The organism is Bacteroides sp. Marseille-P3684, from assembly GCF_900291465.1.
Taxonomy (GTDB): domain Bacteria; phylum Bacteroidota; class Bacteroidia; order Bacteroidales; family Bacteroidaceae; genus Phocaeicola_A.
Window position 1 is genome coordinate 2,257,852 of the sequence record NZ_LT985808.1, and the last position, 57,671, is coordinate 2,315,522.

43 protein-coding genes and 2 pseudogenes (2 of these 45 only partly in view) are annotated in these 57,671 nt (G+C 45.1%); 24 read left to right on the forward strand and 21 right to left on the reverse strand.

Translation table 11 applies throughout. The features are described from left to right. The 4 genes from C8275_RS08815 to C8275_RS08830 all read right to left on the reverse strand — a co-directional run. Positions 1-117: the beginning of a hypothetical protein gene (locus C8275_RS08815; RefSeq protein WP_094422160.1), read on the reverse strand. It extends 447 nt beyond the left edge of the window; only the first 117 of its 564 coding nucleotides appear in the window; its start codon is at positions 115-117; the stop codon falls past the left edge of the window. Between the two features lie 45 nt (positions 118-162). After that, positions 163-384 carry a hypothetical protein gene (locus C8275_RS08820; protein WP_022149283.1) on the reverse strand — a complete coding sequence of 74 codons (222 nt, stop codon included), beginning with the start codon at positions 382-384 and terminating at the stop codon, positions 163-165. 194 nt (positions 385-578) lie between these two features. Beyond that, positions 579-1,001: a single-stranded DNA-binding protein gene (locus tag C8275_RS08825; RefSeq protein ID WP_106484858.1), complete on the reverse strand. Its 423-nt coding sequence runs from the start codon at positions 999-1,001 to the stop codon at positions 579-581. A 96-nt stretch (positions 1,002-1,097) separates the two neighbouring features. Next, on the reverse strand, positions 1,098-1,481 hold the full coding sequence (locus C8275_RS08830; protein WP_106484859.1) for a single-stranded DNA-binding protein: 384 nt from the start codon (positions 1,479-1,481) through the stop codon (positions 1,098-1,100). Positions 1,482-2,252: 771 nt separating this feature from the next. Here C8275_RS08830 and C8275_RS08835 point away from each other — a divergent pair. The 11 genes from C8275_RS08835 (at position 2,253) to C8275_RS08885 (ending at position 15,805) form a co-directional block, all read left to right on the forward strand. Beyond that, positions 2,253-2,486, forward strand: a complete 234-nt coding sequence (locus tag C8275_RS08835; protein WP_106484860.1) for a helix-turn-helix transcriptional regulator — start codon at positions 2,253-2,255, stop codon at positions 2,484-2,486. Positions 2,487-2,555: 69 nt separating this feature from the next. Then, entirely contained in the window at positions 2,556-5,264 is a 2,709-nt protein-coding gene (locus C8275_RS08840) for a hypothetical protein (RefSeq protein ID WP_157948225.1), read from the forward strand. Between the two features lie 12 nt (positions 5,265-5,276). Next, a complete protein-coding gene (locus C8275_RS08845) occupies positions 5,277-6,836 on the forward strand; it encodes a hypothetical protein (RefSeq protein ID WP_106484862.1) in 1,560 nt (519 codons plus the stop codon). Positions 6,837-6,852: 16 nt separating this feature from the next. Continuing rightward, positions 6,853-7,791, forward strand: coding sequence for a hypothetical protein (locus C8275_RS08850; RefSeq protein ID WP_234395734.1), 939 nt, complete (start codon positions 6,853-6,855; stop codon positions 7,789-7,791). Between the two features lie 16 nt (positions 7,792-7,807). Further along, positions 7,808-10,300: an Hsp70 family protein gene (locus C8275_RS08855; RefSeq protein ID WP_106484863.1), complete on the forward strand. Its 2,493-nt coding sequence runs from the start codon at positions 7,808-7,810 to the stop codon at positions 10,298-10,300. Positions 10,301-10,375: 75 nt separating this feature from the next. After that, positions 10,376-12,151: an AAA family ATPase gene (locus tag C8275_RS08860; protein ID WP_106484864.1), complete on the forward strand. Its 1,776-nt coding sequence runs from the start codon at positions 10,376-10,378 to the stop codon at positions 12,149-12,151. 19 nt (positions 12,152-12,170) lie between these two features. Continuing rightward, a complete protein-coding gene (locus tag C8275_RS08865) occupies positions 12,171-12,677 on the forward strand; it encodes a TerB family tellurite resistance protein (protein WP_106484865.1) in 507 nt (168 codons plus the stop codon). Positions 12,678-12,738: 61 nt separating this feature from the next. After that, positions 12,739-14,091 (forward strand): thioredoxin family protein, encoded by a 1,353-nt coding sequence (locus C8275_RS08870; protein WP_106484866.1) that lies wholly within the window; start codon positions 12,739-12,741, stop codon positions 14,089-14,091. Between the two features lie 10 nt (positions 14,092-14,101). Then, on the forward strand, positions 14,102-14,449 hold the full coding sequence (locus C8275_RS08875) for a hypothetical protein (protein WP_157948227.1): 348 nt from the start codon (positions 14,102-14,104) through the stop codon (positions 14,447-14,449). Positions 14,450-14,466: 17 nt separating this feature from the next. Next, on the forward strand, positions 14,467-15,468 hold the full coding sequence (locus C8275_RS08880) for a TIR domain-containing protein (protein WP_106484868.1): 1,002 nt from the start codon (positions 14,467-14,469) through the stop codon (positions 15,466-15,468). Between the two features lie 34 nt (positions 15,469-15,502). Next, positions 15,503-15,805, forward strand: a complete 303-nt coding sequence (locus C8275_RS08885; protein WP_106484869.1) for a DUF6804 family protein — start codon at positions 15,503-15,505, stop codon at positions 15,803-15,805. 25 nt (positions 15,806-15,830) lie between these two features. Here C8275_RS08885 and C8275_RS08890 read toward each other — a convergent pair whose 3' ends face one another. Then, the gene (locus C8275_RS08890) at positions 15,831-16,391 is read right to left on the reverse strand and encodes a vancomycin high temperature exclusion protein (RefSeq protein WP_199881910.1); all 561 of its coding nucleotides are present in this window, start codon (positions 16,389-16,391) and stop codon (positions 15,831-15,833) included. A gap of 126 nt (positions 16,392-16,517) precedes the next feature. Between C8275_RS08890 and C8275_RS08895 the strand changes: the two genes are divergently transcribed. The 3 genes and pseudogenes from C8275_RS08895 (at position 16,518) to C8275_RS08905 (ending at position 18,891) form a co-directional block, all read left to right on the forward strand. Then, positions 16,518-16,895 carry a hypothetical protein gene (locus C8275_RS08895; protein ID WP_234395676.1) on the forward strand — a complete coding sequence of 126 codons (378 nt, stop codon included), beginning with the start codon at positions 16,518-16,520 and terminating at the stop codon, positions 16,893-16,895. A gap of 40 nt (positions 16,896-16,935) precedes the next feature. Continuing rightward, positions 16,936-17,248: pseudogene (gene tnpB, locus C8275_RS08900) on the forward strand (IS66 family insertion sequence element accessory protein TnpB). A 77-nt stretch (positions 17,249-17,325) separates the two neighbouring features. Then, positions 17,326-18,891, forward strand: a complete 1,566-nt coding sequence (locus C8275_RS08905; RefSeq protein ID WP_106484871.1) for an IS66 family transposase — start codon at positions 17,326-17,328, stop codon at positions 18,889-18,891. A 393-nt stretch (positions 18,892-19,284) separates the two neighbouring features. Here the strand turns inward: C8275_RS08905 and C8275_RS08910 are convergent, their stop codons facing one another. From C8275_RS08910 to C8275_RS08965, 10 genes and pseudogenes are all read right to left on the reverse strand, one after another. After that, a complete protein-coding gene (locus C8275_RS08910; protein WP_106484872.1) occupies positions 19,285-20,313 on the reverse strand; it encodes a YafY family protein in 1,029 nt (342 codons plus the stop codon). 2 nt (positions 20,314-20,315) lie between these two features. Beyond that, complete coding sequence (locus C8275_RS08915) at positions 20,316-26,459, reverse strand: DEAD/DEAH box helicase (protein WP_106484873.1); 6,144 nt, start codon at positions 26,457-26,459, stop codon at positions 20,316-20,318. Next, positions 26,456-29,653, reverse strand: coding sequence for a hypothetical protein (locus C8275_RS08920; protein WP_106484874.1), 3,198 nt, complete (start codon positions 29,651-29,653; stop codon positions 26,456-26,458). The genes C8275_RS08915 and C8275_RS08920 overlap by 4 nt, the downstream gene beginning before the upstream one ends. 546 nt (positions 29,654-30,199) lie before the next feature. Further along, positions 30,200-31,153, reverse strand: a pseudogene (locus C8275_RS08930) (phage integrase SAM-like domain-containing protein); the annotation flags it as partial. A gap of 119 nt (positions 31,154-31,272) precedes the next feature. After that, positions 31,273-32,148, reverse strand: a complete 876-nt coding sequence (locus C8275_RS08935) for a helix-turn-helix domain-containing protein (RefSeq protein ID WP_106625780.1) — start codon at positions 32,146-32,148, stop codon at positions 31,273-31,275. A 371-nt stretch (positions 32,149-32,519) separates the two neighbouring features. After that, positions 32,520-33,905 carry a tRNA uridine-5-carboxymethylaminomethyl(34) synthesis GTPase MnmE gene (gene mnmE / locus C8275_RS08940; RefSeq protein ID WP_106625781.1) on the reverse strand — a complete coding sequence of 462 codons (1,386 nt, stop codon included), beginning with the start codon at positions 33,903-33,905 and terminating at the stop codon, positions 32,520-32,522. A 26-nt stretch (positions 33,906-33,931) separates the two neighbouring features. Continuing rightward, positions 33,932-35,245 (reverse strand): UDP-glucose/GDP-mannose dehydrogenase family protein, encoded by a 1,314-nt coding sequence (locus C8275_RS08945; protein ID WP_106484876.1) that lies wholly within the window; start codon positions 35,243-35,245, stop codon positions 33,932-33,934. Positions 35,246-35,352: 107 nt separating this feature from the next. Continuing rightward, positions 35,353-35,745 (reverse strand): hypothetical protein, encoded by a 393-nt coding sequence (locus C8275_RS08950; RefSeq protein WP_106484877.1) that lies wholly within the window; start codon positions 35,743-35,745, stop codon positions 35,353-35,355. Between the two features lie 948 nt (positions 35,746-36,693). Further along, positions 36,694-38,118 (reverse strand): ATP-binding protein, encoded by a 1,425-nt coding sequence (locus C8275_RS08960; protein WP_234395735.1) that lies wholly within the window; start codon positions 38,116-38,118, stop codon positions 36,694-36,696. A gap of 24 nt (positions 38,119-38,142) precedes the next feature. Next, the gene (locus C8275_RS08965; protein WP_106484879.1) at positions 38,143-38,829 is read right to left on the reverse strand and encodes a response regulator transcription factor; all 687 of its coding nucleotides are present in this window, start codon (positions 38,827-38,829) and stop codon (positions 38,143-38,145) included. A gap of 360 nt (positions 38,830-39,189) precedes the next feature. Here C8275_RS08965 and C8275_RS08970 point away from each other — a divergent pair, with 360 nt between their 5' ends. From C8275_RS08970 to recA, 3 genes are all read left to right on the forward strand, one after another. Next, the gene (locus C8275_RS08970; RefSeq protein WP_106484880.1) at positions 39,190-40,383 is read left to right on the forward strand and encodes a saccharopine dehydrogenase family protein; all 1,194 of its coding nucleotides are present in this window, start codon (positions 39,190-39,192) and stop codon (positions 40,381-40,383) included. 65 nt (positions 40,384-40,448) lie between these two features. After that, positions 40,449-40,901, forward strand: a complete 453-nt coding sequence (bcp, locus tag C8275_RS08975) for a thioredoxin-dependent thiol peroxidase (protein ID WP_106484881.1) — start codon at positions 40,449-40,451, stop codon at positions 40,899-40,901. Positions 40,902-40,912: 11 nt separating this feature from the next. After that, complete coding sequence (recA, locus tag C8275_RS08980) at positions 40,913-41,941, forward strand: recombinase RecA (RefSeq protein ID WP_106484882.1); 1,029 nt, start codon at positions 40,913-40,915, stop codon at positions 41,939-41,941. 118 nt (positions 41,942-42,059) lie between these two features. On the opposite strand, the gene C8275_RS08985 is transcribed toward recA, so the two are convergent. After that, positions 42,060-42,536, reverse strand: coding sequence for a hypothetical protein (locus tag C8275_RS08985; protein WP_157948229.1), 477 nt, complete (start codon positions 42,534-42,536; stop codon positions 42,060-42,062). Positions 42,537-42,652: 116 nt separating this feature from the next. Beyond that, positions 42,653-44,236, reverse strand: a complete 1,584-nt coding sequence (locus C8275_RS08990; protein ID WP_106484884.1) for a glycoside hydrolase family 28 protein — start codon at positions 44,234-44,236, stop codon at positions 42,653-42,655. 131 nt (positions 44,237-44,367) lie between these two features. On the opposite strand from C8275_RS08990, the gene C8275_RS08995 reads away from it, so the two are divergent. Together C8275_RS08995 and C8275_RS09000 are read left to right on the forward strand one after the other, a co-directional pair. Next, positions 44,368-45,282, forward strand: coding sequence for a dihydrodipicolinate synthase family protein (locus tag C8275_RS08995; RefSeq protein WP_022384607.1), 915 nt, complete (start codon positions 44,368-44,370; stop codon positions 45,280-45,282). A gap of 21 nt (positions 45,283-45,303) precedes the next feature. Next, entirely contained in the window at positions 45,304-46,749 is a 1,446-nt protein-coding gene (locus C8275_RS09000) for a sodium:solute symporter (RefSeq protein ID WP_022384606.1), read from the forward strand. Between the two features lie 114 nt (positions 46,750-46,863). On the opposite strand, the gene nudC is transcribed toward C8275_RS09000, so the two are convergent. Then, the gene (gene nudC, locus C8275_RS09005) at positions 46,864-47,637 is read right to left on the reverse strand and encodes an NAD(+) diphosphatase (RefSeq protein WP_106484885.1); all 774 of its coding nucleotides are present in this window, start codon (positions 47,635-47,637) and stop codon (positions 46,864-46,866) included. Positions 47,638-47,852: 215 nt separating this feature from the next. On the opposite strand from nudC, the gene C8275_RS09010 reads away from it, so the two are divergent. Genes C8275_RS09010 through C8275_RS09030 form a run of 5 tightly spaced genes read left to right on the forward strand, consistent with a single transcriptional unit; the run spans position 47,853 to position 55,184 of the window. Beyond that, positions 47,853-49,049 (forward strand): clostripain-related cysteine peptidase, encoded by a 1,197-nt coding sequence (locus C8275_RS09010; RefSeq protein WP_022384604.1) that lies wholly within the window; start codon positions 47,853-47,855, stop codon positions 49,047-49,049. Positions 49,050-49,069: 20 nt separating this feature from the next. Further along, positions 49,070-50,743 (forward strand): bifunctional UDP-sugar hydrolase/5'-nucleotidase, encoded by a 1,674-nt coding sequence (locus C8275_RS09015; protein ID WP_234395736.1) that lies wholly within the window; start codon positions 49,070-49,072, stop codon positions 50,741-50,743. A gap of 38 nt (positions 50,744-50,781) precedes the next feature. Further along, complete coding sequence (locus C8275_RS09020; RefSeq protein WP_157948231.1) at positions 50,782-52,596, forward strand: WG repeat-containing protein; 1,815 nt, start codon at positions 50,782-50,784, stop codon at positions 52,594-52,596. Continuing rightward, on the forward strand, positions 52,593-53,552 hold the full coding sequence (locus C8275_RS09025) for a hypothetical protein (RefSeq protein WP_157948233.1): 960 nt from the start codon (positions 52,593-52,595) through the stop codon (positions 53,550-53,552). Before C8275_RS09020 ends, C8275_RS09025 begins: the two co-directional genes overlap by 4 nt. Positions 53,553-53,555: 3 nt before the next feature. Then, positions 53,556-55,184, forward strand: a complete 1,629-nt coding sequence (locus C8275_RS09030) for a leucine-rich repeat protein (protein WP_106484889.1) — start codon at positions 53,556-53,558, stop codon at positions 55,182-55,184. On the opposite strand, the gene C8275_RS09035 is transcribed toward C8275_RS09030, so the two are convergent. The 3 genes from C8275_RS09035 to lysA all read right to left on the reverse strand — a co-directional run. Then, on the reverse strand, positions 55,181-56,299 hold the full coding sequence (locus tag C8275_RS09035) for a serine/threonine-protein kinase (protein WP_106484890.1): 1,119 nt from the start codon (positions 56,297-56,299) through the stop codon (positions 55,181-55,183). The two genes, C8275_RS09030 and C8275_RS09035, sit on opposite strands and share 4 nt — an antisense overlap. Further along, on the reverse strand, positions 56,286-56,870 hold the full coding sequence (locus tag C8275_RS09040; RefSeq protein WP_106484891.1) for a hypothetical protein: 585 nt from the start codon (positions 56,868-56,870) through the stop codon (positions 56,286-56,288). Before C8275_RS09040 ends, C8275_RS09035 begins: the two co-directional genes overlap by 14 nt. Positions 56,871-57,083: 213 nt before the next feature. Beyond that, positions 57,084-57,671: the 3' portion of a diaminopimelate decarboxylase gene (gene lysA / locus C8275_RS09045; RefSeq protein WP_106484892.1), read on the reverse strand. The gene runs 576 nt beyond the window's last position; the window shows 588 of its 1,164 coding nt (coding positions 577-1,164); its start codon lies beyond the right edge, outside the window; its stop codon occupies positions 57,084-57,086.

Below are 57,671 nucleotides of genomic sequence, written 5' to 3' on the forward strand. Positions count from 1 at the left end.
CTCTTGAATGAACCGCTCCCTGCGGGTGTCAAGAACTTCATCCGTGAGGTTGTTAAGAGCCTCGTGTTTTTCCAAGAGTCTTTTATACTCTTTGTTTTCAGTCTTTTGCTTTGCCATAATGATTAGAATTTATGGGCAGATGGTTAGTCTGCCCGTTACCTTTTACTTTGTCTGGAAGCACACTCTGCCTTTCCTGCGAAGTTGCAGCACAAGGTGATACTCCTTGTTCAAGTCTGCCAGCTTCTGTAGTTTCTGCCGGGTGTCCTCCGTGTTCTCCATCAGAGAAGCGTAAATCAGATTTCCGACTTGTCTTCCCTCGTTAACGTCAAAAGCCTTGAAGCCTTTGCATCCGTCAAACTTTGCATATACGATGTGCCAATCCATATTCACCTTTATTAGTCTACAAATTCAAATTCATCCCTATAGCAGGTTATTTCTGCTCCACTGCCTAATACGATGCAGATGTACTGATAGCCATGATAGTCACCGTCTATGCTATCCAAATCCACGCTGATGTCCCAATATCCACGATAGGGAACAAATAGCCTTGCGTATCTCATTGCATCCTCCTTTCTTCGTTAGAATGGCATGTCCTTCTCGTCAGGTGCTGGAGCGTCCAGCGGTGGCTGGGGTGTGTTCTTCGCCTTAGCTCCTTTCTTGGCAGCCTTCTTCGGGTTGTCGTTCTGCTCCTCTTTCTTCCCTGCATTGACGAAAGCGATGCTGTCCGCATTGATGGAGATTTGTGTGTGGCTCTCGCCTTGGCGGTCTTTCCACTGGGATGTGGAGATAGTTCCCTCCACGAGAATGAGCCTTCCCTTGGTGAGATATTCAGCCAGACGGACATGGTTCTCCCTGCTGCTGCGTACCCTTACCCATGTAGTGATGTTCTGACCTTTGGAGTAATCATCAACGGCTATGTCAACCGCCAAGAACGTTCCGTGCGTTCCTGTGATGACTTGGCAATCCTTGCCGATGCGTCCGATAGTGTGTGTGTAAAGCATAATCTAAAATGTTTGATGGTGAATAATCGAATGAAATCTAACTCTTTTCTTTTCCCTTTATTCAGGAAATCTGCTTTGCAGAGGGAAGAAGAAGACTCACTTGGCCTTCTTCTTTGAAGTTTTCTTCTCCTCCGTAGGAGCTTCTTCCTCCTTGTCGGGAGTCTCATAGAACTTGGTGGCTACCAGCAGCACTCGCTGATGCTTGACACCTTCCTGATCGCTCCATTCCTCTGGCTTGAAGTAACCTTCCACGGTGAGCATTGCACCCTTGGTGAGCTTGTCGAATGATTCGGCGTTCTCGTTCTTACGCCATGCTTCCACGTTGATGAAAGCCGATACGCGGTTGTTTTCCTCGCCGTTCTTCTCGTTACGGCCGATAGCCAGTGAGAAACGTGCTACTGAAGCGGTTGTGAACTGACGGATTTCTGCATCCTTACCTACGAAACCTGTTACTGCGAAATTGTTCTCGATCTTTTTCATTGTTTTGAATTTTTAGAAGTGAAACATTTATTTTTTACGTTGCTATCAGAGTTGGCAAGGGAAGTATGGGAATGCAAGGAATTACCGAATTATTTCACCCTTGGGCCAGAAAAGTTTTTATTGGCTGGGACAGACAGCAAAAAGTTTTTGAAAAAATTCAGGGAATAAGGCACCTGGTACTTGCAGAATACGGCTTGCACTAACTTTGCGACGGAAAAAGTAAGTGTGACTCGCTTCGCCCGGAAAAGTCATCGATGAGGAAGTCGGAATAAGAACAATTCAGTGACAGATACGAAAAGGAGGATGCCCGGCTGTCCAACGCTCAGACAGGGCACGTTATGGCCATCGGACGGAGAAGGACACGGAATGGGCTGCGTATCATTCCGCTATAAGCAGGGAGCATATAGAACGATGAATGTCCATTGGCAGGTAAAGGGGCTGTGACGTGGAATGAAATAAATGAAGGAATGGGAAAGAGATTGAGAATGTAGTAAAAGCAGTCTGTAAGGTATCAGGATGTGGACTACTACAGGGATGGAAAGGAGATTTTTCGAAAAGCAGAAGAAGGTCAAGTGAGCCATCATTCAAGAATGATTAGAAAAAGGGGATAACAGTGAGATACAATTCTTGTCTTTTGTGAAAAGGTGTAATAACTGGTAGTATTTGAAGAAATGAGACTTTTTTTGTTAATCTGATGAAGATTTTTCTGGACATTGATGGTTGTTACGAGATAATTTATTAAATTTGCATCAAAATTTAATTTTATTGTCCATGGAGAATTTAAATAGACTTAAAGCGGTACTCGCAGACGCTGGTCAAACCAACAAGTGGTTAGCAGAGCAGCTGGGCAAAGATCCAGTGACCATTTCCAAGTGGTGTACGAATACTACTCAGCCTGACTTGCAGACTTTATCAAAGATATCTGATTTATTGAATATCGATATTCGAGAACTTTTAGTTAGCAGGAATCAGCCAGTTCAACCTCTAACGAAAGAAATTAAATAGTTTAATAGCATATTTGTTGTTTAATCAATTGTTTCACTCCGTAATAACAGTATATTGTCTTTATATATTATGCTTGATATAATTCAACATAATCCATTCCGACTAATAGGAGTTTTTTCGACCGCTACAAGGAAAGAGATCGTGGCCAACTTGGCGCGTATTAAAGCAAACATACGTGTTGATCGTCAGATTTCTTTCCAAGCAGATTTAGATGGCATATTGCCATCTCCTAAGAGGACTGCTGAAACTATTGCGGAAGCAGAATCAAAATTAGCCCTTCCCAAAGATCTTATACATTACGCACAATTTTGGTTTATTGAAAATACGGAGTTAGATAAAATAGCTATAAACAACCTTTCCGCTGGTTCATATGATAAGGCGATTTCAATATGGGAAAAGAAAGAAAACCTATCTTCTGTTCATAACCGGATTATAACATTCCTCATAAGAGGGAATTATGCTAAGGCATTTGAATTGGCTTTCTTGTTCTATGGCAAATATTCGTTTGAATTTGCCCAACTGATATTAGGAAAAGAAAGTAATATTGTTACGTCAGAAAGCCTTGAACATGGATTCCTTGACGTATTATGCGATGAAATTGGTGCATCAGAAGTTTCTCTTTATATAATCAATAAGGATTGGGGAGAGTATGTCGGAAGTAAAATAGTTAAGCCGTTAATAGATGATATTGATCGCAGTATAACGGTCGCTAAAGAAACGAAGGGGAAAGGAGCGAATATTCGTTTATCCGCCGGTACAAAATTAATGTCTGATACGCTCACTCCACTACGTTCTTTAAAGAGTGAACTGTCTATATCTGATCCGAGGTACCAGATAATCGCAGACAAGCTGGGTTTGGCTATTCTTCAGTGTGGAATCGATTATTATAATGATTCTAATGATGACGACGCTGCATTCAAAGCAATGAAACTTCAGAAATATGCACAGTCAATTGTCGTTGGAAAGATGGCTAAGGATAGGTGTGATGAAAATGTTCGGATTCTTGAAGATATAATTAGCAAATTGCCTCCATTGGAGGTGATGGCTAACCATAGGGCTATTCAATCATCTTTAGCTACTTTTGCAATACAGCCAGATTTGATTAGATGTTCTATTCAGTTGATAAAGAATTGTGTTCCACATCTTGTTCAAATAAAGGAAAAATTAGGTAAAACTCACCAGTATTATATTAAGATATCAACATCCATAGTTAACAATGCTCTTGGCAATGTCATAGCAGAGGTTAATGAAGCTCAAAATGTTGATTTTAACACTTTGAAAAATACGCTTATTTCTGCTTGGCGTGCCCAGTTGTATATGGATAAGTTTGACTTGGATCCAGAATACAAAGAAGGACGTTATAAAGAATGCAGAGAAGCACTTCACGGAATCATTAGCAATTGTAAAGGCTTTGATGATTCTGGGTTGTCTTTTATGTATCAATATGGCTGTGGATGGTGTAATGACTTAGATACTTCTGATGTGGATTTGCGTACAGATGAAGAATATTATCAAACATGTAGCAATCTAACCTCTTATAGATCTTATCTTCAGAGATTCCCTTCAGGGAAATATGTTACACAAGCAAAATCTCGGATTGAGGAATTGCGTTTTAAGCAATGTAAGACTGTAGCAGATTATCAAAAGTTTATTAGCGATTATCCAAACAGTAAATTTATTGCCAAAGCGAAAGAAGAATTAAATAGATTCAAGAAAGAAGAAGAAGAACGAAGAGCAAGAATCGAAAGACAGGAAAGGGCCATAAGTTCTTGTAGTACAACTGATGAGATTGTTTCTCTATATGCTAGGGAGAAAAGTAATAGTATTAATATAGATAAATGTTCATTAAGAGCTTTTGAACTTGCCAAATGCGAAGAAGACTATCGTAAGGTTTTGTCAATCTTTGGCGTTAGAACCTCTGGAGGGAAAAAAGCCAAAACAAGTTTAGATGACATTGAAAAGAAGCGAAAAGAGGCTGCAGAAAGAAGAAGCAAAACTATAAAATGGTCTCTTATAATAGTTATTCCTTTATTAGTACTTCTTGGCGTGTATCTAATTTGGGGATTAAGCGGTTTAAGTTCTACTTGTTATGTCTTTACTTTCATTTTTGGACTTATCGCTTTTGGAGGGATTGGTTCTAAAGAAGGTGAAGGATGTGTAATTGGAATCATTTCCGGGTTAATTGCCCTTGGACTTGGTAGTTTAGGTGGTTATTTAGAAGATCTTTCCAAGGAAGATAAACAACAAAAGACAGAATACGTTTCTTCCTATACAAATGGAAGTACGAATAATTCCTCAGGAAGAGACTATCTTTCTAGTTCAACGACAGACGATACAAATGACGAGTCTTATACAGTTGATAACGATTACGAAACGTACATCAACAACCAATTAAAAACAGGTTCAAAACCTTATAAGGAATATTATCGTTCACGTACAGGTGACAATTATCTGGATTTCAAGACATCTGGAAATGACTATGTTATTATAGTTAAAGATTACGGTTCCTCTGACGTCGTCAACCATATTTATGTAAGGGCAGGAGATACGGGGCGTTTATATCTTCCAAATGGAACGTACAATATTTACTTCTATGGAGGTAAGGGATGGAATCCAGATATGGAAAATGGTAATGTCAAAGGAGGTTTCGTTTCTGGTGGAAACATTCAGAAAGATGGTCCTGTAGAATTATACAATCAATATGGAGAATATACTTTATATCCTGTACAAAATGGCAATCTGCAACTGCAAGGAGCATCAAAAGGTGAAGCATTTTAAAAAATATATATAATGAAGATTATAAATAACAACCCATATCGCCTACTTGGCGTTTATTCAACATCTCCTCAAAAAGAAGTTGTTGCAAATCAAGGTAAGATGAAGGCTTTCTTGAAAGTCGGCCGTCCAGTGACGTTTCCGCTTGATTTGAATGGCCTTTTACCTGATGTTTTGCGAACAGAACAAAGTGTTGCGGACGCTATTTCAAAATTGACGCTTCCTACGGAGCAATTACGATATGCTCAGTTCTGGTTTTCCAAGTGCAATCAGTTGGATGAAATCGCATGTGGAAAATTAACGAATGGTGACATAGACGGAGCTGTTGAAATATGGAAAAAGAAAGCAACTGCCTCTTCACTGCAAAACCTTCTTGTTTGTGCTCTCATCAGGAATCAGTTGGGAAATGCGATTAGTTATGCCCAAACTTTATATTCATCTTACAGTAATGAATTTGTCAAGATGGTATTAGGAGAGAATGCTTTGGCCACTTCAGATAATCTTGCACATGATTTTTTGAATGTCATATGTGAAGAGTTTAATCCTAATCAATTCCTTGGTTATATCACCAATTCCGAATGGAAGGAATATGTGGGTAGCAAAAGTACAAAGCCTATCATAGACAAGCTTTCATCTGCAATAGATGCTTGTAAATCATCGAGAGGAAAAGGTCCAACTGCTCGTTTGAATGCTGGAACAAAATTGATGAATAGTACTAAAGCAGACCTGGCTCAATTAAAGCAGTTCGTTCCTACTGGTGATTTGCAATATCAAATGATTGCGGATAAACTCGGTTTGGAAGTACTGCAATGCGGTATAGATTACTATAATGATTCAGATGCTGCTGACGCTGCTCGCAAAGCAATGGTTTTGCAGAAATATGCGCAATCTGTTGTTGTTGGAAAAATGGCAAAAGATCGTTGTAAAGAGAATGTAGATATTCTTAATCGAATCATTGCAGAACTCCCTCCGTCGGAAGTATTTGCTGAAGATAGAGCAATTAAGGAAGAACTGCGGAAATTTACCCGCCTTCCAGACAGAATAAGCTATTCAATGGACTTACTCAATAACACAAAGCCACACTTGCAGGGTATAAAGTCTAAATTAGGTTCATCGAATGGATATTACCTGAAGATTTCCACCCAGGTTGTTGGTAATGCCCTTCATAATGTCATAGAAGAAGTTAACGCACTTCAGAATGATCCCACCTTCCAGATGAACATGATATTGGATAAAGCCGCTGCTCTGTCTTCGCTACGTTCTGTTTTACGTTCTGCATGGCAAGCAACTAAGCTGATGGATACTTTCGATATGGAAAGCGACTTTAAGAATCATCGTTACAATGAGAATAGACGAACTCTTTCTAGCATGTGTAGTCAAGTTGGAGTTTCTACTTACACGTCATCATATTCTTCATCTTCTTCATCTTCTTCATATTCGTCTCGTCCATCATCACGTCCTGCCGCCGCATACAGTTCAACATCCTCATCAAATTCTTCGGATGATACAAACTGGGGATGTATTATTGCTATTATTATAGCCATTATAATATTCTGCATGGCACAATGTAACTAAATTAAATTCTATCAATGTGAGAAAAATTACAATTGGCATTTTGTGCTTGTTTTTGGTAAACAGTACATTTGCTCAGAGTGAGTCGAAAGAGCTATCCTCTTTAAAGAAGGAAGTAAGCGGACTGCAAACTTCTCAAAATCGTATTAAAAACGATGTTATTGTTCTTACGAACAAGAATCGGAAAGCAGAGTCTCGAATAAGTACATTGGAGGCCGCAAACAATGAATTAAAATCCAAGTTAGATAGTCTCCAAGTTGCTTATGATGACCTTGCGTCTAATCAAAAAGCAGACAAGACAGAACTTTCTGAAAGTATTAACCAAACAAATGACAAGGTTCAAGCTACCGAAGAAATATTGTCTTCTCGAACGATATGGGGCATGGGCGGTATATTTCTTTTGCTTCTAGCACTTGCTGCAACTGTTTGGGCTTTCATGAAGAAGTTCAAGTCTGGTTCTACATCAATTGATGACGTACGTAAAGCACAGTCTTCTTTGGAACAAGCCCAAGAGAATATTCGCAAAGCTCAGGAAAAAATGCAAGAAGAAACTATTCAACTTGACAATAAGTTAATAGAAGTGTTGAGTAATCAACCAGTACCAACTCCAACCACTATAGATGACGGAGAGATTGATCATTCACTTACTCTTAAAGTTGCAGACGAGATAGTAAAGATTGAAATGAATCTTTCTCGAATGGACGAGAGTATAAAAGGATACAAGCAACTTTCAAGAGGTGTTCAACGAATAAAGGATAATTTCAAGGCTAATGATTATGAAATCGTTGATATGCTAGGAAAACCTTATCAAGCAGGAATGAAGGCAGCTGTAACTTTTGTTACGGATGATACTTTAGAGCCTGGACAGCAAATCATCTCTCGAATTATTAAGCCACAAGTTAATTATAAACAAGTAATGATCCAGGCTGCTCAGATAGAAGTTAGCCAAGCAGAATAAAATTATTTCAATAATTATGGCAAGATTAAAAATTGATTACGGTATCGACCTGGGTACTACAAACTCTGCTATTTGCAGAATGGAAAAAGGTGAACCTGTCGTTATTAAGACAGACGTTCTTAAGGACACAATGCCTTCTTGTGTGTCATTTACCAAGCGCCAGAGCGTTAAAGCCGGTGACTCCGCCTTTAACGATTTGAAAAGTGATAAACGACGTGCGTCTAAGGCTGGTAAAAAAGAGGCCTCAAATGCCTATGTTGAGTTCAAGCGTACCATGGGTACTGATACAAAGTATACCAGTACATATATGGGTCGTGACTATTCTTCAGAAGAACTGTCTGCAGAGGTCCTGAAAACACTGAAGTCTTTTGTTACAGATGAAAATATCTCATCTGTGGTAATTACTGTACCTGCTAAGTTTACGGTAGGACAAAAAACTGCCACATTGGAGGCGGCTAAGATGGCTGGTTTTACGAAATGTGAACTCCTTCAGGAACCAATTGCAGCAGCTATGGCATATGGCTTAACTACTGATTCAAAAGATGGTATCTGGATGGTGTTCGACTTTGGCGGTGGAACTTTTGACGCTGCTTTGTTGAAAGTAGAAGACGGTATCATGCAGGTGTTTGATACTGAAGGTGACAACTATCTTGGTGGAAAGAATCTTGACTATGCAATTGTTGATAATATAATCATCCCTTATTTGCAGAAGAACTTTGTTATTGATGAAACTCTTAATAACGAAGAAAAGAAGGAAGTTCTACGTGATGCAATGAAGACATTTGCAGAAGAAACAAAGAATCAGCTTTCGTTCAAGGATAAGTATGATATTCTTTCAAACCTAGGTGATCTGGGAGAGGATGAAGATGGTGAAGAAATGGAGCTTGATTTAACTGTTTCGCAAAGTGAAGTGTTTGATGTTATGCGTCCTTATTTCCAAAAAGCAGTTGATATATGTAAGGAATTGGTAAATCGCAACCATCTATCTTCTTCACAAATCAATAAGCTGATTCTTGTAGGAGGTCCTACTCATTCACCCTTGATTCGACAGATGCTGAAGGATCAAATTACCCCCAATGTTGACACCTCTATTGACCCGATGACTGCTGTGGCTACAGGTGCCGCACTATATGCTTCTACTATGGATGCCGTGGTTGACCAGAAGGACATTAAAGTAGGAACAGTCAAATTAGAAATTGGTTACGAATCAACATCAGTAGAGCAGACAGAATGGGTTAGTGCAAGGTTAGAACCAGGTAGCTCATATTCAAAAGTTTTCGTTGAATTAGAAAGAAGCGATAAAGCATGGTCAAGCGGCAAGGTGGAAATTGACGCTACTGGTAATGTAATAGAAGCCAATCTTCTTGAATCAAAGCCAAATTCATTTGCAATTGTTGCCTACGATGAGAAGGGTAATAAAGTACCTTGTTTCCCCAATGAGATAACGATTATCCAGGGCTCTAAAGTTGGAGCAGCACCACTTCCATATAATATCGGTATCGCTACATGGAGTGAAGTGAAAAAGCGTCCAGTCTTTAGAATGGCTAAGGGCTTGGAAAAGAACAAACCTGTACCAGCAGTAGGAGTTATTAATGACCTAAAAACTACAAGTAAGTTGCGTCCAGGTGTAGAAAGTGATGTCTTGAAGATACCTGTTTATCAGGTTGATGATTTCAAGGGTGCTGAAGGCAGGAGCGCTTCATTGTATGAATATGTTGCAGATATCGTTATTACAGGTGAAGATGTTGAATCATTAATCACAGAAGATTCCTCGGTAGACGTAACGTTAAAGGTTGATACTTCTGAACAAATGACTCTTGAAGTTCATTTCCTCGCAACAGATACTACTGTAGAAAAACAGCTTGATACAAGTAAGAAACAATCGATAGAAGATGCAACAAAGGTTATTGACAAAGATTTAGCTGAAGCTCAGCGTAGTATCAGCCGACTTAGCGGCACTGGAGTGAATATAGATGACTTGCAGAATAAGCTTGATGCAGTAAAGAATGAAGCTGCTAATAGTTCTGAGAAAAAAGCTGTCCTGCAACATCTTAAGGAAGTTCTTCGTGAAATTGAGGATCAAGATGATGCAACCGAATGGGATCGAGTCGAGAAGGAACTACGTGAAGAATTTGACCGACTTGAAAAGGCTCAGAATGACCTTGGTAACGATAAGACCTTACAGATTGTTAACCAATTGAGACATCAAACAGATCAGGTCATCCACAGTAAGGATGTCAAGATGGGGCGTGAGGTTCTTGAACAAATAAATGCCCTCTTTGTACATTTGACTCTGCTATATCAGTGTATGGGCTTTATCGAGCATTACAATGGTCGTTTCGGTTCTGTAAGATGGACGGATTCTAGCCGAGCACGTCAGTTGATTAATAGAGGTTTGGCTGCTATCAATAACAATCCTACGGTGGATGTTCTGCATCCAATAGTTTGTGGATTGATTGATTTGATGCCAGATGATGAAAAAGAAGGTGCGGGCGGTATGCTCAGATAGTTTTATTCGCCTTCTGTGTTTAGCCACAGAAGGCGAATCATAGATATTACTGCAAATTAAAATTTTAAGCCATATATGCTTTACAAAAAGAAGGATAATATTGGGCCCTACACGGTTACATTTCAGCATAAAGAAGGTTCTTATGCTGAAACGTATCGTGTTAAGGATTCTCAAGGCAAAACACGTTTCTTGAAACTGATTGATTATTCTAAACTTAATAGACATCAAATAGACGATAATGGACGTGTTGTGGAGGTTGAAATCTCAAAATGTCTCAACCACCATAATTTGTGTAGTTATATTGACTCCGGAAGCATATTGGCTAATGGAGGGCAACGAACATATATTGTGACAGAGTTCGTTAGTGGTGAAACACTTGCTCAGAGAATCATTCGAGATGATGATATCAGTGTTTATGATATTAAAAAGGTTGCTAAAGCTGTGCTGTCGGCACTCGATTCAATTCACAACCAAGACGAGCCTATTGTGCATGGAGAGGTAACGATTCAAAATGTAATGCTCAATTTAGTAGGAGGTTTGGAGGATTTGAAGTTGATTGATTTTGGACATGCTCGGTTTTTGAATCAACCACCTGCAAAGCCTAATTTAAATGAATTGAATCCTTTTTATTTGGCACCTGAGAGATTTTCTGGTGTTTGTCAGATACAATCAGATATCTATTCTGTCGGTGTAATGATGTATCACCTGCTATATGGAGAGTTGCCTTGGTTTCTTGACATTTCAAGAATCAAAGGTGATAAAGTGGAACGCATTTTAACGGAAAGGGAAAAACCTCTTAAAATTCCAACAACTGATATTTTTGAGTTGGATGAACAGTTATTAAACTGTATAGTAAAGGCGTTAAGTTATGATGTGGAAAACCGTTTCCAAACAGCGCAGGAGTTCATAAAAGCAATTGATGGTGAGATAAAAGTAGAACGCCAGCCAACGTATAGAAAAGTTAAATCAGACGAATCAAAAAAGGAAGATAATGATGCTAAGCGGTCTCTTTCAAGAAAGGTGGAGGGACCTGGATTCGCAGCTATTGCTGGCATGGATGACCTAAAACGCCAAATGAGGGAAGAGGTTATAGACCCACTTCATAATCCAGAGGAATATCATAGATATGGAGTGACAATTCCAAATGGAATGTTACTATATGGACCTCCAGGGTGCGGTAAAACTTTTTTTGCAAAACATTTTGCTGAAGAAGTCGGATTTAATTTCATGCAAGTAACTCCAGCTACCTTAAAGAGCAAATGGATAAATGCGACTCAGGAAAATATTGCAGCAATGTTTCATGAGGCTGAAGCAAATGCTCCGACCATCATATTTATAGATGAATTGGATGATTTATTAAAGGATCGGTCATTAGCTGATGATAAAGGTATGTCTGGCATTAACGAGTTCCTGGCACAGATGGACAGAACTGGTGAGAAGGGTATCTTTATCATTGGTGCCACGAATAAGTCTGATGTTCTTGATTCTGCTGTATTGCGTGCTGGCAGACTTGAAAAAAAATATTATATTGGAGTTCCCGATAAAGCAGCAAGAGAAGCGCTTTTCAAGTTATATTTAGAAAAACGCCCATATGATTTTGGTATAGACTATGGATTGCTTGCAGATTTGACACACAATTATGTTTCTGCTGACATACAGTTGATTGTAAATGATGCGTCAAGAGCTGCTTTAAAGGCGCATAGTAAGATTACTATGGAGTTGCTTCAGAATGCAATTTCAAAAGTAAAGCAATCTATATCTGATAACGAATTAAAAAAATATGAACGTATCAGAGCTATTATGAATGGTGAAAAGATTACGTCCGATAGACCAAGAATAGGATTTAAGTAACTTTTTAAATATTTAAATTATGAATAATCAAGATTTACTTTTGAAAACCATTTTCGCATGTATGGCATGTGATGGTGACATTGCACCCGAAGAAATCCAGGTGCTACGAGAGCTAATTACAAACACTGATTTGTTCAATGAATTAGATGTTGAAGTTATATTAAAGAAATATGTAGATTCTATCAACCAAGATGGAGTGTCATTTTTGAACAAATATCTGAGTGACGTTGCTGAGGATGCATTATCGAAGGAAGAACAAATGTGTTTGGTGGATTTAGCTTTTAAGACAATCGAAGCAGATAAACGAATTGAATACTCAGAAGTGAAATTCTTCAAGAAAATTCGAGTTAGGCTTTCACTCACAGATGAAGAAATCCTCGCCAAATATCCAGATAAAGAGGACTTTTTGCTTCCAGATATCAATGTTGCGGACGATCCAGAATGGAATAATGTGACTTTTGCAGAAATCACTTTAAGTCTGGATAAGGACCCCCAAAGTGCTGATAAGGAACAAGAAGCTGAGTAGTTTTGTCATTATATCTGTCAAATGATGTATTAGTGTTCAATTTTAAAAGTGTTTTGATATTATGGGTTTTTTCGATATTTTTAGACGAAAGAAAGAGCCAGAGATGCCTGAGGCACTAGCAAAGGTTTATAAGTTGTTTTTCCCAGAAGGAAGAGAGCAACAAGTGTATCTGACTAGCCAATTAAGTCAAAAATTAGGCAATCGTTATAACGAAGATGTAGTTGCAAATAACTATATTTTTGTTTTGACATGTCTTTTTATGGATGAAGATAAAACCCTGAGCACAATTACGGGGAAGGTAAAACGTCGTATAAATAACCAGCTGACAGATTCTGACATTCGAATTATCTACAACCATGCTGTAGATAATAACAAGCAGTTGTCACAGACCATTGGCTTATTAAATGCAATGGAAATGATGTGCAACACAGGAACTGCTGAAGATGTTATGCCGGAAGGCTATGGTGAATTCGGATTAGATATAACGAATCCAGTTCCTATTCATGGCGTACCTCAAAATGAAGTGTATCTAAGAAAATTGCGCCTTTCTGACGGTTCAAAAATATCATGGAAAAGGATTGGGTCTTGTAATGCTCCAAACATTGAACACATAATCGACAGATATGAAATATGTGATCAATTTGGTAACAAGGTGTGCAATTTGTACTTATGTCCTTACAATAGAAAGACAAGTAATAAAGTACCAAAAGGATTTATTTTTGAAGGGCAGAAACCATCCGTGGCTGCTCCTTTGAATAAAAGTTTACAAGGTAAAATATTACCGTCCAAAGGTGTTTCCTATGCAACAGACGATAATGGCGAGCCACTACTGGTTTTCTATCGTTCATCGTCAAAAGTATTTGTGAATAAAAGAACGAGTAACGATTCCGTAGGATATTTTCTGAATATAAGACGACCTTTACTCCTGGATGTCACTGGCATGGACAAAATAGAAATACCTCCCATGCCTTCAGAATGTGATGGAATCATCCTAAAAGGTTATGGAATAAATAATTCTACAGGATTCATTGTTAGAGATTTCCAGTCACAAACGATGGAAATTCCTTTGGGAGATTCAAATTTGTCAAAATCTCCAGCTACATCTTCCAATGAGGCATACCTGTTGTTATTTAGCGCATCATGGTGTGGTCCTTCTAAGCGATTCGTGAAAGAGATTAATGAAGCCGGAATTAACTCTTACACATATATTGATGTTGAACAAGAGGGTACTGAAGATCTGCAAGAGAAGTATAATGTAAGGAGTATTCCTATGACTTTCCTGGTCAAGACAAATGGAGATATTATCAACAAATGGGTTGGGTATGATGACGAAGATCCAGGACAGACCCAATTCGTGAATTATATACGAACTTGTGGGTACAATATTATTCCCTATAATGGTGAGAAGTTATAATATATATGAAATGTTAGATACACTAAGTATAAAACAGAAAAAAGCTTTGGCTCTTGTCGGTCTGAGTATATTGGGCATTTCATACGGTGGAAGGATTAGAACAAATGAACCTGATATATATGCTTTGTTCGTGGATTTCTTCTTTGTTGATTCACAAGAAGAAATTTTTCCAATCCTTCAAGACATAGTCAGTATGAATCAGGACGAGGCTATAGAGATAGCCAAACAGCTAAGCAATCGCGAAAAAGATGAATTCCGTACGTATATGGTTGATGTTGCAGGTGGAGATAGTAGAAGGTTACTTGCGCTTGCTTCTTTCATGCAAAACATTGGATTCAATTCTAGTTACTTTGAATAAAACGCCCTCTAGATATAATGACTGAGACATACGATATATTCATAAGCTATTCCAACAAAGACCGTCAATTAGTCCACGAGTATGCAAAGTTCTTGGAGGATTATGGATATAAAGTTTGGTATGATGTCAAAGGTCTCTATGGCGGTGCTAAATTTGCAGGTGAAATTGCAGATGCCATTGAGGCTTCAAAACTTTTTGTATTCTTCTCTTCCGAAAATTCAAATAAATCAGAGTGGACAAAAGGAGAGATTTTTCTGGCTCAAAAATATAACAAGCAAATACTTCCTGTACGAATTGATGATTCTGAATATGAGAAGTCTGTAATGATTGTTTTATTGCCTTTACAATATATTGTTTGTAAGAATGGTGTATATGACGAGTCATTGGCGGAATTACAGAGTGCAATCAGTAGATTCATAGGAGAGCCAGATAAGAAGAATTTGTCAAGTAAGAATAACGAGAAGCCCAAACGCCGTTGGGTTAAACAAAGTCTATGGTTCTCTGGCTTTCTATCCTTGTTTTTTGCATTTTTCATGATGGTTGTTAGTGGTGAGTACATGATAAATGTTTCTCTGTCACTATTCTCAATGACGATTACTGCTTTTCTCTGTTTTCTGGCTTGTTTGTATATAGTTCGACTTGACAAATATTGGGATGAACGATCTATGACCATAAATATAATATATTTATTGGGGATGACGTTCTTCTTGTCCTATTCGATTATGGCATTTGGCTTGTGTTATATTAGTTATGAAATTTTCTCATTGAACTATCCAAGTATCATTTGTGCTGCAATTTCAATTTATGCATTGATAAGGTTGATGAATTATAAGAAAGTGGGATATATCCTTCTATGGATTTGCGTATTTCTGTTCTCTGTCGGTAGCTATTGGTGGCTTATGCATTCTATAATTGCTCCCATTGTTATTGCAGTTGTCGGTGCCATTTGTATGCTTTTACTCACAACTATATTAAAGCAAAAACACAATGGTACTTCAATGTGGAGCAAGTTGTCTTAGCTCCATTACAAAATGAATATTACTTGATTTGATTATGATTGTTAAGTTTTCATATCTAATATTATCGGCATTATTGTTGCTATGTCTTGCTCCGATGCCTTATGGGTATTATCAATTAGTGAGGTTTGTCGCAATGGTATTATTTGCAATCTATGCATATAACTATTGGATTAAGGAGATTAAACCATTGGCGATAACCTTTGGTGCATTGGCGCTGTTGTTTCAGCCTTTTATTAAGGTCGCTCTTGGCAGAGCGATGTGGAATGTCACAGATGTCGTTGTTGCACTTGGACTGATAGGGTTATACCTATATGAAAATAATAAGGTTAGCAACTGAGGTAGGTTAAAGATAGCCCTGGTATCTATTCCCCTTTTTCATAAGTTGCGGGTTCTTTGCCAGTGAGTATGTCGACAAAAACCTTAACCCTTGCAAAATATTCGCGAACATATGTCATAAGTGCCATTTTTGATGTGGGATCAGCAGCATTGTAGCCCTTAATGTCATGTACTTCAAGTCCAAGATATTCTGTAAGATAAATAGCTCTTTCGTTATGGAATCTTTGTGATATAACTACAAAGCTGTGAATATTAAATACCTTTACAGCTCTGACCACTGCATCAAGTGTTCTAAACCCTTTTCCATCCAAGATGATGTCATTGGTATCAACTCCATGAGCAATGAGAGAATCTTTCATACATTCAACCTCATTTACTCCGTCAAGGCTGTTTTCATCGCCGCTAATGAGAATGTGTTTTATTTTCCTTGCTTTATAAAGATGTTCTGCTGCTTCGATGCGGAACTTGAAAAATTGATTCTGCCTTCTTCCGATTCTTGTCTGAGGTGTTGTCCCCAACAATAAACCATATTCGGTAGTTGTCACTTGTTCAATGTCAGAAAACAGCTTTCCTTTAGCGTTGTTCACTATGATTATATTACATACCAGTATCGAAGTAAGACATACAACACCAATAATAGCGTAAGCATTCGGTAAACCACGTATTTTCGTCTCCAACTTCCATCATTAACTTTACGTCCAAAAAGCCAAGTTATGATGACACGAGAAGAAGTGGTAGAGATAATGAACTACTGCAAAGAGCACAAAATGACTTATAAGTCAAGACTGGAGGAACTCAATATCCCTGTATGGCGGTTTTATGACAGCAAATCCCGTTATGCCGCCGAGCAATCATCTGGTAAAACGGCTCAAGGTGAGTTTATCGAGCTTCCGCACAGCGGATCTTTTGTTCCGGTTCCTTCATTTGCCGGAACGAGCGGACGTAAACAGAAAAGTATACCGGCCACGCCAAGCGGATTGAAAGAGATAGAAATACGTACCCCGGCCGGTAGTGCCATACGTATCTGCGGTGAACTGAACGACAAGGAACTGCATTCAATCATCCAGGCCTGCAGCCATGTTCAGCCTTAATGACAGTATGCGCTATCTGTTGTATAACCGCCCTACTGATATGCGCAAAAGCTTTCATACTCTCAGCGGTATCATCACCGACGCCATGGGTCAGGACCCCTGCAGCGGCAATGTGTATATTCATAAACCGTGCCCGTGACCGCATAAAGCTCCTGCATTGGGAGCCGGGCGGCATGGTGCTGTATTCCAAACTTCTGGAAGCCGGTACCTTAGGCAAGCCTGATTCTGTCAACGACAATGAGGTCTGTGCAAATATAGAATGGCGGGAACTTGTCATGATAGTGGAGGGTATCATGGAAGCCCGCGACTCCCGTCGCACGAGACTTGAAAACCTGCAGAAACTTCGAAAATAGTGTCGTTTTCTTACTCTGTTTGCTTTTGTATGTCATTGGATTTTAGTATATTTACATTGTGAAACAATGAGATACAGATGCTTACGGAAGAACAGGAAAAAGCCTTATTGGAAGAGGTTGATAAGCTCCGCCAGGATAAAGCGGCGCTTATCAGCAGGGTTGCTTCGCTGGAGCAGTCGCTGTACTGGCTCCGGAAAAAAGTCTTCGGACGGATGAGCGAAAAAAATCTTCCGCTTGATCCCAACCAGTTGTTTCTGTTCTCAAAAGAAGAAATGTCCTCCATGGAAATATCCCGGATGGAGGATGAAGTCCGCAAAAGCGATGAAGAAATCACCAGAACCATAAAAGTCAAGGAGAAGCCGTCCCGCAAGCCCTTGGATACATCTTCTCTTCCGGTAGAAGTTGTTGATCTTTACCCCGAAGGAACAACTGACGGGGAAGGCAGGCTTAAGGATGATTTCATTGAAATCGGAAAGGAAGAGAGTTCACGCCTGGAGCGTGTTCCGGCAAAAGTATATATCCTGAAGACCGTCCGTCACAAAGTGATAAGAAAATCCGATATGGAGAAATATCCCGAGGAAAGGCAGATTCTGATTCATCCTCTTCCTCTTATCCCGGTCAGCAAATGTATGGCAGGCGCCTCGGTCCTGACGGACATTATCATCGGCAAGTTCATGTATCATCTCCCGTTCTACCGTCTGATACAGCAGTATCGCGAATCAGGAATCATCATAAGCGAATCTACCATGTGCGGATGGTATGAAATGGCGGTGGAGAAACTCAGGCTTCTGTACAACCTGCTCAAACAGAAGATACTCTCCAGTGAGTATATACAAGTGGACGAGAGTGTCATTCCTGTGCTGGACAATGAGAAACATAAGGCGAAAAAGGGGTATGAGTGGTGCGTACGCGACGGCATCACGGGGGACGTCATGTTCCATTATGACCGTGGCAGCCGTTCGGGCATGGTAGCCCGTGAACTGCTGGGATGCTGCCGTGGCATTGTGCAATGTGACGGCTATGCAGCTTACGAACAGTTTGAGCAGATGAAAGGAATTACTCTGGCCGGCTGCTGGGCACATGTCAGAAGAAAATACGTGGATGCTCTGGAAGAGAACAGGACCCTGGCTACACAGGCGATTCACTACATCGGCAAGTTGTACAAGATAGAGTCTGATGCCAATGATGCAGGGCTCACTACTGAAGAGCGTAAGGAAAAACGTATCCATGAGTCCTATCCGCTGATACTTGAATTTGAAAAGTGGCTGCAGGATGCTTATCTTAGAGTACTTCCTAAAAGCCGTATGGGTAAAGCCATCGAATATACTTACACGCTCCTTCCAAGACTTTCCAGATACGTAAACGACGGAAGAATCGAAATTGATGACAACCGCATAGAAAATGCCATAAGACCTTTGGCTTTGGGAAGAAAGAACTATCTGTTCTGCGGCAACGACGCATCCGCATACAGGGCTGCTATCGTGTACTCACTGATTGCCACCTGCAAATCAGCAGAAGTAGACCCTAGAATCTGGATGGAAGATGTCCTGAGCAAAATTCCATATTATGAGAGGGATGAGAAGAATATGGAAGAACTTCTACCACGTAATTGGGCAAAATCCAATCAAACTTGTTCCGAATAGATACTATTAGTTCCGAATCGACTACGAATAGCACCGATTCGGAACTAATTCACAAAATTTGCAACGTGGTTTACCGAATGCTTACCCTGAAAGATGGGACTTATATTTAAATGAAAAAGCCATAATACTGCCGTAGATAAAGAGTGTATATGTATAATCAATCTTCTATACAAAATTCGTAATCAGATAAAAATATATCAGATTTTATATACTTTCGCTTTTTGAAGAGTAGATTTAAAGGAATTTTAAAAGAGGCGTATCATTACTCAATACAAAGCTTGATACGCCTTTTCTTTTAGAATGTTCAATTTTAATATTTTGCACACTATCACGTTCCATATAATGTTGGTTAATATCTGCTCTGTTATATCTGTTTATTATAAAAGTATAATTTTATATGCAATCGCAATGCACAGAGCGATATTTGTTGAGACATTTCTCAATTTTAGTCTTAATGCTCATTCTGTATTTATCTGGAGCTAGGACTTCAACATCAGGTCCAAAAGCTAGAATTAATTGGTCAAGTTCTCGTGTTGGTATTACTTTGATAGTAACTATACACTTGTATTCATCAATAATTTTCTGTGAGGTATGCAGTGGCTTTGAAACAATATATTTAAATCGTTCTGAACTAAATTGCAAAATAATTGTTTCGGCCTCCTGTACTTCATAAGGCACCGATACCCCTACAATATCATCAAAGTAAGAGTTGAAATCCACAAGGTCATTTTTACAGAATGGTACATCACTTCTACTTATCCGCTCAATTCGGTCAAGGGCTCGGTTGACAATATAATCTTTCCCATCAATACGTCCGAATATGAACCATCTGTTATTATATTGTTTCATATAATATGGATGAAGCACATTCGTTGAACTAATGCCTGCGTGTGTTGTGTAGCTTACTTCGAGAGGCTGGTGATTGATTGTTGCGTCTATGAGAGTTGAAAGGTATTCAAGCCCTTTTAAACATGAGTTACACTGAAATGAAATAAGATTTTCTCTATCCGATTTTACTCCAAAACGAAGTTCTAGATTGGAGATAACATCTTCAAGCCAAGCATTACCAGTAACTCCACGATATTTACTAAGCATTTCAATTATCGAGCGTAAAGAGTTAACCTCGGTAACCGATAGACCATTCTGGTAGATTGAATAGTTTGGCTCAGAATATCTGTAGTAGCATTTCCTTCCTCCAAATGGTTTGGCATCAAGATAGATGTTATCGGGTAGCATCTTTCTTATGGCATTTAGGTCACCTCGTAACTGACGCAACTTGATGGTAGAGTCCGAACCTTCCAATTCATAAAGATGATTGTTGACTATTTCAAGGAGATCTTCGATAGTATATTTCTTATTCCAGTCACTGAAGCATCTGTCCAGCACTTGATAACGATACTGAGCGTTTCTATTTTCTGACATTGTTAGAGTTGCTTATATGAGATGGTGTAAAGTATTCCGTTTCCTATCTGCTGTTTATTGAACAGTTCGAGATCTATATTCCAATCTTCTCTGAAATCGCGGTCGGTGCATTCAGCGTTATCTCTTCCAAATGGTGCCCATCCTTTTGCTATACCTGCATCTGGACGTATACAGACCTCTGCATTATCCGCTTTAACCGTCAGACACCGTTCATGCTCAACATAACCTGTATCTTGAATTTCCGGTTCTATTCCGGTCAGTTCAAATATAGCAGCCTTCAGGAAGTGATTTCTCTTCTTACCGTTGGCAAAATCTTTTATAGCATTTACTGCCACATCTGAGTCATTAATTGAGACGATATTTGTGACGATAACCTTAATTGATACCAAGACTAAGTCTGCTTCATTCTTCAGACTGGAAATCATTTTTGCCAAAAGCATACAGCCTAAGGGCGTTTTTAGGTATCTATCAGAATATTCAATAGAAACAGCCTTGCCTCGTAGGTTAGATATTATTCTATTCCAATTACCAGTTTCCGGAGCTTTCAGAGAATCAAAAAAACGACCCAACGAGCTGTGTTCTCTTATTCTATATTCGAACATAAAGGAAGAATCGTCCGATGAAAAGGCGCTCAACAGTTGCATTCTATTTATGTCGGCATAGGACAATGAATTTGGCTGTGTGGTTATGAATACATCTCCACTTCCCCAATTCTTAGAATAGGATGTATCAATATTTTTCCCAAAGTATGTTTTGACGATTCCGTCATTCATAATCACGACCATCAACGGAAATAATCCTGTCGGCAGTGTGTTTTCAAGACATTTAAAGTTGGTTTTAAATACCTCCGCAATTAAAGTTGCACTGTCAGCTGACGAGAGTGATTTTACATCTGGTACGCTTGGCAGTATAAAGGCAACGTCAACTCCTTCTAGAGATAGTTCTGTGAGAATTTTTTTAAATGGGAATGTTTCCGCATCCCATTGAGAAATGTTGTCGTTGACAAATATTCTGATACCAGAGATGTCCTTGTTCCGTGTGAGCTGATAAAACTCGGTCGTGATGTCTGATGTCACAGCATGAGAATCAGGCATTAAATAAATAATTTCCTTTGGGGCAACACGGGCCTTGACTTCCTGTCTTAACCATTCTAGAGCCTTAGGCCGGTTAAGATAGTTCGTATACCATTGCGATCTGCGATCTATAAGGCACTTCGTGCAAGACCGTTCACAGTCGCATCTTTCAAGAGTTTCCAAAGCCATTTTTAGGACTTCATCTTTATATTCTCGGAAGAGCAATGAATAACCTGCACCACCGAGAGCAGTATCATATATGAAAATAGAATGATTTATGCCATCATAGCCGAACTCAATTTCTCCATCGTTGACACCGAGCAGTTCCGTGAGTTTACGGCTAAGAATCACGCCGAGAGAATAGAGTGTCTCAGTGTCTTCTACCAGATTGTTGTCCTTGTCATAAAACTTGATCTCAACAAAGTCAGTCTGGTATCTTCCGACCAACAACACATGACGTCTTACTGCAGCACCGTCATTTTCGCCACCGGGACAAGAGGTCGAAGCTAGAAGATGTTTATGGTGCGACAGCATCCGCTCTGTGGTGTCTGGTGATTTTTCTGATTTCATTCTACCGCAATAAGGACAGAAAGCATATCCATACCCATTCGTTCCTTTATTATAAAAGAGAATCTCAGACCTTGGCGTTGAACAGCGGATAGACATTTTTGCAGAATTTGTCTTCAGAAGCCAGGCATCCATTTCAAGCAAAATAGGCTGAATGAAATTCATACTGCCGAGAGAGTCCATTTTTCGAGTCGGGGTCGAATCCCATGCTACGGAGAACGCAGCTGGTTCAACGACCTCTGTAAAACGCTGATCTGTCGATAGTGAGATGTCCTTTATGCCATGCATAGTTCCATGCCGACCGCACTTGGGACAATCCGTCTTGGCACTTCCATAGATAATAGTTGTATAACCACAATGAGTGCAATTCTGTATGATATACCTTGAAGTGCTGTCATCGTATTTTGTCTTCAGACGAATACCATTGGTCTCATAGACCCATTCGTTTTTCACTACTGGATTACCGGGAGCATAAGAGGAGATGGCCTGACTTATATGCAATGTCGGTGAGTTACCGTCAACCTTTTCCTTACCGTCTAGCAGACACTCAACTAGTCCTAAGGGTAAACCTGCACTTGGCAGAAAAGAATTTTCAGCAAGATATGACAACATCGAGGTCTTTAAAAAATTTTCCTCTTGTTTCTCTATAGCTTTGATAGCATTGGTCGTTCCTGATTCATTCTTTAGAGATTCAATCGCCTTTGCAAGAGCTCCTTTATGAGCATCAAAGACATTGTAAACAGCAACTATGTCTTTTTTGACTACTTGTGCGACATCCGCCAATGTTATCTGAGCGAGACTTGTTCCCTTAATTAATTTTGAATATGGTTCTTGAAGACGTTCAACCTTTCCGCTGATTACACTATCAATATAATTTAGAAACTTATCAAAGAAAGACATCCCTTCTGCCGTGACAAAAAAATCCCTAAGAGTTGCCGTAACCCTGATTCCCCCTTGATCTGCTACAAAGGATGCGAATACCATCGCATTAACATGACGTTGAATCAACTGACGGCTTTCCAATTTTAACAACGGAGTTTCTGTTACATGTGTAATCGGATAATCTGGATTGTTCCATGTATGAGTTCCAATAGGATTGGGAGCACAAACAGTTAAAGCCAAGGCTTTAGTTTCACTTCTTCGTCCTGCACGTCCCGTACGCTGAAGGTAATTTGACGATTTTGGCGGCACATTATTCATGACGACTTCTGTAATACCACCAATATCGACCCCCATCTCCATTGTTGTTGAGCAAGAAAGAATATTGATTTTCCCCTCATTAAACTCTCTTTCGTATCGGTCAAGATCTTCTGACGATTGCTGAGCTGAATGTTCAGCCGATATAAAAATCGGTTTTGAAGTAAATACTCTGGAGTTCATAACCCCGAACACACCAGCAGCCTTTTGTTCAGAGAAGTTCTTCTCAATCCATTCCATGACATTCTTTTCTGTCTGATCCGCAGACTTGAATGGGAAAAGCGGATTTACAAACTCCGTCTTGATTTTGAATCTATCGAAATTTTCACGACCGATGTAACCGTTCATTCTTGGGCTATAGCCACAGAACGGCGCATCTATAATAACATTGTCAACAGGACAGAGATAACCTTTTTCGATAAGTTGCAGCTTAACTTTATCCCCCATGAGATCAAGCATATATCCTTGATTTTCTACATCTGTTGCTTCAAGAACATTTTGTTTCAGAAAATCCCATGCGGCATCAAGTATTGAGTTGATGTCAGCAATCTTTATTTGATTGATTTGAGAAATATCATCATAATCTAGAACTGCACACAGAAGAAGAACGAGTCTGTTCTGATTCTCATTAATACCTTTTGAACTTACATTGACTTTAAACCATTTCGATACAGGGTTCCCATTCTTCCTCAGTTCTGAATTTGAAGGATATATAGGAGAACAGTACTTATTTTGTGTAAGGTAATCTTTATAAGCTCCAGAAAGCATATAATGACGACCTCCACGAATGACATAATCCATACAGATCTTGAGAAAATTCTGCCAGTCGGTGTCTGTACATCTTTTCTGAAGGAGTGCTGGGCATTTCGCATTTTTAAGTGCTGGATAGACAAGACGTACGAATCCCATCGTTTCCAATGAGTTCGCCCGTTTAGGAATCCATCCGAATTGGTCGACAAGAAGTGCTTTCAGATAGTCCGTTGCATTCTTGAAATTTTTTCTGCCACGTGCTTTATCAACATGTTCATACAACTTCTTGAAATTTGAGTCATTTTCAAGAGACTGGCTTATTTGCCCCCATGACACCTCCTCGGGATTGGGGATTACTGGTGTGCCATTCTTTTTTTCTTCAAGTCGTTTAAATTTTTCAAAAAGTAAGGTCGGAAGATGTTCCCGAATACTCAGATATGCATTGTATTCTGCTTCCTCATCAGGGGTCAGACCACCAGGTTTCACATCATTCAAACGCATGTCGGCAAGTTTATGAAAAATGGAAGCTCGAATCCATGAACGTTCTACATCCTGATTAAGTTCCATCGCAGAACGTGCAGACCCTTGACGGCTATCGGTAAATGTTATATACTTTCGGCCTTCATATACAACGTCTGCGTCATTACTGTCAATGGGTTCAGCATTATCAAGAAGCAATGTTGCTAAAGTACGTCCAATTTGGGTAGCACTTATTCTGAGATAATCAAGGTTTTTAAACTCGCTGAGATTATTGCCACAATGAGGACAAAGAACGTGATTATCTCCTGAGTGTCGAAGAGATTGATATATAACAGGAATACTTTCTTCACTTTTTAAAGAAGTAAAACACTTGTTGCTTCTATTGTCTTCAGGGACAAGTTCTATTTTACCATTCCGATGATTGAAGATGTGATATGTTCTATTCGCATTTTTCCTTAGACATGCTTTCTTCGGAATGGCGAAAAAGAAGCGAGAAAAGCCATCCGCCTCATTTTGCTCAACATCTTCTATATTTCCCATATCTTCCAAATCAATGAGATCTTCCTTTTGCTCATAGAAAAGACTCTTGTCAAGATCAATTACATTGGTGTGCATCCTAAATCCCTTAGTTGTGCTTGTTTCACCCACTATAATGGGAGAGCCGCAAGACGAACATGTAGCAAGTTCCAGCATCTTTGATTTACAAACTGGACAATTCATATTTTGATATGTTGTCAGACTTCCTATCGACAATCTATATCCCTTATGACGCTGACAATCGGGATTGGTGCAAACATACACTCCACTTATCGATCTAACAAATAAATGAGCACGTGTTGGCAATAAAGCTCCAAGGCCGCCTCCTTTGTTTATACCTTTCACTTTTTCCCCGAGAGCATCTATTATTTCCAATGAGGTATCCACATTTTTCCCAATTCCTTTATCAAGCATACGACCGATTTCCTTTGCTTTCAATACCGGCGAAGAGTTAAGCTTTTTTCTCAACTTCTCAATATCAGAATAACTCAATTCGATACTAAACTTTTTGCTTATTTTGGACAATTGATCTTCTGCAATTCCCTTGTTTAGTTCTGGAATAATGCGCTTGCCACTAATTATTTTTATATCTTCAAATGGTTTTCCAGTGAGTTGAGACACAAAAGTTTTTAGCTTTATCGTCGTTTTGGGGTCACTTTCATCCCCGATAGTCGCTGATGTTACAGCAAAATTCACTTGATCAATAGTTACGCCAAAAGCATCTAGTACACGACGGATTTGCAATGATAATTCAGCGGCTGAAGAGCCAGTATAAGTATGTGCTTCATCTAAAAGAATCCATTTGAGCTTCCCTTTGGATTTTTCCAAGATTTCACGGTCTTCTGCTCGTACCAACATATAGTTGAGCATAGTTGGATTAGTAAAGAGAATCTGAGGCGGAGTTTTCCTTATTTGAGGCCTTGTTACGAGCTGTGGATAATGAGATGCAGTATATCTGTCAGACCGATTTCTTTTGTCGGTTTCTCCATTATATATCGCATAGGTAACCTTTTCGGGAAGAGCTTTGCACCAAGCATGAATACGTTTCTGTTGGCTTTTCATCAGTGCATTCAAAGGATAAAGGAATATGGCCTGAACACAATTTTTTTCATTGGTTTTAGCCAAATCTTGCAACACAGGTATCATAAAACACTCTGTTTTACCTGATCCTGTTCCGGTAGTCACGACAATGGTTTGTGGTCGAGAAGAAAGCATAGTTCTCCAGCTTTCTGTTTGATGCTTATAAGGATGCCTGTCTAATGGAAATCTCAAATCCTTGTCAACTTCTTCGCTACTCAGTGCATTAACAAATGAAGGAGTTAACAATCTGAGTTTAGAAGAATGTTCCTCAAAACTGTCGGCACTCTCCTCCCAAGGGAATATTGATTGGAATACAGGTTCTGCAAAAAGAGGCTCATCCTTAGTCAAAATTCTCTTGATATATTCTTGTTCTTGGGCTTGACCCTTGAACCAAAGAGAGGCAAGAGAATCTATTAATAATTCCTTGGCCTTATTGTAGAATGAAAAATAATTCATATTCATTTGTTTACAATTTGTTTTACTGTCCCAATGAATATCTCACTGTAGGTTTCTTTAAAGTATTTTCGGTAAAAATTAGTGATACGAGCATAGTCTCGACTTTCCAATAAAAAAAGATTTGTGCGATTTTTTACTTGTGCGAAGTTTTCCGCAGCACACATTGCGGACTCAATCATTACACGATAAGACTTGTGCATCTCTTGGTCTACATAATATTTATTTTGAAGTACAAATCGGGTTATAGGTAGGTCTATATTGTTATCTGTATATCCATGTATTTTTGATTTAAATTGATTAATGTCAGCTCTTGAGAAAATCCTGGCATTTCCGATATTCCCTCCCGCAACATATTGAGTAAGTTCAGACGCAACTTCTGCAGATAGTGTAGCGTTGAAAAGTGCATTTATCAGTTCTGTAATCTCACCTAATTTTGTATTCATTATATTAATGAGTGTTGGAGGAAGCGAACGTATGAAACTCTCAATACATTCTCCCCACACAGTGTGCGGAATCCAATGTACTGCAATGTTTAATTCATCTTCAAAACGGTCAATTTCTTGAATGAGAACATCGGAAGCGCCATTAATCCAACAAGCTAATATTAAGTTAACCAATAATTTAGGTTCACAACCAATAGCTTTGAAAGCATTATATGTGGTAAATGGAAGATTAAATTCTGAAATAATACGGAATGCTTTTACTGTCTTTGCCCAATACTCGCCGGCAAAAACATCATCCTTGCAAAGCCTTTCACTCCAAAGTATTGTATTAGCAGCAGACATCTCTCCACGTACTTCCGAACTGTAATCTTCTTGTTCAAAATTGTAATACTTAGGAACAAGCCTGCGCGAACTTTCGGGACCAGAGAAAAGAATTGCTTCCGAATTCAAAAGCTCATCAGGAATTGTAAACAAGTTCATTTGTCGATTATACGGCTCAAGCTTTATCTGCACTAATTCAGCTGGTTTTATATTTTCTGAAACCGGCAATGCATATACATCACCGTCATATATGAAATCGGAAGTGTCTTCGCTGGTATAATCTGTGATTCGAATTTTATCTGAACTCAACTCACTATCAAGAACAAATTTTCTTATATAGATGCGTTTGTCAAATATTTTTAGTTCTATGGAACTACTACGGTCAAAAGTATTTGCACCATATAATTGAAACATTCTTGCAAACAAATCACGATAATCGGATAATGGAACTATACCTTCAATTACTGGACTCTTAAGATGCTTGATTGTATTGTCATCCTTTATTTTATCAGATTTGTAAGTTACATCTATCATACCAGACTGTCCATGACTGATTATATTAAAATATCTCAGGTTATCATAAGATATGATTTTTCCCGATGGCACAATTTTCCCTTCCAAATCAGATATTACTATACCCTCAAACGGTGCTACAACAGATACTTTCAAAGGAGGATTATTCTCGGCAATTATTTTCAAATTACACGTAGGAGAATATTTAGAAGCACAGGCATCTCTGGAAATCCTCCAGGTATTTTTATCCGTCATTTCAACAGATAAGTTTTCGCATTCATCAACTTTTGCAGAGATAACATGGCGAGAATATAGGTGTAGCTCTGTGGAAAACATTGTTTCGTTGCGAGAGACAAATGTCATATCGTCTATGAAATAAAATGTTTCCATCACGTATTTATTGTCAGGAAATTCAACCTTGATATCAACAAGCCCAAATGGCAAAAGGCATGAATTGGACAAATTCCGCCACTCAGCCTTACTATTATGAACACGATATTTAGGCTTGATATTCCCGACTCTAGTGCCAGTTTGGTCAAAAACGCTTATTACTGGAATGCGAGTCAATAACTTAAAATTAGATTGCTCTACCCATTGTATATATGTACCTCTGAATTCAGCGCTATAAGGCGTGAACTCATTGGTTATGGTTATATCCTCATTTGACATGCAATTGTGTAAATCTACTTTATCAGTAAATTTAATCGCCGAATAAAGTTCTCCATTTAGTAATAGCTTATGACTACCATCACACTTCCAATTAGTGGAGAAAACAGCTATATTATTTTCAGCATTCGCTGTCGATTTCAAAGAATATACATTATCATCAAGCATTTGGAAAACCTGAGGGCATTCAAAATTCGGAGGATAACTACCACATAAAGTTGGAAACAATCTGTCATCGTTGTCACACCTGATCTTAACTTCAACTACAGGTTCTCCACTCCACTTTATATCATTTGCTACGCCAACAGTTATACGAGAATATATCGCACCGATAACCTCTCCTTTGTCATCTTTAACTAGGGATTTTCTTACATACTTTCCAACAAGTATACCAGAGACAAACACATCGAAGGTGTAGCACGATTGATAGTTTAGACCTTCAATAGATTTTGATGAAATCTCTTTTACTATATTTAAATTGACAAAAAGATTTGCAGTTTTACTTGAGGTCAAACGAAGTTTCCAACTTAGAGAAAGTGGTTTGGTTCTATGTTCACTCTTAACTCGCCGGTATTCTCTTTTTAAGGATTTAGTCAGTTCTGACAAAGAGGAATCCGTATCATCATATGGTAGCCAGCGGTCTTCTTCGGATATGATTGCATGAGCAATCTGTAATGAAACATCGTAAATATTGTCATTTTTGAACGCTTTCCCAAGATAAGCTATACAATTAAAATTCTTGATTAAATCTATATTATTATCATCCCAATCAATATTTATTGAAGACAATTCTTCAACCAATCCAATGAGAAAACGTGAAAACCCGCTAAGATTAGTTCCGTTCTTTATGTAATTTACAGGAAGACCTCCTTGATTTAGTAAAGTTCTAAAATATTCATTCCCCTTGAGAGAGTGAATAAATGCAAATCCATGACTTTTAAGCCCATGACGTGCAGCTTTATATAGTTGCTCCCAACAATAATGAGGCAGTCCTAATCCGACTGCAACATCTTCTCTGGAAGGAATTCCTCCATTATAGTCTCTTCTCCACCATTCAGCGTAACACAAGGCCGCCTCTATTCCAAAATCTTCTAATCGATACGCATTTTGGACAAGAGTCTCCTTTAAGTTTGTATATTCTTCCTCGGTTAATTTAAGTTTCCAAAGGGGCATATCTGGGGTTATGGACGGTCTGTTACGAGCATCCAAAATCCTCATCAAAACAACATGCTGTTCACTATTGCATATATTAACCATGTTCTAAAAATCAATTGGTTTATAATCTTTTGTAAAGATAGCGCAATTCTGTGCAATCACAATGCACAGTAAACAAAAAAATCCAAGATGGATACATTTTTTTCCATGTATTGATAAATAACTTAATTACTGTACTCACTTAAATTTGTTGGTATTGCAATAGATTTGGAGCGATAATCGACAATAAGAAGTCAAAGCAATAAACGATTTACCAAAATTCTGCAATGAAGATATAGAGAAAGTAGACACTGGACATTATCCATATTTTGCAGTCCATCTAGCTTTTCTCCAAAGGCAAGGGATGATTTAAAAACTAATATGCACAGTATTGTTCTTCGTTTGAAAAGCTTGTTTACTATTCCTTTTTCCCTAACAATTGTTTTGGCAATTATAGAAATACTCCGTATTTTTGCATTTAATAGAGCGTTCTTTTGGTTAATGCAAAACAAGAAAAATATAGAACTTCGCTCGTTTCTAAATCGTTATCTGTCAAAAAATATTTTCTTATAAACTGCTTATTTTCAGTGTGTAGGATAAATGGTGATGCCTATATGAATGGAATGTGATATTTTTTGTGATTCCGGCAGAACGGATCCATTCCTTCATCGGCTGCTGCGTCCAGCTCCGTTTCAGACCTTTGAATACCAGACCGGTCTTTTCAGGGCTGTAGCCTATCAGTTCCAATGCTTCATCGCTTATCGGGATGATGTCCTCGGTCTTGGTCTTCTGGGTGATGGTATGGACACATTTCCCTCCGGCTGCGAAGTCGACGATTTCTTCCCAGCAAAGGGAAAGAACATCACTGAGCCGCAGGCTGGTCAGGCACGAAAAGAGGGAAGCGGTCTTCAGAACAGGTATCTTGCACGGGGTCTCGGCAAGGCAATACAGCTCTTCCACGCTCAGGTAGTCCTTCACCACATCTTCCGGCTCGATCTTCTCCAGAAAATCATTGACATTGGTCTTGATCATCCTGTTGCGGTAGAGGATTTTCAGGAATCCTCTGAAAGTGAACCAGTATCCGGAAGCCGAGTTCCGTGTAATATATCCGTCCCGTTTCAGCAGTCTGGCGTTTAGAAGGTACTCGCGGAACCTGTTGCATAGGTTAACGTCTATTTCCTCGAAGGTGCATTTGCCGTGGACGAAGTTGCAGAAATGCTGGTAGACGAATCCCCATTTCTGGTCGTGTTTGCGTAGCTGCTTGCGGTAATATTCCAGAAAATCAGATTTGAACTTACGCTTGTCAAAGAAATCATACCGTTCATTTACGATAGCTTCGAACCTCCGGCACCGGATGGCTTCCGCCTTTTCCGACATGGCGGCGTTGAAATCACGTTCACGCTGGTTCTTCGGATTGGCATAGATATAAATGTTCAATCCCTCATGACGGATGGTCTTCATCGTTTCTTGGTCACGGTAGCCCGGATAATAATCAAGGTAGAAAGACAGCATACCTTTCTTCAATGGGCGTGTCCTCAATGTTACTGTTTTGCATTCTGACATAATGATGAATATTAAATGGTTATAACTGACTTTTGCTGCGAAAATCCTTAATGATGTTGTGCAGACCGTAATCAGCAGGAAATAATTTCCGGATAATTACAGTCGGTTGCATTTAGCCACTAACGGGCTCCCATAATGTGGTCGAATTCCACTTTCAGGAATCGCACGAACCGTCCTTTCTTTTCCCGTTTGATTTCGTGGAATTGCAGGATGCCGTAAACCGAATCCCGTGTGAGGTTGTATTTCTTCATGGCTTCCTGGACGGTGTAGTATTCCGATGAATCTTCTTCGGCGGTCTGTTTGGATAGGTCGAAGTGTAGTTTGGAATAGAATATCTGTCCGTGTTCTTTCTTTGATGGGATATTGTTGCGATAGACATGAGAGCGGATGGCGACACGTGTCATGCCATATTTCTTCTCAATTTCTTCGGGAGTGTACCATTCCGTCAAGGCATCGTCCGTCTTGTACTTGGCAAATGCTGCATCAATGTGCTTCTTGCTGTAATAGTTGAACTGGCGGATTTTGACCTTAGGGACATCATGCTCTCTGGTGTATGTCCATACCCATTTGGTGTTTACCTTGTACTTCTCCGCTATCTGCTCGGCAGTATAGTATTCAGTAATGTCAACATCATCCTTTGGCTTGATGCTTTCGTATGGTTTGGTTTTCAGCATCAACTCGATGTCGCTTCTGCGGATAAGAGACATTCTTGAACTCAGCCGTGAAGCACGGAGTTTGTCTTCTTTCACCAGCTTGTAAACATACTGACGGGAAACGCCCATCAGTTTGGCCGTTTGGGAAAAGGTGAAGTATTCCTGACTATCCAGCTTTTTCTTTACTTTAACCATTTCCTGAATTTGCCGAAGTTCCATTCTCCGCTCTTTCATGCGATGTTTGTAACCTCTCTTGGAGCATTGCGGACTGCAATAGTTTGTGGTGGTCTTTTGCGCTATAAAAGGCTTGCCGCACCACTGGCAGATTCTTTTTACTTCCATGTCGTTTGTCCTCCATATTTTCGTTAAACATGAGCTTTTGACAGCTCGAATAATTTCAGACCTTGCGGTCTGCAATAAAAGCTGCGCCTCAGCACAGCCCATAAGCAGGCTTATGGCTCTGCGTTCGTCTTGCATTTTATTTCCCTTTTTGTCCACTCACGTAAACCATTGTCAACACACGTCAACTACTGCGTCAGTGTGACATCGGGGTCAAACCTCGATTTGTTCCGTGGTAGAAATATGGTAGAAAAATAGGGAGGACAACTGCATCCGACTGCTATCAGCCGGATTCTGGACAAATAAAAAAAGCCGCTGGAAATCAGCGGCTTCGTTATAGTTAGTTCTAATTCGTTGCAGTCAGTTATGCGCAATCACTTTCCGATGCAAAACTTCCTGAATATATTCCCCAACACTTCATCATTCGTTACTTCTCCCAAGATATCATTAAGATAGAAGATACATTCGCGAATATCCTGGGATAAGAAATCACCTGATAAACGAGCAGATAAACCATCTTGAACACGATGGATGGCATCGAGAGCATGGGAGAGGGCCTCGAAGTGTCGGATGTTGGTGACGATGACGTCGCTCTGTGAAATTTCTGGGAGAGAAGCGCCCTTTACCAAAAGGGATTGTAGTGCATCGGTGTTTTCGTGCTGCTTGGCTGAAATGAATAGAGTGTCTCCTTCATCAAGAGGCAGATGGGAAAGGGCCGTTTGTGCTTCCGGTGAGAGAAGGTCGGACTTGTTGAAGAGACGGATGAGCTTCTTGCCTTTGCAATGGGGAAGAATCTTCTGAGCCAATGAGGCATATTGCGTCTGGGCGGTGGTACTGTCTATAACCCATAGGACGATGCTGGCTTGCTCTAACTTTTGGAATGTACGTTCGATGCCGAGACTTTCAATTCTGTCACTTGTCTCACGGATGCCGGCAGTATCAATAAAGCGGAAGGTAATACCGCGTAAGTTAATCGTGTCCTCAATGACATCACGGGTCGTCCCGTGAATATCACTGACGATGGCACGCTCTTCATTCACCAGCAAATTGAGAAGGGTCGATTTGCCGGCATTCGTTTCACCGATAATTGCTACGGGGATGCCGTTCTTTACTGCATTTCCCACGCTGAAGGAGTGTACCAGGTGGGCAATGATGTTTTCTATCTGCGTTGCCAGTGTACATAATTGGCTGCGGTCAGCAAATTCTACATCCTCCTCGCTGAAGTCTAACTCCAGTTCGATGAGGGAAGTGAAGTCCAACAGACGAGTCCTTAGGGCGCGAAGCTCATTGCTGAAGCCTCCACGCATCTGGTTCATCGCCAGACGGTGGGTAGCTACATTTGAGGAGGCTATCAGGTCGGCTACTGCTTCAGCCTGGCTAAGGTCCATTTTGCCATTCAGGAAGGCACGTTGGGTGTATTCTCCGGGGTTGGCACTGCGACATCCGTTGGCAATGAGCAGTTGCATGACTTGCTGGAGGATGTACGATGAGCCATGGCACATGATTTCCGTAGCATCTTCGCCGGTGTAGGAGTGAGGACCGCGAAACAGACTTACCAGGACCTCATCAATCAGTTCACCAGTATCAGCGCATATTTGTCCGTAAGTCAGTGTGTGCGACTTGCGTTCTGACAGGGCTGCACCTGTTGCCGGAGTGAATATACGCTCCGTGATTTCAATGGCGCGACTGCCGGAGACACGGATGACACCTATGGCACCTCCTTGTGCCGTGGCAATGGCACAGATAGTATCTTCGTTGATAAGTTGCATAAGCTTTTTAGAGAGGGTTAACGTCCTATACAAGTGTACTCAAAGCCGAAATTCTTGATTTCGTTGGCATCATAGATGTTACGTCCGTCAATGATAAACGGACGGTTCATCAGCTTGCGCACGACATTCCAGCTGGGCAGACGGAATTGCTTCCATTCGGTGATGACCAGCAGCGCATCGGCATTCAAGGTGGCGTCGTACATGTCGGCGGCATATTCCACACGGTCACCGATACGCCGACGGCATTCATCCATGGCGACAGGGTCAAATACACGTACCTTGCAGCCGGCGTCCAATAGGAGTTTGATGGTGACCAGTGAGGTGGCTTCACGCATGTCGTCAGTCTCAGCTTTAAAAGCCAATCCCCAGATGGCGACTGTCTTGTCGTTGAGCACACCGCCATAGTGGGCACTGAGCTTACGGAAAAGGATGGACTTCTGTCGCTCATTGACTTCCTCTACGGCTTTGAGTACCCGCATGTCATATCCATTCTGTTCAGCGGTTTTGATGAGAGCCTTTACATCTTTTGGGAAACAGCTTCCGCCATACCCACAACCGGCATAAAGGAATTTGCTGCCAATGCGGGTATCTGCCCCGATGCCCTTGCGTACCATGTTGACATCAGCTCCTACCAGTTCACAGAGGTTGGCGATGTCATTCATGAAGCTGATGCGGGTAGCCAGCATCGAATTGGCTGCATATTTGATCATTTCGGCGGACGGAATGTCGGTGAAGATAACCCGGAAGTTATTCAGGAGGAAGGGACGATAGAGTCGGGTCATCAACTCCTTGGCCTTATCGGATTCTACACCGACGACTACGCGGTCAGGGCTCATGAAGTCCTTGATGGCAGCTCCTTCTTTGAGGAACTCCGGGTTGGATGCCACGTCGAAGGGGATATTTACTCCACGTTTGGCTTGCTCTTCCAGGATGACGGCTTTTACCTTGCGGGCGGTCCCGACGGGGACGGTCGATTTCGTGACCAGCAATACATAGTGTTGCATCTCATGTCCCACAGTGCGTGCCACTTCCAGTACGTAGCTTAGGTCGGCGCTTCCGTCTTCGTCAGGGGGAGTGCCTACTGCACTGAAGACAATCTCTACGTCATTGAGGCAACTCGTCAGGTCAGTTGTAAAATGCAGGCGTCCCTCACGTTGATTGCGGAGCACCATTTCGTCCAGTCCAGGCTCATAGATAGGCACTTGACCCTGTTGCAGGTTATATATCTTTTGTTGGTCTACGTCGACACACGTTACATTGACTCCCATTTCGGCAAAGCATGTTCCGCTAACGAGTCCCACGTAGCCGGTTCCTACGATTGCGATGTTCATATCTTTTGGTTCTAGTTGCTGATTGGTGAGCAAAGGTACAAACTTCGCACCATATACAGTGGTATGGAGTTGAAATTCTTCATCTACTCCCACTCAACGCAGCGGAATCACTTCATGTTCCTCCCATCCGGGAAGAACACTTCGCCATCTCCGCTGACGTCGAAAAGGCCTACGCAGTATTTGTCGGCAAGAGCCTTGGCGCATTCGAAGGCTTCGCCGGCAACGGACCATCCGAAAGCCACATAGATGACGTGATGTCCGATGGCATAATCCGCCAGGTGCTTGTCACCCGGGTCAATGTCGGGGAGGAGGGGGAGGTTCATGTTCGGGAAGGTCTGGACCATTTCACCATACCAGCCCTGCAGACTGTCCGAAGCCAGAGAGGGGTTGTTGTAGTCATGTTCACCATTCCATTCGGTCTGTTCGTCGTACCAACGTAAAAAGTCCTTGTATTTCTTAGGTGCTTTGTCGCTTTCAAAAGCCATCAGGTCGTAACTCATAATCTTCAAATATTTTTTGTGGTTAAAGAACTAGGTTGCCGGTTTCATTACCGTGAAAAACTCATGCCCGGAAGTTTGGAGACTGCTAGGGCGGGGGACTGGATGTCGGTACTTTCATGGTCATGCTTCGATTGGTTCAGGTGTTTACTATTATTATTGCTGACGGAAGCTTTCATACGGACGGGGTTCCGATAAATATACCTCTTTGTCTGTCAAACGGATTTGATAACCGTTGGCTTGCCGTCGGCAACTTGTTCGTCAAAGGTAAGATAAACTACTGAAAATACAAATGTTTGTCTCTGATATTTTTGTTGGAGAGTGAATCCGGTTGGACGTTCTGCGGATGACAAAAAGAAATTGATAAGGCGGATGGGCCATACAAGTTTGTCCAAATCTTCTTTTTCTGCTAACTCATGCTTTTTGAAAATCCGATAATCTGGAGATGAAACGTGAATGATTGCAAACGAAACGTCCGAAAAAAGTCTTTGATTTTAGAAAACTATACATTCTGTTTTCGAAAAACAGACAAAACGTGCTCGGAAAAATATTGTTTCGCGAGCCAAACAATATAGTTTGGGGCGTCAAACAATATAGTTTCCCCTCCCAAACACAATTGTTTCGTGCCCGAAAGTCAAATCTTTGGAAAATGGAAGCGAAAAATTCCGAGTTTCGCACTCCAGAAGGTGGGCTGTGTCAACAAATCGGAAGGTAACGTGGAAGAGGGAGCGTGGGGCTTGGGATAGTCGTAATGGGAGATTGTGTGTCTGTCATGCATCAAAATGATGCTGCCTGACGTGAACCGGCAGCAATGTGTATTTTGCGAATCGCCTGAGAAGGCCCTCGGAATCCACCGGACTGTATTTTGGTGCGAGGAAAGGCATTCTCAGGCGGTTCATTTGACATTTTGACAGTCTGCTACGCTTGTCCTATCAGGGCGTGGAGTCGCTGTCAACGTTTCGAGATGGTGAAGATGAACTCCAGTCCTCCGGTGGAGGCTATGCGGGCAAAGATGGTACCCCCGTGGAGGATAACGGCATTTTTCACAATGGCGAGTCCCAGTCCCGTGCCACCCAACTTTCGCGAGCGTCCCTTGTCGACACGGTAGAAGCGTTCGAATATGTGGTCCAAGTGCTCGGGGGCGACGCCGACCCCGTTGTCGGCAAAGCTGAAGCGGTAATATTCGGGAGTCTCCATGACACATTTGATGGTGATGGTCACGTTCGGCCCGGCATAGGCAATGGCGTTGTCGGTGAGGTTACGGAAAATGGAGTAGAGCATGGAGGGATTGCCTTGTACCTTCATGGGCGGATGAACCAGTTGCAGGAAGCGCATCCCTCTCTCGTTCAGCTGCAAGGCGACATCGGCGTGCACATTGGCAATGATGTGGCACAAGTCGACTTCCTCCATGGCGATTGATTGTGACGCTTCATCCATGCGGGTCAGCAGGGAGATGTCACGCAGGAGGCTGGACAGGCGGTTGCTTTGTGCATAGCAGCGTTCCATGAACTGGTTACGTTGTGTCTTGTCCATATCCGGGTTGGAGATGATGGTTTCCAGGTAGCCTTGTATGCTGCTCACCGGGGTCTTCAGCTCGTGGGCGATGTTTTGGGTCAACTGACGTTTGAGGCGCACTTTGTCCTCTTCGCTCCGTTTCACCTGGGTGTAAAGTTGCACGATGTGGTGGGAGATTTCGCCCAGTTCGTTGTTGGGGAACTCGAAATGGAACTGTGCCAGGTCTTCGTCGTTTTCCGCCTGCTGGGCAAAGCGGCGCAGCTGACTGATGGTCTTCCCAAGGTTGCTGGTGTACTTGTAGTAGATGTATCCCAGGACGAGGATTAATGCCAGGGAGAACCACAGGTAGCGCCAGTCGATGGACAGCTCGTCGATGAGGTCGGCACTGTTGTAGGGCAGTGCGGTGCGGACAATGAGTCCCTTCTCCTTGAAGTAGGTGGCGGAATAGAAGAAATCGTTGTTGAGTGTATGAGATTTGCGCTGGATGGAGTAGCCGCTTCCTTTTTCCAGCGCCTGTTTCACTTCCGTCCGGTCACGGTGGTTTGTGGTTTGGGCGGCATCCTTTTCGTTGTCAAACAGGACCGTCCCGTCCGTCTTGATGACCGTCACCCGCAAGTCCGGCATGGTGTGGAACCGGGTGTAACGCGTCAGCAGGGAATCGTTCCAGGGTTTCTCGGTTTCGGTCAGGTGCTCGTACATCTGCACGTTGTAGGCTTGCAGACGTGTGTTCAGCACTTCGATGCGGTAGGACTTCTCCCGTTGATACTGGTAGATGAGGAAGCATGCCGCAAAGGAGAGGAACAGCAGCAGAACAGACAGGAACAGACGCTGGCTGAATGAAATCATTCGGGTGATGGACATGGTTATGAAAGGAACGGTTTAAGTTTATTTTTCATCGAAACAGTATCCGTAGCCAAGGCGGGTGATGATATGTTTCCCGTAGTCGCCGATTTTTTTACGCAGACGGGTGATGTTCACGTCGACGGTGCGGTCGAGTACGTAGACTTCATCACTCCAGATTTTGGCAAGGATGTCTTCGCGGGAGAATACCTTTCCCGGTGATTTGAGCAGGAGTTTCAGGATTTCGAATTCCTTTTTCGTGAGAGCCACGTCTTCTCCATTGATGGTCACGCGTTTCTGGGCGATGTCCATGCTCAGCCCGTGGTAGGTTAGTATGTCGGGTTGTGCCGCCTGGGTTTCAGCGGTACGTCGGAGAACCGCCTTGACACGTGCCACGACTTCGCGCAGGGAGAACGGTTTGGAGATGTAGTCGTCTCCTCCGAGGTTGAAGCCTGTGACGGTGTCGTTTTCCGTGTCCCGGGCTGTGATGAAGATGATGGGGATGGAAGCCGTGTTTTTGTCCTTTTTCAGCATACTTGCCATTTTGAAACCGGAAATCTCGCCCATCATCACGTCCAGAAGCAGGAGGTTGTAGCGGGTCAGGTCCAGTTTGAGGGCTTCTTCCGCCGAGTTGGCGGTGTCGACCCAGAACCCTTCATTTTCCAAGTTGAACTTCAAGATCTCACACAAGTCTTCTTCGTCGTCGACGACCAAAATTCGAATATCGTTCATACCTATTTCTTTTAATGTTGCGAACACATTTCTCTGGATGCAAAGGTCCAGCATCTTTGTTACGAAGATATAATATCCATGTTACGATTTTATGACAGATTCTGTATTTGTTGTCCTCTATTAATAAGGATATACAAAAGTAAACTTTTTCGTATGAAATAAGTGTGACAACCGACAATTTTATGGCATTCCGCTAAAAAATAACGGCGGAAAGTAGCACTCTCCTTCACAAATTATATTATTTTTGTCGACGTTAGCACGGGAGTGCATTTGTTTCCGTCGCCTGGGCGGAAGCAGACTGTCGCGCTGGCACCCAATCAGAGAATAATCAATAACATTTTAAAATTAGATAAAAACAGAATGGGTAGAGTTTTAATTATTGGCGCAGGTGGTGTTGGAACCGTTGTGGCGCACAAAGTAGCACAGAATCCTGACGTGTTTACAGACGTGATGATTGCAAGCCGTACGAAGGCGAAGTGTGACAATATTGTGAAGGCTATCGGTAATCCGAACATCAAGACTGCGCAGGTGGATGCCGACAATGTAGACGAACTGGTGGCTTTGTTCAATGAGTTCAAGCCGGAGATTGTCATCAATGTGGCACTTCCGTATCAGGACCTGACCATTATGGAAGCCTGTCTGAAGGCAGGTGTGAATTACCTGGACACTGCCAACTATGAGCCGAAGGATGTGGCACATTTCGAATACAGCTGGCAGTGGGCTTACAAGCAGCGTTTTGAGGAGGCCGGTCTGACAGCCATCCTGGGTTGTGGCTTTGACCCGGGAGTGAGTGGCATTTATACGGCTTATGCAGCCAAGCACCATTTTGACGAGATCCAGTATCTCGATATCGTGGACTGCAACGCCGGAAACCACCACAAGGCTTTTGCCACCAACTTCAATCCGGAAATCAACATCCGCGAAATCACGCAGAACGGACGCTACTATGAAAATGGCAAGTGGGTGACCACCCAGCCGTTGGAAATCCATAAGTCGCTGACTTATCCGAACATCGGCCCGAGAGATTCCTACCTGCTTTACCATGAGGAGCTGGAGTCGCTGGTGAAGAACTACCCGACCATCAAGCGTGCACGTTTCTGGATGACATTCGGACAGGAGTATCTGACTCACCTGCGGGTCATTCAGAACATCGGTATGGCACGCATCGATGAGGTGGACTACAACGGAGTGAAAATCGTGCCGCTGCAATTCCTGAAGGCCGTTCTTCCCAATCCGCAGGATTTGGGTGAGAACTACGATGGTGAGACATCCATCGGATGCCGCATCCGTGGTCTGAAGGACGACAAGGAACGTACCTATTATGTATATAACAATTGCAGCCACCATGCCGCTTACCTGGAGACCGGTATGCAAGGCGTCAGCTACACGACCGGTGTGCCTGCGATGATTGGTGCCATGATGTTCCTCAAAGGGTTGTGGAAAAAGCCGGGTGTCTTCAACGTGGAAGAGTTTGACCCGGATCCCTTCATGGAGCAGCTGAACAAACAGGGATTGCCCTGGCACGAAGTGTTTGATGGCGATTTGGAACTTTAAAAAAATAACCTTCGGATGAGGGAGGGGGGAAGTCTCGTCCTTCATCCTTAATTTATTCGCTTGATATGATGAATGTAGGAGATAAGGCCCCGGAGGTCCTGGGGTTGAATGAGAACGGTGAAGAAGTGCGTCTGAGTGTCTATAAGGGCAAGAAAGTGGTGCTCTATTTCTATCCGAAGGATAACACTTCGGGTTGCACGGCACAGGCATGCAGCTTGCGTGATGGGTATGAAGACCTTCGTAAAGCCGGTTATGAAGTGATTGGTGTCAGTGTGGACAGTGCGGCTTCCCATCAGAAGTTCATTGCCAAAAACAATCTGCCCTTTACGTTGATTGCAGATACCGACAAGAAGCTGGTGGAGCAATTCGGCGTGTGGGGTGAGAAGAAGATGTATGGACGTGCCTATATGGGAACGTTCCGTACGACATTTATTATTAACGAAGAAGGAATCATCGAGCGTATCATCACTCCCAAGGAGGTGAAGACCAAGGAGCATGCGCAACAGATTCTGAAATAAACAAGAGTGATATGGCTAAAAAGGATAATGGAGAACTGGAGTTTGAAGGCAGCGACAAGATGAAAGCCTTGCAAGCTGCCATGGATAAGATAGAGAAGAACTTCGGTAAAGGCTCTATCATGAAACTGGGTGACGAGATCGTACAGGAGGTAGAGGTCATCCCGACCGGTTCCATCGGGTTGAATGCCGCATTGGGCGTCGGTGGATATCCGAAGGGGAGAATCATCGAAATCTTCGGTCCGGAATCGTCCGGTAAGACAACACTTGCCATTCATGCCATTGCTGAGGCACAGAAGCGTGGCGGCATCGCTGCTTTCATCGATGCGGAACATGCGTTCGACCGTTTCTATGCGGCCAAGTTGGGTGTCGACATTGACAATTTGTGGATTTCCCAGCCCGACAGCGGAGAGCAGGCACTGGAGATTGCCGAACAGCTGATCCGTTCATCGGCTATTGATATCATTGTCATCGACTCGGTAGCGGCTTTGACTCCGAAAGCCGAGTTGGAGGGTGACATGGGTGAGAATAAGGTCGGGTTGCAGGCACGTCTGATGTCACAGGCACTGCGTAAGCTGACGTCGACCATCAGCAAGACCAACACCACTTGCATTTTCATCAACCAGTTGCGTGAGAAGATCGGTGTCATGTTTGGCAATCCGGAGACGACTACGGGTGGTAATGCCTTGAAGTTCTATGCTTCGGTGCGTCTGGACATCCGTCCGGGGCAGCCCATCAAAGACGGTGAGGAGGTCATCGGAAAGCAGACCCGTGTGAAGGTGGTGAAGAACAAGGTGGCTCCTCCCTTCCGCAGAGCGGAGTTCGATATCATGTTCGGGGAAGGGATATCTCGCACCGGGGAGATTGTCGACCTGGGTACCGACATGGGCATCATCAAGAAGAGCGGTTCATGGTACAGCTACAATGACACCAAGTTGGGACAAGGACGCGATGCTGCCAAACAGTGCATTGCCGACAATCCCGAATTGGCAGAAGAGCTGGAAGGGCTGATTTTCCAAAAGCTGAAAGATAACAAAGACTAAGGAACAGCTGCTTTTGCAGGTGTTCCGGATATGGAAAGAGGAGAGAACGTATCCCTTATGTGGAAATGTCCTCTCCTCTTTCTTTGTTTGAAGGTTTGTCGTCTGTCATTGTTACCGGTTAGGGCTCGGGCTGAGGCTCAGCCGGAGTGAGCTGGCTCTTGTCGAGTGCCTCATGCAGTTTGAGGTAGTCACCCTGCAAGGTCGCTCCACCGGAACAGTAGTAGTAGAGCAGGCTTGGGTCGTCCGATGAAATGGACAAGGTGTCTCCACGGAGGGTGAAGAAGATGTGACTGCCCTCTTTGGCTACGACCAGGGTGTCGCCATTGTGCGTCAGGGTACCGTCGCCGTCGAATGTACAGGTCGGGTTCTTCACGTCGGCTCTCGAACGGATGCTGATGTGGGCTGTCGTATCCGAAGCAGCTGTGATGCTGACGGCTGTCCAGTCATAACCTTCGGCACGTTGTGCATACTCTTCTGTTACGAAGTCGCCGGGGAAGGTTGATTCTCCCAATGTTTTCCGTTCGGTCTGTTCTGCCGGCTTGTTCCCGCACGATGCGAGAATTCCCAATGCCATTAAAAATGCTAGTCTCTTCATAATCTTCAGTTAGTTGGATTTAGAGTAAATGTTCATTTTGCCGTTTTATCGGTTGGGCAAAAGTAACAATAAATTCCGAAAACCTATAAACAGGACTCACATAACTTGCCCTTCCGTCACTTCTGAGGGCGCATCAGGCAGCGGATGAATTCCGGGTCACGGCTGAGCTCTCCTTCCTTCTCCAATGAAACTTTCCCCTCCGGCAGGATGAAGTGTACCTGCTCAAAGCGGATGCCGCGTCCGTCGACCAACTTGATGAGCGAGTCGGGACACTCGATGCTGACATTCTTCAACGTCATTCCGTTGACATCCTGGAAGAGCATGAGTTTGTCGGTCCGGGCGGTGACATTCTCAATCCGTACATTCTCCACCGGTGTCTCGGGGATGCCTTGTGCCTTGATGAACTGTGTGCCCGACTCCACGATGATGTCGCGTGCCGTGATGTTTCTGAACGAGGGGGTGAGTGGAGTGATGTCGCGTGCCGGCAGACGGATGGCAAGATCGCCTACGAATGTTTTGCTGCCCAGCATATCCCAGACGAAAGGTTGTCCGCTGAGACGCATGCGGATGCGTTCGTAGGTCAGGTTCTCACCGCCACCGCCACGGTTACGGCGGGTCTTGAAGCGAAGTCCTGTCCCGGTCCCGTCGAACACGCAGTCGTGTACATAGAGGTTGCGTATCATGCCGGCCGTCTCGCTGCCGCAAGTGATGCCTCCATGTCCCTTTTCCGCCAGGCAATGGCGCACGACAATGTTTTCCGAGGGCTTGTTCACGCGCAGACCGTCCTCACAGCGTCCTGCCTTCATGGTGAAGCAGTCGTCGCCACAGCTCAGTGTGCTGTATTCGATGAGTACGTTCCGGGTGGATTCGATGTCGATGCCGTCGCCACGAGGTATACCTACGGAGTGTACGGTGATGCCCCGGATGATGACGCTGTCGCAATAGACAGGCACTACGTTCCAGAATGGTGTACTTTCCAACGATACTCCTTCGATGAGTACGTTCCGGCAATTGGTCGGTGATACGAACATGGGAAGGAATACCGACTTGCCTCTCTTCCCGTCGTAGATACGTTTTTCGATCGGTGTGTTGACATCAATGTAAGTCTCGATGACTCCTCCGCGCATCTGGCGTTGCTGGATTTCGCAGTCCTGTGGCGGACCTACCAGTTTCCCTTTGCCGGTCAGGGCGATGTTGCGTTGTCCGTTGGCATACACCAAGGCTCCGAGTGAATAAAGTTCCACCCCTTCGTTGCGGGTGAAGACGGCAGGTTGGTAGTCCTTGATGTTGCCGCTGAAGTGCAGTTCGGCACCTTCTGTCAGGTGGAGGTTGACATTGCTTTTCAGTTCGATGCGACCGGTGTTCCATACGCCGGCAGGCACGAGGACCGTACCGCCTCCCTGGCGGTTCATGCGGTCGATGGCCTTCTGGATGGCACGTGTTGCCATCTTGCCTTCCTTGGCACCGGTTTGGGTAATCGAGAGGGTGTCGGCCTTGAATTGCGGACGAGTGAGTTGGGGCATGTCAAACGGAGCCTCGATGGGGGCGATGTCGGCAGGCAGATTGAGTGCGCCTACCTGATCCCGTGTCGGGATGCCGTCGGTCTTTACCTGGGCAAGGAGCACCGTCGGAGAGGCGGCGAACAGCCCTACGGCAAAGCAGACCGTGCCGAGCAGGGTGGGGAAGTGTTTGTGGTTCATAATGATTGGGTGTTAAGTAAAAATCAAGGCAAATTTAAAGAAATATGACGGTCAGGACGTCCGTTTTACAGATATTTTATAGATTTGTAGACATAAACTTATGTTCGACCTTAATTTTAAATTGTAACATTATGGAAAACCTTTTGAAAAGCCCTCTTAGTGGTATTATCCCACCCTTGGTCACTCCGTTGAAAAGCAACGACACGTTGGACATTGCCGGTCTGGAACGTTTGATCGAACACCTCATTGCCGGAGGTGTGCACGGATTGTTTATTCTCGGGACCACCGGGGAAGAGCAGAGCCTGAGCTATCACCTGCGCCACGCCATGATTCGCGAGACCTGTCGTATCAACAACGGACGGTTGCCTGTCCTGGTGTGCATCACCGACACCTCCATCGTCGAGAGTATCCGCATGGCGAAGATTGCAGCGGACTGTGGGGCAGCCGCAGTCGTGTCGGCTCCGCCTTACTATTTTGCACCCGGGCAACCGGAGTTGGCGGAGTTCTATGAAGACCTGGTTCCGCAGCTGCCTCTTCCCGTATTCCTTTATAATATGCCTTCGCATGTGAAGGTCAGCTTTGCGCCCGTCACGGTACACCGCATCGCACAGAATCCCCGTGTTATCGGTTTCAAGGACAGTTCGGCAAATGGAGTCTACTTCCAGTCGGTCATGCACATGATGAAGGAACGTCCTGATTTTGCCATGCTCGTCGGTCCGGAAGAGATGACAGCGGAATGTGTGCTGATGGGTGCTCATGGAGGTATCAATGGTGGAGCCAACATGTTCCCCAAACTCTATGTGGACATGTACAATGCCGCAAAAGCCGGTGACCTGGAGACGTTGAAGCGCCTGCAACCCATCATCATGCAGATCAGCTCCACCATCTACACCATCGGACAGCACGGGTCAAGTTACCTGAAAGGGTTGAAATGCGCCCTGTCCATATTGGGCATCTGCGACGACTTCGTGGCAGCTCCCTTCCACAAATTCAATGCACCTGAGCGTGAGCGCGTCCGTATGGCTTTGGAAGCATTGCCCCTGTAACCTTTAAACTTCCCGAACAATATGCATATTATAGACCTGATTGTATTCCTCGTGTTTACCGGTGGCGTGATGCTGCTGGGATGTTCCTTCTTCAAGAAGAAGACCTCTTCGGATGAATTTACTTCTGCCGGACGCAGCCTGCCCGGATGGGTGGTCGGCATGTCCATCTTTGCCACATACGTGAGTAGCATCAGCTACCTGGGGTATCCCGGAAAAGCGTTTGCCGGCGATTGGAATGCCTTTGTGTTCAGCATTTCCATCCCTGTGGCATCCTATTTTGCCGCAAAATATTTCGTCCCTTTCTATCGGAACATCGGGAGTGTGTCAGCCTACAGCTTCTTGGAAGAGCGTTTCGGAGTGTGGGCGCGGCTCTATGCCTCGATGTGTTACCTCCTGACCCAGATAGCGCGTATGGGAGCCATCCTGTTCCTGCTGGCTCTGCCGATGAACAGCCTGATGGGGTGGAACATTCAGTTGGTCATCATCGTGACCAGCATTGCCATTATCATCTACTCGATGATGGGAGGCATGAAAGGGGTGATATGGACGGAAGCCATTCAGGGTTTCATCCTGATTGGTGGTGCTTTGGTGTGTCTGGCTGTCCTCCTGTTCAAGATGCCGGAAGGTCCGATGCAGACCTTTGAGATTGCTGCACAGGACAACAAGTTCTATCTGGGCGACCTCTCGCTGGACATCAGTTCCTCCACATTCTGGGTATGCCTGATTTACGGCATCTTTATCAACCTGCAGAACTACGGTATCGACCAGAACTACGTGCAGCGCTATCATACAGCCAAGAGTGAGCGTGAAGCCAAGTTCTCGGCACTCTTCGGAGGTTACCTGTTCATCCCCGTTTCTGCCATCTTCTTTCTGATTGGTACGGCGCTCTATGCGTATTATAAGGTATACCCCGATTTGCTTCCGGCGGACATCCAGGCAAAGGCGGATTACGTGTTCCCCTTTTTTATTGTTCAGGAATTGCCGGTGGGAGTGACGGGACTGCTCATTGCCTCCATTTTTGCTGCCGGAATGAGTACGGTGGCAACCAGCGTGACCAGTTCGTCGACCATCATCCTGACCGACTATTACAAGCGTTTTCGCAAGCAGGCTTCCGATAAGGAACAACTGCTGGTTCTGAAGATAGGCAGCCTGGCGATAGGTGTGCTCGGCATCCTCGTCGCCATCGCTTTCCTGAATGTCAACAGTGCGCTGGATGCCTGGTGGATGTTGTCATCCATCTTCAGTGGCGGTATGCTCGGACTGTTCCTGCTGGGGTATCTCTCGCGGAAGTTTGTCCGCAATTTCGATGCCATCCTGGGTGTCGTCTGTGGCGTCATCCTCGTGGCATGGATTACCATCAGCCCGCTGGTGCATGACAACCTTGCCATCGTCTTTGGCACCTTGCTCATCTTCTGTGTTGGTTTCCTGAGCGCAAGTATCTGCAATCGCTTCCGGAAAAAGGCATGAATCCCTGAAACTGTCTTGTCAAGATTAAAATAGTCCACCGGGCAGCCGTACAGAACTCCCATCAGCTCAGGTTCTCGTTCTGTACGGCTGTCCCCGGTAGACTATTTTTTTTTATCATTTGCCAATCCAGTGGTCAATCAACTTACGGGCAAGACTCACCTTGCCGGGGATGTTGGGCAAATGGTCTTTGTGAAAGAAGTCCCCGGCGCTGAGCTCGGAATCCTGCAACTTGATGGTTCCGCTTTCATATTCAGCCGTGAAACCCACCATCAGCCCGAAGGGGTAGGGCCACGCTTGGCTCGCAAAATAGCGGATATTGCGGATACGCAGACCCGTTTCCTCCATGACTTCCCGTTCCACGCACTCTTCCAGCGTCTCTCCGGTTTCCACAAAACCTGCCACCAGTCCGTAGTAGTCCCCCTTGAAGTTGCGGGCATGCACCATGAGTGCTTCGTCACCCCGGGTTATCAGGACAATGATGGCGGTCGACACCGTCGGCCATATCTCCTTACCACAGCCCGAGCAGCATTTGCTGATGTTGGTATGCCAGTCCATTGGCATGCCGCATGACGGGCAGAAGCGGGAATTTCTGTCCCAGTAAATCAGTTCCTGAGCCTTTCCAGCTTTCTGGTATTGGCTGGGGAGCAGCACCTCAAACGAGGCCCGCAGCCCCATCATGATGAACCGCTCGTTTTCGAGAACCGGTGACGGGAGGGCATACGCGTTGAAGGTTTCGCCGTCGAACATCGAAAGTTCGTGGATGTGCGTCCATGCAGCCACCGGAGTTGGAGGCTCGTTTTGATAAGGTATTGTCAGTTTGCCGTCTTTCTTCTCCAGCAGCAGCTGGTCGTTGAAGAAGACGAACCAAAGTCTTTTCTCGTTGTCCATAGTTTGTCGTTTGTTTCTTCGGTAAATTCACGCAAAGTTATATGAATCTCCGCAAAGCGCTCCCCTTGCAGGAAGGTAAGTTGCGAAAATCTTCCGGCTTTCACCCGTCTGTCTGAACCCGAAGATGGAGAAAGTCACCAAGAGATGCCCGGGCTTTGCATGGGGTGTGGCGTATTTTTCTTATCTTTGGCCGTTCAAAACAAAAAACTGAATATATGGTATTTCGTAGACTGATAAATTGTCTGGCTTTCGGCCTGATTGTAATTATCGGACTGTCGGTTTCAGGCTGTGATGATAAGGTGGACACGGATCGGCTCGCCGAGAAGACTCTCTTCATGTATTTCCCCTGGTCGAATAACCTGACCGGTTATTTCCGGACAAATATCTCCGATATGGAGCAAGCTATCAGCCAGCGTGGGCTGGAGAATGAACATGTGATAGTCTTCTTTTCGACGGCTCCGGATGAGGCCGAGCTGTATGAGATTGTATGCAAGAAAGGCAAGTGCGAGCACAACATCCTGAAACGTTATACGGATCCTGCTTTTACCACATCGCAGGGTATTACGGGCATTCTGAACGATGTCAAGTCCTTTGCGCCCGCCCGGACGTATGCCATGACCATCGGTTGTCACGGCATGGGCTGGATCCCGGTATACAACAGCCGGGCACGTTCGTTGGTTCCCTTCAAATACCATTGGGATGTGGACGGTGCTCCCCTGACGCGTTTCTTCGGCGGTACGGAGAAAGCTTATCAGACGGATGTCACGGCGTTGGCAGACGGCATTGCCAATGCCGGCATGACCATGGAGTTTATCCTGTTTGACGATTGTTACATGGCATCCGTGGAGGTAGCATACGATTTGCGTCACGTGACCGGTCATCTCATTGCTTCCACATGCGAGATGATGGCTTACGGTCTTCCGTATGCCCGAATAGGAGCTTACCTGTTGGGAACACCCGATTATCAGGCGATTTGCGACCACTTCTATGAGTTCTATTCTGCCTACAATCTGCCTTATGGCACACTTTCGGTCATTGACTGTTCCCAGCTGGATGCCCTGGCTGAAGTGATGAATGAAATCAATGCCCGGTATACGTTTGACACCTCTCTGCTAGGTTATCTTCAAAGGCTCGACGGCTATAGTCCAACCATCTTTTACGATATGGGCGATTATGTCTCCACGTTGAACCGGGGAGAGCACTTGCAGGAGCTTTTTGAGGAACAGCTGGCACGGACGGTTATCTATTCGGTGCACACTGACGAATATTATACCACCCTTTCGCAACCGAACGTACGGCCTATCCATTCCTTCTCAGGGCTGACCATTTCGGACCCGAGCACCAGTTCGGAGGCTGTAGCCAAGACCAACACCGCCTGGTGGAAAGCTACGCACCGTTCCACCACCTATTAACCAACCTTACACGCTGCATCTTGAAGACGAAAGAAATCCATCTGAAACTCATTGAGACGAGCGACATACACGGGAACTTCTTCCCCTACAACTTCGTTACCGACCAACCGTCGGAAGGGAGCCTGGCGAGAGTATGCGCGTTGCTGGAGAAGTTGAGGGAGAAGTGGGGCGATCGCCTGGTGTATATCGATAACGGAGACATTCTTCAAGGACAGCCTACTGCCTACTACTATGACTTTGTCGATACGCAGTCGGAACATCTGGCGGCCTCCATGCTCAACTACCTGCACTGTGATGTGGGCAACATGGGAAACCATGACATCGAAGGTGGACATGCTGTCTACGACCGTTGGGTACGTGACTGCCGTTTCCCTATCCTGGGAGCCAACGTCATCGATGTACGCACTGGGAAGCCTTATCTGACGCCGTATGTCATGCTTGAACGTGCCGGGGTCCGCATCGCCGTGTTTGGTATGATTACGCCTGCCATTCCCATGTGGCTACCCGAGAATCTGTGGAGTGGCCTGCATTTTGAGGACATGGAGGAATGTGCCCGTCAGTGGGTGCCTTACATTCTCGAACGCGAGAAGCCGGATGTCCTCGTCGGCGTGTTCCATGCCGGCAGGGAGTCGGTGCGTCAGATTGATTTCTACAACGAAGACGCCACGCTCGACATTGCCCGCAATGTGCCGGGATTCGATGCCATTCTCATCGGCCATGACCATCGCCGTTTCTGCGACACGGTGACCAATACGGAAGGGCGTCCCGTGTGGATTGTCAATCCTGCCCACAACGGCGTGATGGTGGGAGAAGTGGACATACGGGTGTCGAAACTGGAAGACCGCGTGGTGTACAAGAAGGTTAGTGCCAAGCTGACCCGCACGGGATTCTACGGCGTCAGTGAGGCGTTCATGCAGCATTTTGCCGATGCCTACGAAACGGTGAAAGCCTTTGTCTCCCGACGGATAGGAACCGTGGCGGAGACACTGAAGACAGAGCCTGCCTACTTCGGGCCGTCCGCTTTCATCGATTTCATTCACCGCATGCAGCTGGAGCTGACACATGCCGACATCTCTTTCTGTGCCCCGCTGTCCTATGACGCGATTATCCGTGCCGGGGACGTTTACATGCGCGACATGTTTAATCTATACCGTTACGAGAACATGCTCTATACGATGCTTCTCACCGGACGGGAGGTGAAAGACTACCTGGAGTATTCCTATACCTTGTGGACCAACCGGATGCAGACCCCTGCCGACCACATCATGCTGCTGGCTCCGCTGGATAATGCGGGAACACGTTACGGCTTCCGGAATTTTGCCTTCAACTTTGATTCGGCTGCCGGCATCTGCTATACGGTGGATGTCACCCGTCCACAAGGCGAGAAGATTACCATCACTTCGATGGCAGACGGACGTCCTTTTGACACGGCGGCCACCTACCGGGTTGCCATCAATTCGTACCGGGGCAATGGGGGAGGAGAGCTGCTCACCATCGGCGCAGGCATACCGAAGGAGGAACTGGCGACACGCATCGTGGAGATTACACCGAAGGATTTACGCTATTACCTTATGAAATACATCGAACGGCAGGGAACCGTCAGCCCGAAGCCGCTGAACCAATGGAAGTTTATTCCAGAGGCATGGACCGGGCCTGCCATCGAGCGCGACCGCAAGCTGCTGTTTGGAAAGTAAGTCGTCCATCGGGCAACAGATTAAGAATAAGGAAACTGATGAACCGTAGTTTGAGAAATATCGGATGGTTGGGAATTGTCTTATGGCTCCTGTTCGGGTGTGTACACAAGCCGCAGGAAACAGTGGATGCATTGCCCTATTGTGAGGAGGACACGACTGCATGGGGGCTGCTGACCACCGACGGCACTGTGGCTGCTCCTTCCGGAACGTGGAGGCAGGCACCGTCTGCCGTAGTCAACGGACGGTTCACGGCGACAGATACGGACGGTCGGGTACACCTTTACGGACTGGAACAGCCGGACCGTCCGTTGAGCCACACCGGCGGCTACTATCGGATAGGATACTTCTTCGACCGGGTCACTGTGGCGCAGCATTCCCCGGACATGCCCTTTGTCTTGCTGGACCGTGATGGAGAGACGGTTGCCGTCGTGGATAACTCCGTCCGGATGATGCATAACTTCTCGTGTGCCCGTGCCTTGGTCTATACGGACACAGGACATTATGGTTACATGGATTTGCAGGGACGGCTTGTCCTCCCCGCAGTGTATGATTATGCCGCCGACTTTGCCGACGGTGTCGCTCTCGTGGGACGCCTGGATGCTGACGGACGGATGGGCTATGCCTTCATTGATGAGAACGGAGAGGTGGCAACCCTGCCCGGAACCTCTTCCCGGTTGTTGGGCGTACGCTACAGCGACGGGCTGTTGAACTGCCGTGAGCTGGATAGCGGACGCTGTGTCTATATGGACCGGAAGGGACGCGATGCCCTGTTCCTGTCCGACACCATCGTAGAGGCTTTCTCTTTCCGGAACGGTCGAGCCGTGGTGCAGTCGGAGCAGGGACGTGGAGTGATTGACCGACAGGGACGGTCGGTGGTGGCGTCCGTGTATACCGATATTTATCTGTCCGGGAAAGACCGCATGGCACTGTGCCGTGCCGGACAGTGGCAGCTGGCCGATGCCGAAGGGAATCCGCTGTCCCCGGCACGCTATGAGGCTGTCTCCCCGTTTCTGCCTTCGGATGCCCTTGTCGTGCGGAAGGCGGGCAGGATGGCCCTGCTGAATGCAGATGGTCATACCGCAGCAGTCGGCTGGGTGGACTCCATTGCCTGTGACCCGGTGGCGTTGAGGCTAGTACCGCAGGTCTTCGTGCGTAGCGAGAAAGCAACGTCTCATGCCGCGGACAAGGTTATGGAGAAGGATTCCGTGAAGAAGGCCGACGAACCGTTGAAGCCGGAACGGGAAGTACCCGTCCGTGTGACACACCGCACCGCCCCCGATTGGAGGACCGTCGGTAAGGACAACCCCTTCTATGCGGAAGCCGTGAAAGTAGTATCCGGCAGGTTGGAGGAAGACGATGCCGAACGCCGCCGCATCATCCTGAACTATGTGGAGCATCTGCGTACGGCTTATACGACCAAGGACGTTGATTTCCTGGAGCAGCTGTTCAGTGAACGTGCCCTGATTGTCGTCGGGACGGTCATCCGCGCTTCCTCCCAGGAGTCTGAAGGCTATCTGTCTCCCCGTCAGGTGGTCTATAACATCAAGAGTAAACAGGAGTATCTCGGACGACTCAAGGAACTGTTCCGTGCCAACAAACATATAGACTTGCAGTTCAGTGGCTTCAAGATTATGCGTCATCCGACGGCCGAAGGAATCTATGGCGTCAGTCTGCGCCAGGCCTACCGTTCGGACCTCTATTCCGATGACGGCTATCTGTTCCTGTTATGGGACTTCCGCAACCCAGCCATGCCACAGATCCATGTGCGCACGTGGCAGCCCGCTTTCCCGGACGGACATACCCCGTTGCCTGAGGACGAGATACTCGACATACGTAACTTTAATTTGCAATGAGGATGAAACGTCTGATGATTTATCTCGCAGCCTGCTTGTGTTGCCTCACGATGGCGGCACAGAAGTTTGGAGTGGCACGTTTCCGGGTGATGCCGAACGACATCTCTGCCTACATCCATCCCGTGCGCGACCTGAACGGAGAGGCTTGCGCACTCATCAAGGTGGTGGGCAGCAAGGATTTCGCATTCTCTACACCACTGGGCATCGTAAAGCGGGTCGATGAGGTGGGGGAGGTCTGGCTCTATGTGCCTCACGGGACCCGTTTGCTCACGGTGAAACATCCCCGATGGGGCGTCCTGCGCGACTATCGTCTGGACCCTGCGGCAGAATCGCGGTTGACCTATGAGCTGGTGCTTGCAGAACCCTTGCCGGATGCCGATGGATGGGGTGTTCCTTTTCCTGAAATGCACCCCGTAGCTGTATGGAGAGTGGCGTCGGATATTCCACAACCGGAACCGGTCAGCTGGAAAGCACGCCGGGCGAAAGAACCCTGGAGGATGGTAGCATTGGTTGGTACAGGCATCAGTGACGGAGTCTCTGCGGGATTGCGGTTGGGAGTGATGCGCAGGCACGGTGCCTATGTCTATGGACAAACTAATTTTACGTCTCTCCCCTCTACGGTCGGTACATGTGACGACGAGGGCTATACGGCAGACGGTTTCCTCCCTTATTATACCGGACGTACGGAAGATGCCCGCTGGCTCTTGACTGCCGGAGCCATGCACCGCCTGTTCGGGACCTTTTACCTGTATGAAGGTTTGGGATACGGCAAGCGTACGTTGGTGTGGCAGACCATCGAAGATACCTATCTGCGCCATGCACCCCGTTCAGTGGAAGGACTCTCTGCCGAACTGGGAGCCATGTATCGTTGGCGTATGCTGATGCTGTCCGCCGGTGTCACAACGATTGCTGCGGACTGGTGGGAAATGAATATAGGAATAGGAATAAGCTTTTGAACCATGGAACTCAAATACATCTTGATTCTTTTGATCGGACTAGGTGTTGTCTCGCTGGTCTCTTGTGCCCATGACAATGCACCTTCCAACCGGCCGCCGACGCTGACTGTCGATTCGGTGGTAGGAGTGACACGCACGTCAGCCATCTTGGCAGGAACCCTTTACATTCCCGAACGGAGCCGGGTGGACTTCTGCCGGTTCTGTTATGGGACGAGTCCCGAAAGCATCGTTTCTGTCGATTGTCCGGTGAAGCAAGGTGTGGTCTACGCTCGTCTGGAAGGGCTGCGTCCCGGAACGACCTATCTTTATTACCTGGAGGCAGGTACGGAGGCACAGCGTGTGATGAGCGACTCAAGGGCTTTCCGCACCTTGCCCAATGAAGTGCCTACGTTGGGACGAGTGACCATTGATGCCCAAGGGCCGTTCAGTGCCATGCTCCGTTGCCGGGTGTTGGAAGATGGAGGTGAGGTATTGACCCATACGGGGTTTGAGTATGTGCTGAACGGGGAGGAAGAAACTGTTCGGGTCGAGATGGTGGACAGCTGTCTGGCCACACGCATTGGAGGACTGGTTCCCCACGCGGTCTATACGGTTCGGGCTTTTGCTGAGAATGCCGTCGGAAGGGCTTACAGTGAGCCGTTGACTCTCACAACCAGTGATGCCTTCGTCTGGCAGCAGCCTGGTGACCTGGTGGTGCTGGTTGAGGATGCTGAGAAATACAAGGTGGAGGCCATGACGCTGGCGGGACCACTTGACGGGGCAGATCTTCGTCTGCTGCGTGATATGGCAGGACGGGACGCGGAAGGCAGGCAGACCGCCGGTCGGTTGGCTCGTCTTGATATGACCGATTCCCGGATTGTCGAGGGTGGATTGTCTTATGACGGTTCTCATTATACCGAGGCTGACGTGGTCGGGAACGGACTCTTCAAGCATTGCCTGTCCTTGCAGGAGGTACACTTGCCTTCTGGTGCCAAGCGGATGGATACGGATGCCTTCACCGGTTGTCATGCCTTGCGCAGGCTGATGATTCCCGAGTCGCTTTGTACGTTGGTTCCTTCTGCCGATTGTCCGTCCCTGACTGAAATTGAGGTGTCGGCAGCCAATCCGGAGTTAAGCAGTCTTCAGGGTGTGTTATATGATAAGAAGGGGACAAGCCTTCTGTGGTTCCCACTGGGAAAAGATGATGCGGAACTGGAGCTTTCTCCTACGTTGGTACGGTTGGGTGACTATGCCTTGCAAGGTTGCAGGATACAGTCTGTCCAATTGCCCTCTTCGGTGCGTGAGCTGGGTATGGGAGTTTTCCATAATGCCAAGTCACTGAAGCAGGTCACCCTGTCTGAAGGTGTAGTGAGGATGCCGACAGCTCTCTTTCAAGGTTGTGATTCTTTGCGAACGGTGACCCTCGGGAAGAATACGGAGTATGTCGGTGAATCTTGCTTCGATGGATGCACTACCCTGAGCGAACTTCGGGTTGAGGCTGCTGTACCGCCGGTCTGCACGGAAGCGTCCTTTCTAGGTGCGGGAGAAGTGTACACCCGTTGCATCCTGCGCGTGCCTGCCACATCTGTAGTGACCTATCGCAGTCATGCCGTATGGGGAAAGTTCAAGTATGTAAAGCGGATTGAAAACTAACGGGAGCTAGAATCGTTGGGCGAGGTTCCTGCCTGTTCGGGCAGGTTCCATCCCTTCATCTCTTCCCGGTAGGCAGCCGATTGCTGCTGTTCCTCCAGTGGATAACGCCGGTCGAGCACTTGCTTCAACTGACGTCGGAGGTGCGTGCTGTCTGGTTGAGGACGCAGCCGTTCATCTCCAAGGATGCGCCGGTATTCGTTTGGCAGTACAATACTGCCATTAGCAGGGAATAGGGGAGTGAATGCGTCGGAAGGCAAGTCTTGCCGGAAACTGTGCAGAAAGAACCATCCACCGATGATGCCGCAAAGCAGGGCGGCTGTCACAAGCAGGTTACGGGACACCGGACGGCGATGCCGTTCCGTCTGTCGGAGTGCGGCAAGCATTTCTTCTGCAGAGCCATAACGGCACTCACGTTCAGGATGAGCACAGCGTTGTGCGATGCGCAACAGCCGTTTGTCTCCTGTCAACGAAACCATCTCCTTCATGATAACTCCGAGCGAGTAAAGGTCGCAGCGTACATCCCAGGTTGCGTTCGGGTGGAAAAGTTCGGGAGCCATGTAGCGGCGTGTCCCGGCAGGTATCTTCAGCAGGTAAGTGTCATCACAATCGGACAGGCTGAAATCGATTATTTTGCAATTGTTTCCATTGTGGGTCACGAGGATGTTCTCGGGCTTCAGGTCCCGGTGGACAATCTGTTTGCTGTGTATGTATGCCAGTGCTTCTCCAAGTTCGGTGAGAAGTTTCCGTGTCAGTTCGCGAGTCAGCATCCCCCGTTCCATTACTTCACGCAGGGTGATGCCGTCCACATACTCCATCAGGATGCAGTTGCCCAGTCCTTCGACCATCTCCCATCCCAATGTACGGCAGATGTGAGGGTGGTCCAGCCGATAGCCGATGGTGAATTCCTTTTGCAGGAGCTTTTGGTACAGCGGATTGTCGCAACAATCTTCTTTCAAGGTCTTCAGAATACGCAACCTGCCGAAGTAACGGATGCAGAAGAGGCGTGTATATCCTTCGGGGGAGACATAGAACTCTGTCATGCGACCGCTCTCTGTGTCCCCTGTGGCAGGCAGTTCTTCGAGAAATCCGGAATTATCCCAATCAGACTTGTTCATGGGAGTGAGTGTTTAACAGCGTCAGTCCACCGTTACGTCCCGCAACAAAGGCTCCGGTGCGGAAACCGTCGCGGAGGATATAAGGAATGGTGAGCGGTTGTCCGAGGACAAAGCCGGACACTTCGAAACGGTCGCCGATGCGTAGTTTCGATTGCAAGACCTCCGTCACTTCGTAGATAAAGTTGCCGCAGTAGGTGAGGCAGACATAGCGGTTGGGTGCCCATCCCAGCTCGACCTCGGCACCGACATCCAGTTCATCTGAAGAGATGGAAGGTGTGGAAAAGAAGGCGGAACACTCGAACTCTCCGGTTGGTCGTCCGTTGCAGAAAGCCTGGAAGTCTGCATATCCAAGGAAATGAGAGAGACTGTCAAGTGTCTGCATGCGGGGATGGTGTGGATAGGTCACGTAGCCCCACAACCGCTTCAAGGTGGATGGAGAGATAAATTCACCACATCGGTGCTTCAGGAAGAGTGAGAAGATGTTGAAGTCGTTGCTCGTCTTGAGCGGCTTGGCATACTTCTGCTCTACACGGCGTAAGAGTTTGATGATTTCTGTTTGATAGTTATCCATGTCTCAGCGGTTTAATCATAAGTGTGGGTTAGTGTTCCCTTTATTAGGAAAGCAAAGATAGTGAAAAGAGTATAAACAGGACACTATCTGCCACTAATTCCTGAAAGAAACATCCACATGCAGGAGGAACTGCGTCCCGGTGTGCCTGCATGTGGATGTCTATCAGATGATCGTCCGTTCTGAACGGTACCCCATTTGTGTGACGGTTGTTGGTTAATCCCGCAGCTCGTCCGAGGTATACCCCTGGGGCAATGCACGGCAATTGTATCCGGACGCCATGATCTCACCGTAGGCTCCGGCGGAACGCAGGGCCAGCAGGTCATGACGGGTCACTCCGTTGAGGTCAACAGCCTTGCCGAATACGTCGGACGATTCACAGATTGGTCCCACAACGTCGTAAGTTTCTACCGGACGTTCGGAAGTGAGGTTCTCAATCTTGTGATAAGCCTGATAAAGGGCAGGGCGGATGAGGTCGGTCATACCGGCATCGACAATGGCAAACTGCTTGTGGGTTCCCTGCTTGACATAGAGTACTTGCGTGATGAGTGAGCCACACTGACCGACAATGGACCGCCCCAGTTCGAAATGGATGGTTTGTTGTCCGTAGCGGCGCAGGTGCTTGTGGTAGCACGCAAAGTATGCAGCAAAATCGGGAACAGGCTGGCGGTTGGGATGCTGGTAGTCGATGCCCAGACCACCCCCTACGTTGATATGTTCCACGAGGATGCGGCGTGCTGCAAGGCGTGCCTGCAGCTCATTGATACGATTGCAGAGAGCGGCGAAGTCACCCATATCGAGAAT

Bases quoted from the DNA above. Each gene is read 5' to 3' on its own strand.
- C8275_RS08820 (WP_022149283.1), bottom strand. From the start codon at position 384: ATGGATTGGCACATCGTATATGCAAAGTTTGACGGATGCAAAGGCTTC.
- C8275_RS08825 (WP_106484858.1), bottom strand. From the start codon at position 1,001: ATGCTTTACACACACACTATCGGACGCATCGGCAAGGATTGCCAAGTC.
- C8275_RS08830 (WP_106484859.1), bottom strand. From the start codon at position 1,481: ATGAAAAAGATCGAGAACAATTTCGCAGTAACAGGTTTCGTAGGTAAG.
- C8275_RS08835 (WP_106484860.1), top strand. From the start codon at position 2,253: ATGGAGAATTTAAATAGACTTAAAGCGGTACTCGCAGACGCTGGTCAA.
- C8275_RS08840 (WP_157948225.1), top strand. From the start codon at position 2,556: ATGCTTGATATAATTCAACATAATCCATTCCGACTAATAGGAGTTTTT.
- C8275_RS08845 (WP_106484862.1), top strand. From the start codon at position 5,277: ATGAAGATTATAAATAACAACCCATATCGCCTACTTGGCGTTTATTCA.
- C8275_RS08855 (WP_106484863.1), top strand. From the start codon at position 7,808: ATGGCAAGATTAAAAATTGATTACGGTATCGACCTGGGTACTACAAAC.
- C8275_RS08860 (WP_106484864.1), top strand. From the start codon at position 10,376: ATGCTTTACAAAAAGAAGGATAATATTGGGCCCTACACGGTTACATTT.
- C8275_RS08865 (WP_106484865.1), top strand. From the start codon at position 12,171: ATGAATAATCAAGATTTACTTTTGAAAACCATTTTCGCATGTATGGCA.
- C8275_RS08870 (WP_106484866.1), top strand. From the start codon at position 12,739: ATGGGTTTTTTCGATATTTTTAGACGAAAGAAAGAGCCAGAGATGCCT.
- C8275_RS08875 (WP_157948227.1), top strand. From the start codon at position 14,102: ATGTTAGATACACTAAGTATAAAACAGAAAAAAGCTTTGGCTCTTGTC.
- C8275_RS08880 (WP_106484868.1), top strand. From the start codon at position 14,467: ATGACTGAGACATACGATATATTCATAAGCTATTCCAACAAAGACCGT.
- C8275_RS08885 (WP_106484869.1), top strand. From the start codon at position 15,503: ATGATTGTTAAGTTTTCATATCTAATATTATCGGCATTATTGTTGCTA.
- C8275_RS08895 (WP_234395676.1), top strand. From the start codon at position 16,518: ATGATGACACGAGAAGAAGTGGTAGAGATAATGAACTACTGCAAAGAG.
- C8275_RS08905 (WP_106484871.1), top strand. From the start codon at position 17,326: ATGCTTACGGAAGAACAGGAAAAAGCCTTATTGGAAGAGGTTGATAAG.
- C8275_RS08910 (WP_106484872.1), bottom strand. From the start codon at position 20,313: ATGTCAGAAAATAGAAACGCTCAGTATCGTTATCAAGTGCTGGACAGA.
- C8275_RS08915 (WP_106484873.1), bottom strand. From the start codon at position 26,459: ATGAATATGAATTATTTTTCATTCTACAATAAGGCCAAGGAATTATTA.
- C8275_RS08920 (WP_106484874.1), bottom strand. From the start codon at position 29,653: ATGGTTAATATATGCAATAGTGAACAGCATGTTGTTTTGATGAGGATT.
- C8275_RS08935 (WP_106625780.1), bottom strand. From the start codon at position 32,148: ATGGAAGTAAAAAGAATCTGCCAGTGGTGCGGCAAGCCTTTTATAGCG.
- C8275_RS08945 (WP_106484876.1), bottom strand. From the start codon at position 35,245: ATGAACATCGCAATCGTAGGAACCGGCTACGTGGGACTCGTTAGCGGA.
- C8275_RS08950 (WP_106484877.1), bottom strand. From the start codon at position 35,745: ATGAGTTACGACCTGATGGCTTTTGAAAGCGACAAAGCACCTAAGAAA.
- C8275_RS08960 (WP_234395735.1), bottom strand. From the start codon at position 38,118: ATGTCCATCACCCGAATGATTTCATTCAGCCAGCGTCTGTTCCTGTCT.
- C8275_RS08965 (WP_106484879.1), bottom strand. From the start codon at position 38,829: ATGAACGATATTCGAATTTTGGTCGTCGACGACGAAGAAGACTTGTGT.
- C8275_RS08970 (WP_106484880.1), top strand. From the start codon at position 39,190: ATGGGTAGAGTTTTAATTATTGGCGCAGGTGGTGTTGGAACCGTTGTG.
- bcp (WP_106484881.1), top strand. From the start codon at position 40,449: ATGATGAATGTAGGAGATAAGGCCCCGGAGGTCCTGGGGTTGAATGAG.
- recA (WP_106484882.1), top strand. From the start codon at position 40,913: ATGGCTAAAAAGGATAATGGAGAACTGGAGTTTGAAGGCAGCGACAAG.
- C8275_RS08985 (WP_157948229.1), bottom strand. From the start codon at position 42,536: ATGAAGAGACTAGCATTTTTAATGGCATTGGGAATTCTCGCATCGTGC.
- C8275_RS08990 (WP_106484884.1), bottom strand. From the start codon at position 44,236: ATGAACCACAAACACTTCCCCACCCTGCTCGGCACGGTCTGCTTTGCC.
- C8275_RS08995 (WP_022384607.1), top strand. From the start codon at position 44,368: ATGGAAAACCTTTTGAAAAGCCCTCTTAGTGGTATTATCCCACCCTTG.
- C8275_RS09000 (WP_022384606.1), top strand. From the start codon at position 45,304: ATGCATATTATAGACCTGATTGTATTCCTCGTGTTTACCGGTGGCGTG.
- nudC (WP_106484885.1), bottom strand. From the start codon at position 47,637: ATGGACAACGAGAAAAGACTTTGGTTCGTCTTCTTCAACGACCAGCTG.
- C8275_RS09010 (WP_022384604.1), top strand. From the start codon at position 47,853: ATGGTATTTCGTAGACTGATAAATTGTCTGGCTTTCGGCCTGATTGTA.
- C8275_RS09020 (WP_157948231.1), top strand. From the start codon at position 50,782: ATGAACCGTAGTTTGAGAAATATCGGATGGTTGGGAATTGTCTTATGG.
- C8275_RS09025 (WP_157948233.1), top strand. From the start codon at position 52,593: ATGAGGATGAAACGTCTGATGATTTATCTCGCAGCCTGCTTGTGTTGC.
- C8275_RS09030 (WP_106484889.1), top strand. From the start codon at position 53,556: ATGGAACTCAAATACATCTTGATTCTTTTGATCGGACTAGGTGTTGTC.
- C8275_RS09035 (WP_106484890.1), bottom strand. From the start codon at position 56,299: ATGAACAAGTCTGATTGGGATAATTCCGGATTTCTCGAAGAACTGCCT.
- C8275_RS09040 (WP_106484891.1), bottom strand. From the start codon at position 56,870: ATGGATAACTATCAAACAGAAATCATCAAACTCTTACGCCGTGTAGAG.